The 55,839-nt window shown below is 67.5% G+C and carries 53 protein-coding genes, 1 tRNA gene, 2 pseudogenes and 1 riboswitch (2 of these 57 cut by a window edge); of the genes and pseudogenes, 33 read left to right on the top strand and 23 right to left on the bottom strand.

All coding sequences use genetic code 11. From position 1 onward, the window contains the following. Together OSH07_RS04130 and OSH07_RS04125 are read right to left on the bottom strand one after the other, a co-directional pair. Positions 1–103: the 5' portion of a hypothetical protein gene (locus OSH07_RS04130; RefSeq protein ID WP_266337319.1), read on the bottom strand. Its footprint begins 452 nt before the window's first position; 103 of the gene's 555 nt are visible here — the first part of the coding sequence; it begins with the start codon at positions 101–103; its stop codon lies beyond the left edge, outside the window. A 213-nt stretch (positions 104–316) separates the two neighbouring features. Continuing rightward, on the bottom strand, positions 317–775 hold the full coding sequence (locus OSH07_RS04125; RefSeq protein ID WP_266330781.1) for a MerR family transcriptional regulator: 459 nt from the start codon (positions 773–775) through the stop codon (positions 317–319). 391 nt (positions 776–1,166) lie between these two features. On the opposite strand from OSH07_RS04125, the gene OSH07_RS04120 reads away from it, so the two are divergent. The 3 genes from OSH07_RS04120 (at position 1,167) to OSH07_RS04110 (ending at position 6,353) form a co-directional block, all read left to right on the top strand. Further along, entirely contained in the window at positions 1,167–4,394 is a 3,228-nt protein-coding gene (locus OSH07_RS04120; RefSeq protein ID WP_266337318.1) for a hypothetical protein, read from the top strand. Between the two features lie 256 nt (positions 4,395–4,650). After that, complete coding sequence (locus tag OSH07_RS04115; protein ID WP_266337317.1) at positions 4,651–5,580, top strand: sulfite exporter TauE/SafE family protein; 930 nt, start codon at positions 4,651–4,653, stop codon at positions 5,578–5,580. Further along, on the top strand, positions 5,577–6,353 hold the full coding sequence (locus tag OSH07_RS04110; RefSeq protein ID WP_266337316.1) for a TIGR02186 family protein: 777 nt from the start codon (positions 5,577–5,579) through the stop codon (positions 6,351–6,353). The genes OSH07_RS04115 and OSH07_RS04110 overlap by 4 nt, the downstream gene beginning before the upstream one ends. Before the next feature lie 6 nt (positions 6,354–6,359). Here the strand turns inward: OSH07_RS04110 and OSH07_RS04105 are convergent, their stop codons facing one another. The 4 genes from OSH07_RS04105 to OSH07_RS04090 form a co-directional block, all read right to left on the bottom strand. Further along, positions 6,360–7,514, bottom strand: coding sequence for a cytochrome-c peroxidase (locus OSH07_RS04105; protein WP_266337315.1), 1,155 nt, complete (start codon positions 7,512–7,514; stop codon positions 6,360–6,362). 2 nt (positions 7,515–7,516) lie between these two features. Continuing rightward, positions 7,517–10,132: a TonB-dependent receptor gene (locus OSH07_RS04100; RefSeq protein WP_266337314.1), complete on the bottom strand. Its 2,616-nt coding sequence runs from the start codon at positions 10,130–10,132 to the stop codon at positions 7,517–7,519. A gap of 329 nt (positions 10,133–10,461) precedes the next feature. After that, positions 10,462–10,731, bottom strand: coding sequence for a DUF6460 domain-containing protein (locus tag OSH07_RS04095; RefSeq protein WP_420909589.1), 270 nt, complete (start codon positions 10,729–10,731; stop codon positions 10,462–10,464). 86 nt (positions 10,732–10,817) lie between these two features. Beyond that, on the bottom strand, positions 10,818–12,497 hold the full coding sequence (locus tag OSH07_RS04090; RefSeq protein WP_266337312.1) for a cisplatin damage response ATP-dependent DNA ligase: 1,680 nt from the start codon (positions 12,495–12,497) through the stop codon (positions 10,818–10,820). Positions 12,498–12,605: 108 nt separating this feature from the next. After that, positions 12,606–12,756: riboswitch (FMN riboswitch) on the top strand. Between the two features lie 87 nt (positions 12,757–12,843). Here OSH07_RS04090 and OSH07_RS04085 point away from each other — a divergent pair. Next, complete coding sequence (locus OSH07_RS04085; RefSeq protein WP_266337311.1) at positions 12,844–13,746, top strand: DMT family transporter; 903 nt, start codon at positions 12,844–12,846, stop codon at positions 13,744–13,746. Between the two features lie 3 nt (positions 13,747–13,749). Here OSH07_RS04085 and OSH07_RS04080 read toward each other — a convergent pair whose 3' ends face one another. Next, positions 13,750–14,772, bottom strand: a complete 1,023-nt coding sequence (locus OSH07_RS04080) for a ligase-associated DNA damage response exonuclease (RefSeq protein WP_266337383.1) — start codon at positions 14,770–14,772, stop codon at positions 13,750–13,752. A gap of 284 nt (positions 14,773–15,056) precedes the next feature. Between OSH07_RS04080 and OSH07_RS04075 the strand changes: the two genes are divergently transcribed. The 4 genes from OSH07_RS04075 (at position 15,057) to OSH07_RS04060 (ending at position 19,936) form a co-directional block, all read left to right on the top strand. Next, the gene (locus OSH07_RS04075; RefSeq protein WP_266337310.1) at positions 15,057–17,645 is read left to right on the top strand and encodes a ligase-associated DNA damage response DEXH box helicase; all 2,589 of its coding nucleotides are present in this window, start codon (positions 15,057–15,059) and stop codon (positions 17,643–17,645) included. A gap of 279 nt (positions 17,646–17,924) precedes the next feature. Further along, a complete protein-coding gene (pdeM, locus tag OSH07_RS04070) occupies positions 17,925–18,641 on the top strand; it encodes a ligase-associated DNA damage response endonuclease PdeM (RefSeq protein ID WP_266337309.1) in 717 nt (238 codons plus the stop codon). 149 nt (positions 18,642–18,790) lie between these two features. Next, complete coding sequence (locus OSH07_RS04065) at positions 18,791–19,180, top strand: DUF930 domain-containing protein (RefSeq protein ID WP_266337308.1); 390 nt, start codon at positions 18,791–18,793, stop codon at positions 19,178–19,180. A gap of 75 nt (positions 19,181–19,255) precedes the next feature. After that, positions 19,256–19,936 (top strand): spermidine synthase, encoded by a 681-nt coding sequence (locus OSH07_RS04060; protein WP_266337307.1) that lies wholly within the window; start codon positions 19,256–19,258, stop codon positions 19,934–19,936. 24 nt (positions 19,937–19,960) lie between these two features. Here the strand turns inward: OSH07_RS04060 and OSH07_RS04055 are convergent, their stop codons facing one another. Continuing rightward, a complete protein-coding gene (locus tag OSH07_RS04055) occupies positions 19,961–21,778 on the bottom strand; it encodes a glycosyltransferase family 2 protein (RefSeq protein WP_266337306.1) in 1,818 nt (605 codons plus the stop codon). Positions 21,779–21,922: 144 nt separating this feature from the next. Between OSH07_RS04055 and OSH07_RS04050 the strand changes: the two genes are divergently transcribed. After that, complete coding sequence (locus tag OSH07_RS04050) at positions 21,923–22,792, top strand: transporter substrate-binding domain-containing protein (RefSeq protein ID WP_266337305.1); 870 nt, start codon at positions 21,923–21,925, stop codon at positions 22,790–22,792. 190 nt (positions 22,793–22,982) lie between these two features. Here OSH07_RS04050 and OSH07_RS04045 read toward each other — a convergent pair whose 3' ends face one another. Then, positions 22,983–23,408, bottom strand: a complete 426-nt coding sequence (locus OSH07_RS04045) for a tellurite resistance TerB family protein (RefSeq protein ID WP_266337304.1) — start codon at positions 23,406–23,408, stop codon at positions 22,983–22,985. A gap of 204 nt (positions 23,409–23,612) precedes the next feature. Between OSH07_RS04045 and OSH07_RS04040 the strand changes: the two genes are divergently transcribed. Further along, on the top strand, positions 23,613–25,277 hold the full coding sequence (locus OSH07_RS04040; protein ID WP_266337303.1) for a lysine--tRNA ligase: 1,665 nt from the start codon (positions 23,613–23,615) through the stop codon (positions 25,275–25,277). A gap of 116 nt (positions 25,278–25,393) precedes the next feature. Then, complete coding sequence (locus OSH07_RS04035) at positions 25,394–25,903, top strand: hypothetical protein (protein ID WP_266337302.1); 510 nt, start codon at positions 25,394–25,396, stop codon at positions 25,901–25,903. Positions 25,904–25,909: 6 nt separating this feature from the next. Here the strand turns inward: OSH07_RS04035 and OSH07_RS04030 are convergent, their stop codons facing one another. After that, a complete protein-coding gene (locus OSH07_RS04030; protein WP_266337301.1) occupies positions 25,910–26,812 on the bottom strand; it encodes a histone deacetylase family protein in 903 nt (300 codons plus the stop codon). A gap of 101 nt (positions 26,813–26,913) precedes the next feature. Here OSH07_RS04030 and OSH07_RS04025 point away from each other — a divergent pair, with 101 nt between their 5' ends. Beyond that, positions 26,914–28,236: an MATE family efflux transporter gene (locus tag OSH07_RS04025; RefSeq protein WP_266337382.1), complete on the top strand. Its 1,323-nt coding sequence runs from the start codon at positions 26,914–26,916 to the stop codon at positions 28,234–28,236. A 6-nt stretch (positions 28,237–28,242) separates the two neighbouring features. On the opposite strand, the gene OSH07_RS04020 is transcribed toward OSH07_RS04025, so the two are convergent. Beyond that, entirely contained in the window at positions 28,243–29,319 is a 1,077-nt protein-coding gene (locus OSH07_RS04020; protein ID WP_266337300.1) for a quinone-dependent dihydroorotate dehydrogenase, read from the bottom strand. Then, positions 29,316–29,660: a DUF952 domain-containing protein gene (locus tag OSH07_RS04015; RefSeq protein ID WP_266337299.1), complete on the bottom strand. Its 345-nt coding sequence runs from the start codon at positions 29,658–29,660 to the stop codon at positions 29,316–29,318. Before OSH07_RS04015 ends, OSH07_RS04020 begins: the two co-directional genes overlap by 4 nt. Positions 29,661–29,869: 209 nt before the next feature. On the opposite strand from OSH07_RS04015, the gene OSH07_RS04010 reads away from it, so the two are divergent. Then, on the top strand, positions 29,870–30,517 hold the full coding sequence (locus OSH07_RS04010; RefSeq protein ID WP_266337298.1) for a S24 family peptidase: 648 nt from the start codon (positions 29,870–29,872) through the stop codon (positions 30,515–30,517). Then, positions 30,514–31,374: a thermonuclease family protein gene (locus OSH07_RS24415; protein WP_266337297.1), complete on the top strand. Its 861-nt coding sequence runs from the start codon at positions 30,514–30,516 to the stop codon at positions 31,372–31,374. The genes OSH07_RS04010 and OSH07_RS24415 overlap by 4 nt, the downstream gene beginning before the upstream one ends. A 3-nt stretch (positions 31,375–31,377) precedes the next feature. Here OSH07_RS24415 and OSH07_RS04000 read toward each other — a convergent pair whose 3' ends face one another. Then, the gene (locus OSH07_RS04000) at positions 31,378–32,004 is read right to left on the bottom strand and encodes a LysE family translocator (protein WP_266337296.1); all 627 of its coding nucleotides are present in this window, start codon (positions 32,002–32,004) and stop codon (positions 31,378–31,380) included. Between the two features lie 89 nt (positions 32,005–32,093). Then, on the bottom strand, positions 32,094–32,351 hold the full coding sequence (locus OSH07_RS03995) for a hypothetical protein (protein WP_266337295.1): 258 nt from the start codon (positions 32,349–32,351) through the stop codon (positions 32,094–32,096). Between the two features lie 300 nt (positions 32,352–32,651). On the opposite strand from OSH07_RS03995, the gene OSH07_RS03990 reads away from it, so the two are divergent. The 12 genes from OSH07_RS03990 (at position 32,652) to OSH07_RS03935 (ending at position 41,224) form a co-directional block, all read left to right on the top strand. Further along, positions 32,652–33,617, top strand: a complete 966-nt coding sequence (locus OSH07_RS03990) for an aliphatic sulfonate ABC transporter substrate-binding protein (RefSeq protein WP_266337294.1) — start codon at positions 32,652–32,654, stop codon at positions 33,615–33,617. A 91-nt stretch (positions 33,618–33,708) separates the two neighbouring features. After that, entirely contained in the window at positions 33,709–34,869 is a 1,161-nt protein-coding gene (ssuD, locus tag OSH07_RS03985) for an FMNH2-dependent alkanesulfonate monooxygenase (protein WP_266337293.1), read from the top strand. Further along, positions 34,869–35,633: an ABC transporter permease subunit gene (locus OSH07_RS03980; protein WP_266337292.1), complete on the top strand. Its 765-nt coding sequence runs from the start codon at positions 34,869–34,871 to the stop codon at positions 35,631–35,633. The genes ssuD and OSH07_RS03980 overlap by 1 nt, the downstream gene beginning before the upstream one ends. Positions 35,634–35,646: 13 nt before the next feature. After that, entirely contained in the window at positions 35,647–36,501 is an 855-nt protein-coding gene (locus OSH07_RS03975) for an ABC transporter ATP-binding protein (protein ID WP_420909588.1), read from the top strand. Positions 36,502–36,568: 67 nt separating this feature from the next. Further along, positions 36,569–37,249: a transaldolase family protein gene (locus tag OSH07_RS03970; protein ID WP_266337291.1), complete on the top strand. Its 681-nt coding sequence runs from the start codon at positions 36,569–36,571 to the stop codon at positions 37,247–37,249. Between the two features lie 67 nt (positions 37,250–37,316). Then, positions 37,317–37,814: a cytochrome b gene (locus OSH07_RS03965; RefSeq protein WP_266337290.1), complete on the top strand. Its 498-nt coding sequence runs from the start codon at positions 37,317–37,319 to the stop codon at positions 37,812–37,814. A gap of 154 nt (positions 37,815–37,968) precedes the next feature. Beyond that, positions 37,969–38,655 (top strand): outer membrane protein, encoded by a 687-nt coding sequence (locus tag OSH07_RS03960; protein ID WP_266337289.1) that lies wholly within the window; start codon positions 37,969–37,971, stop codon positions 38,653–38,655. Between the two features lie 183 nt (positions 38,656–38,838). Further along, the gene (locus OSH07_RS03955; RefSeq protein WP_266337288.1) at positions 38,839–39,036 is read left to right on the top strand and encodes a hypothetical protein; all 198 of its coding nucleotides are present in this window, start codon (positions 38,839–38,841) and stop codon (positions 39,034–39,036) included. 102 nt (positions 39,037–39,138) lie between these two features. Further along, on the top strand, positions 39,139–39,759 hold the full coding sequence (locus OSH07_RS03950) for a hypothetical protein (protein ID WP_266337287.1): 621 nt from the start codon (positions 39,139–39,141) through the stop codon (positions 39,757–39,759). Between the two features lie 131 nt (positions 39,760–39,890). Then, complete coding sequence (locus OSH07_RS03945) at positions 39,891–40,094, top strand: hypothetical protein (protein ID WP_266337286.1); 204 nt, start codon at positions 39,891–39,893, stop codon at positions 40,092–40,094. A 513-nt stretch (positions 40,095–40,607) separates the two neighbouring features. After that, positions 40,608–40,682 (top strand) — tRNA-Gly (locus tag OSH07_RS03940). A 119-nt stretch (positions 40,683–40,801) separates the two neighbouring features. Next, positions 40,802–41,224, top strand: a complete 423-nt coding sequence (locus OSH07_RS03935; protein WP_266337285.1) for an HD domain-containing protein — start codon at positions 40,802–40,804, stop codon at positions 41,222–41,224. A 169-nt stretch (positions 41,225–41,393) separates the two neighbouring features. Here OSH07_RS03935 and OSH07_RS24500 read toward each other — a convergent pair. From OSH07_RS24500 to OSH07_RS03910, 6 genes and pseudogenes are all read right to left on the bottom strand, one after another. Further along, a pseudogene (locus OSH07_RS24500) lies at positions 41,394–41,693 on the bottom strand (FadR/GntR family transcriptional regulator); the annotation flags it as partial. Between the two features lie 4 nt (positions 41,694–41,697). After that, positions 41,698–41,844: a hypothetical protein gene (locus OSH07_RS03930; RefSeq protein ID WP_266337284.1), complete on the bottom strand. Its 147-nt coding sequence runs from the start codon at positions 41,842–41,844 to the stop codon at positions 41,698–41,700. Beyond that, a complete protein-coding gene (locus tag OSH07_RS03925) occupies positions 41,841–43,049 on the bottom strand; it encodes an aminotransferase class V-fold PLP-dependent enzyme (protein ID WP_266337283.1) in 1,209 nt (402 codons plus the stop codon). Before OSH07_RS03925 ends, OSH07_RS03930 begins: the two co-directional genes overlap by 4 nt. A gap of 1 nt (position 43,050) precedes the next feature. After that, positions 43,051–43,347: pseudogene (locus OSH07_RS03920) on the bottom strand (ABC transporter permease); the annotation flags it as partial. Between the two features lie 42 nt (positions 43,348–43,389). After that, positions 43,390–43,560: a hypothetical protein gene (locus OSH07_RS03915; protein ID WP_266337282.1), complete on the bottom strand. Its 171-nt coding sequence runs from the start codon at positions 43,558–43,560 to the stop codon at positions 43,390–43,392. Positions 43,561–43,615: 55 nt separating this feature from the next. Next, entirely contained in the window at positions 43,616–45,223 is a 1,608-nt protein-coding gene (locus OSH07_RS03910; protein WP_266337281.1) for a hypothetical protein, read from the bottom strand. Between the two features lie 290 nt (positions 45,224–45,513). Here OSH07_RS03910 and OSH07_RS03905 point away from each other — a divergent pair, with 290 nt between their 5' ends. Further along, on the top strand, positions 45,514–46,056 hold the full coding sequence (locus OSH07_RS03905; protein ID WP_266337280.1) for a BA14K family protein: 543 nt from the start codon (positions 45,514–45,516) through the stop codon (positions 46,054–46,056). Between the two features lie 56 nt (positions 46,057–46,112). On the opposite strand, the gene OSH07_RS03900 is transcribed toward OSH07_RS03905, so the two are convergent. After that, entirely contained in the window at positions 46,113–46,862 is a 750-nt protein-coding gene (locus tag OSH07_RS03900; RefSeq protein WP_266337279.1) for a GntR family transcriptional regulator, read from the bottom strand. A 380-nt stretch (positions 46,863–47,242) separates the two neighbouring features. Here OSH07_RS03900 and OSH07_RS03895 point away from each other — a divergent pair, with 380 nt between their 5' ends. From OSH07_RS03895 to OSH07_RS03870, 6 genes are all read left to right on the top strand, one after another. Further along, positions 47,243–48,346, top strand: coding sequence for a glycoside hydrolase family 172 protein (locus tag OSH07_RS03895; protein ID WP_266337278.1), 1,104 nt, complete (start codon positions 47,243–47,245; stop codon positions 48,344–48,346). A gap of 148 nt (positions 48,347–48,494) precedes the next feature. Beyond that, positions 48,495–49,493, top strand: coding sequence for an ABC transporter permease (locus OSH07_RS03890; RefSeq protein WP_266337277.1), 999 nt, complete (start codon positions 48,495–48,497; stop codon positions 49,491–49,493). 2 nt (positions 49,494–49,495) lie between these two features. Next, complete coding sequence (locus OSH07_RS03885; RefSeq protein WP_266337276.1) at positions 49,496–50,338, top strand: ABC transporter permease; 843 nt, start codon at positions 49,496–49,498, stop codon at positions 50,336–50,338. Next, positions 50,338–51,297, top strand: coding sequence for an ABC transporter ATP-binding protein (locus tag OSH07_RS03880; RefSeq protein WP_266337275.1), 960 nt, complete (start codon positions 50,338–50,340; stop codon positions 51,295–51,297). The genes OSH07_RS03885 and OSH07_RS03880 overlap by 1 nt, the downstream gene beginning before the upstream one ends. A 10-nt stretch (positions 51,298–51,307) precedes the next feature. Further along, positions 51,308–52,201 carry an ABC transporter ATP-binding protein gene (locus OSH07_RS03875; protein ID WP_266337274.1) on the top strand — a complete coding sequence of 298 codons (894 nt, stop codon included), beginning with the start codon at positions 51,308–51,310 and terminating at the stop codon, positions 52,199–52,201. Positions 52,202–52,326: 125 nt separating this feature from the next. Next, positions 52,327–54,243, top strand: coding sequence for an ABC transporter substrate-binding protein (locus OSH07_RS03870; protein WP_266337273.1), 1,917 nt, complete (start codon positions 52,327–52,329; stop codon positions 54,241–54,243). Between the two features lie 192 nt (positions 54,244–54,435). Here OSH07_RS03870 and OSH07_RS03865 read toward each other — a convergent pair whose 3' ends face one another. Both OSH07_RS03865 and scpA read right to left on the bottom strand, forming a co-directional pair. After that, on the bottom strand, positions 54,436–55,404 hold the full coding sequence (locus tag OSH07_RS03865; protein WP_266337272.1) for a lytic transglycosylase domain-containing protein: 969 nt from the start codon (positions 55,402–55,404) through the stop codon (positions 54,436–54,438). Positions 55,405–55,425: 21 nt separating this feature from the next. Beyond that, positions 55,426–55,839, bottom strand: partial view of a methylmalonyl-CoA mutase gene (gene scpA / locus OSH07_RS03860; protein WP_266337271.1) — the end only. The gene runs 1,752 nt beyond the window's last position; 414 of the gene's 2,166 nt are visible here — the last part of the coding sequence; its start codon lies off the right edge, out of view; its stop codon occupies positions 55,426–55,428.

The raw sequence follows: 55,839 nt of genomic DNA, 5'->3' as shown, positions 1-55,839 counted from the left end.
CGGAGGCAGCCGACATCGACGCCAGCAAGCCCAGGATCAGGGCGGCACACCAGACCGGGCGCGGGCCTTCGCCGGCGCGCCCCGGGGTAGAGATGATCCGCATCGGCTTCCTCCCTGGTTTTATCCCGTGAGCCCCAAGAGGCAAGCATAGCACGGGAGGAAGGGGGCGCGAACCCGGAGGGTCGTCCGACCAGCGGCGCCGCGCCGCCCGCCTTCCAGAAAACAAGGCCGGCGCCCGCGGGGGAGGAGATTTCCGGGCACCGACCTCGATGGCGCGCCGCCGGAGCGGCGCAGCCAGCCAACCTCGTTCGGCGCCTCAGGCGGCGCCGGCTTCCTTCTGGCGGAGCAGGCCGGCGACGACGTCGACCGTGCGGCGCAGCTCGTCGAGCGCCTGCTCGATATCGACCTTCTGGCGTTCCAGCACGTCGATCTGCTCGTTGAACTTGCGGAGCGCCAGCCGCATCTGCAGCACCTGGCCGTCCTTCAGATCGTAGAGATCAAGCATCTCCTTGATCTCGGTCAGCGAGAAGCCGACCTTCTTGCCCATCAGGACCAGCTTGAGACGCGAACGGTCGCGGCGCGAATAGATGCGGTTGAGGCCTTCCCGGCGGGGGTTCAGAAGGGCCTTGTCCTCGTAGAAGCGCAACGTGCGCAGCGTGACGTCGAATTCACGCGACAGATCGCCAATGGTGAAAGTGGTCTGCTTGTTGCCATCAGAGGCGCCGGCACCATCGATATCGTCGCGGGAAATCCCCGCCAGTTGGGCCATGCTCATCTTGTCATCCTTGTTCTTGTTCGGCGCGAAAGCGGCGGACCGGCGTCGGCCCGCCGAAATGCGTTCCTCAGTCATGATGGTGTCGCTGCGTCAGGTAAAGCGCTTTATCGTCACCTAACGGAAATCTCTTTCCTCATAACTGTTAAGTGGGGCTTCAAAAATCGGATTCCAAGCGGCGAAACCGCGCAATCCGGAGGGGATTGGTTAAGTCTCGTTACCGAAGCGTTGCGGATTGTCCTGCCGGTTAACCCGTTGTTTACCATGATGCATCGAAGCTCTAGGAACACGCCGGAGTGGAATCACGCGGCGCGGCAGCCGGTTTGCAACGGCGCCGCGACGCGGCTGGAACGGGGACGATGCCGATGGTCGGGGCATCCAGGGGGCGGAAGTCATGAAGACGGGCAGCAGCAGGTCGGGCTATGGGGCGAGCCGGCCGGGCTCCGACGCACCGTCGCGTCCCGCGGTCGAATTTCCGCGCCGCGCCGAGCCGGATGGCGCCGAACGCCTCGCCGCGCTTTCGGCCCTGGTCGACAGCCTCTCGCAGCAGATCGAAGTGATGGAAGGCGCCGCGATGCGCGCGCCGGTCCGGCGCGAGCCGCCGCAGCCCGCGTCGCCCGCCCCGGCGTCCGCTCCAGCCGCGACCCATGGCGATCCGGATCCGCGCCACTCGCTCGAAGGCCGCTTCGACGCGCTCGGCCGCCAACTGGACGACCGCCAGTCCGAGCGCTTGAGCGGTATCGAGACGCGGCTCGCCGCCATCGCCTCGCAGCTCGCCGCGGTCAAGGCGGCCCCCGCCGCCGCGCAGCCAGCACCCGCCGTCGAGCCGCCGCAGGCCGTCCGCGCCCCGGCGGAAGAGCCCGCCCGCCCGCAGCAGAAGCTCACCAGCCTGCAGGCCGCGATCGCCGAGATTTCCAGCCGGCAGAAGGCGATCGACCATGAGGCGAGCGCCCCGGCCAATCATTTCGACGCCATCGCGATCGAGGACGCCATCGCGGCGCTTCGCGACGACATCGCCCTGCTCGGCCGGCGCGTCAGCGCCGAGGCTCGCCGCAACGACGAGGCAAGCCAGACGCTGAAGACCGAACTGGCCGCGCGCATGGAAGCGCTGACGAGCCGCAAGGCCGCCGACCCGGCCCCCGCGCCCGACGCGATCGCCCTTTTGCGCCAGGACCTGGCCGAGATCCGCCAGTCGCTCGACCTGGCTGCCCGCGAGACGACGCTCGCCAGCATCGAATCCGGCTATGGCCACATCATCGAGCGGCTGGACGACATCGTCCGCCGCGAGCCGGAAACCGACCGCTTCGACCGCCTGGCGCACGAGATCGCCCAGCTCGCTGCGTCGATCGAGACCAGTGCGCCGTCGCGCGAGGTCGAAACCGAACTGGAAGACATCCGCAACGCCGTCGCCTCGCTGTCGATCTCCCGCTCCGACGCGGTCAGCGCCGCCGTCGAGCGGCAGATCTCCAGCCTGCACGCCGCGATCGACACGCTGGCCGCCCGACCGGCGCCGCCGGTCGACCTTTCCGGCATCGAACGCGAGATCGACTCGCTCCGCCGCGACCTCGACGGCCTGTCGCGCGGCGCCGATCCGCTGGCGCTGATCCGGCTGGAAAAGCAGATCGCCGGCATCCGCTCGACCATCGACGAGATCGACCCGCGCCCGGCCGGCCTCGACCCCACCGCCCTGTCACGGCTGGAAGACCGCATTGATGCGCTCGCCGGCCGTTTCGACGCCCTGGCCGAGCTGCCGACCCTGCGGGCGCCTGACGCGCTGGACGGGCTGCGCACCGAGATCACCCAGCTTCGCGAGGACTTCGCCCGGCCGAGCCGGCTCGACGCCATCGAGGAGCAGATGCAGGCCCTCGTCCGTCGGCTCGACGCGAGCGCCCGCCGCGACGATCATCAGGCGCTGGCGCAGCTCGAGGCCCAGGTCGGTGCGCTCGCCGAACAGTTCTCCGCCCTGCCCGGCATCGATGCGATCGGCCGCGTCGAGGACAATCTCGACCGTCTGCAGGACCTGATCGGCCACGGCCGCCAGGACACGATCGAGGCGGCGCGCGACGCCGCCCGCTCCGTCGTCCGCGAGCTGGCCAACAGCCTGCCCGCCCGCAACGACGAGGCGCTGATCCGTGGCCTGCGCGAGGACATGCGCCAGCTGCAGGAGGCGGCGGCCCGCTCCGACCGGCAGACGCACGAAACGCTGGAAGCAGTCCACAACACGCTCGCCAAGGTCGTGAACCGCATCGCGCAGCTCGAGTTCGGCGGCGCCGCCGAGGCTCCGTCCGTTTCCCGGCGCGAGCTTCACGAGACCGTCTCGTCGCTGCCCTTCGGCCTGCCCGAGGCGGACCGCCCGCTGGCGCCCGGTTCCGGCCAGCCGGTACTGCCGCCCTTCGTCGAGCCAGACGCCGGCCTCGCCCGCACCCAGGCGACGACGGCGCCGCAGCAAGGCCGGCCCGGCGACCGCAAGGCCGATTTCATCGCCGCCGCCCGCCGCGCCGCCCAGGCCGCGCAGACGGAATCGGCCGAGGCCGTCGCCGGAGGAGGCGATGCCCGGCCGAGCACGCTCTCCCGTATCGGCGACGCCCTGCGCTCGCGCCGCCGGCCGATCGTGCTGGCGATCGCAGCCATCGTGCTGGCGATCGGCGCCATGCAGCTGTCGCCCCTGCCTTCGCGCCAGGCCCGGGAGAACGCGACGCCGACTGATCCGGTCGCGACCGGCTCCGTCCCGGCCAAGCCGGCGCGTGACGTAACCCCGTCGAGCCCGGCGCCCGCCGCCCCGTCGGCGCCCGCCCCGCATGCCATGATCGCCCCGTCCGCCGATGGCGCCGGCGCGCTCGCCTTTACCCCGCCCGACGCAGCCGATGGCCAGATCGCGGCACTGGCCAGCGATCCGCCGCCGGCATCGGGCTTCACCAGCTCGATTCCGGACGGCGCGATGGCAGGTTCGGCGCTCGAGACCGCCGCCGCCAAGGGCGATGCGGTCGCCGCCTTCGAGGTCGCCCGTCGCCTCGCCGATGGCAGCAACGGCCAGCCGCGCGACGCGCGCCTCGCGGCCGAATGGTACGAGCGCTCGGCCAAGGCCGGCTTCGCGCTGGCGCAATACCGGATCGGCAGCCTCTACGAGCGCGGCGAAGGCGTCCCGCGCGACCTTTCCGCCGCCCAGGCCTGGTATGCCAAGGCCAGCGAGCAGGGCAATGCCCGCGCCGCCCACAACCTCGCCGTCCTGCTAAGCGAGGGCGCCACGGCCGAGCCGGACTATGTCCGCGCCGTGCAGTATTTCACCCAGGCCGCCAACTGGAACGTCGCCGACAGCCAGTACAATCTCGGCGTGCTCTATGCCCGCGGCCTCGGCGTCGGCGTCGATCTCGTGCAGTCCTACAAGTGGTTCGCGCTGGCCGCCCAGCAAGGCGATCGCGACGCCGGCAAGCGCCGCGACGAGGTCGCCAAGGCGATGACGGCCGACGCACTCGCCGCCGCCCGCGCCGCCGTGCAGACCTTCAAGCCGAAGCCGCTCGACACCACCGCCAATTCCGAACCGGCGATCAAGCCGGAATGGAAGCCGGCGAGCCCGCAGACAACGATGCGCGACACCAAGGCGGGCAGCGCGACGCGCGGCTGACGGATGCCCGGACGGCGGCGACAGCCGCGGCCGTCCGCGCGACACCCAGCCGCTGCAGTTCCCTGGCCCCGCGCCGTGGACCGCCCATGGCCGATCTGTCGTTGACAGAGCGGGTGCAAGCGGCTTTATCGGCCGGGTCGGCGGCGCTGAGGATTGGATCGGCGTGGCCGCGCGCGGTCCTGCCGGGGGATTTTCCGGCAAGGCCATCGGTCCGTTTCGGCCTCCGCCTCCACCCTTCGCCAATGGTTCTGTCGTCGTGCAGATCTATCTCCCCATAGCCGAACTGCCGGTGAACATGTTCATCATCTTCGGCATGGGCGGCGCCGTCGGCTTCCTGTCGGGGCTGTTCGGGGTGGGCGGCGGCTTCCTTCTGACACCGTTGCTGATCTTTTCGGGTATTTCGCCGGCCGTCGCCGTCGCCAGCACCACGGCGCAGGTCGTCGCCTCGTCCTCCTCCGCCGCGATCACCTATTATCGCCGCCGGATGATCGACATGAAGCTCGCCGGCGTGCTGGTTGCCTCGGGCGTGCTCGGCTCTACCATCGGCGTCGGAATCTTCAGCCTGCTGCGCCGCTGGGGCCAGCTCGATTTCGTCATCGCGGTCTGCTACGTGACCTTCCTCGGCCTGGTCGGCGGACTGATGCTGACGGAATCGATCCGCGCCATCATCAACGCCCGCCTCGGCCGTCCGGCGCCGCTGCGCCGCCCCGGCCAGCACAACTGGGCGCATGGCCTGCCGTTCAAGATGCGCTTCAAGCGCTCCAAGCTCTATGTCAGCGTCATCCCGGTGATCGCCATCGGCGTCGGCATCGGCATCCTCGGCTCGCTGCTCGGCATCGGCGGCGGCTTCATCCTGGTCCCAGCGCTGATCTACCTGCTGCGCGTGCCGACCAACATCGTCATCGGCACCTCGCTGATCCAGATGACCGGCACCATGGCGGTGGCGACCGTGCTGCAATCGACCACCAACCACACGGTCGATGGCGTGCTGGCGCTGATCCTGATGGTCGGTGGCGTCATCGGCGCGCAATTCGGCGCCCGCGTCGGCGCGCATGTGCGCGGCGACCAGCTACGCGCCATGCTGGCGCTGCTGGTGCTCGGCGTCGGCATCCGCTTCTTCGTCGACCTCGTGCACACGCCGGCGGACCTGTTCTCGCTGGCGACACTGGCGGGCGACACGCGGTGACACGGCTCGCCGCCCTGCTGGCCCTCTGGGCGATCGCGCTGGCGGCGGCGCCGGCCCGCGCCGAACAGCTGATCGTCGCGCTTTCGGCCGAGGAGGTGCGGATCACCTCCAACTTCACCGGCACCAGCATCACCGTCTTCGGCGCCATCGAGCGCGACGCCGCCACCGTGTCGCGCGCCGAGTTCTACGACGTCGTCGTCACGGTCAAGGGGCCGTCGGAGACCGTCGTCACAAGGCGCAAGGCGCGCTATGTCGGGCTCTGGCTGAACAGCGCCTCGCGCACCTTCGTCAACATCCCGTCCTTCTACGCGGTCAATTCATCCCGCCCGCTCTCCGAGGTAACGACGCCGCAGATCCAGAAGCGCTTCCAGATCGGCGCCGAGGCCCTCGTCTTTCCTGTGTCCGCCGATGACGACGCCGAGACCGCCGGGCCGGACGACGAATTCCGCCAGGCCTTCATCCGGCTGAAGCAGCAGGACGGCCTCTATCGCAGCGAAGCCTATGGCGTGAAATTCCCGGGCACGGAAATCTTCCAGACGGCGGTGCAGATTCCGGCCAACGTTCCCGTCGGCCGCTATCTGGTGACGGTCTACCTGTTCCGCGACGGCGCCATGCTCGCCTCCGACCAGTCGGAGATCCGCATTTCGAAGATGGGCTTCGAGCAATTCACATTCGACCTCGCGCACAACCAAGGCCTGATCTACGGCCTGATCTGCGTCATCCTCGCCGTCTTCACCGGCTGGCTCGCCGGCGTCATCTTCCGCAAGGACTGAGCCGCCTCACAGGCTTTCGAGGAAGGCGACGAGCGCTTCCCGTTCGGCCAGCGAAAGGCCGAGTGGCTTCAGGATCGGCGATGTGCGGCCCGCGAACGGCATCAACGGGTTCCTGGCCTCGGCCGCGTTGCGCGGCAAAGTGTGTCCGCCTCCGGTCTGGTAGAGCATGATGACATGCCGAAGCGTCGGCACGATGCCATTGTGCATGTAGGGCCGCGTCTCGCCGACGTGGCGGAGGCTCGGCGTGCGGAAGCGGCCGACATCGTCGAGCACGCCGGTCACGCCATAGCGGCCGACATCCTCCTTGGGACGCCCGAGCAGCGACAGGCCGAGATTGTGGAACTTCTCGTCCGTCATCAGCGGCCCGTTGTGGCAATTCATGCAGCCGGCCTTGGTGCGGAACAGATGCAGGCCGTAGACCTGCTGATCGGTCAGCGCCCGCTTGTCGCCCTGCACGAAGCGGTCGAACCGGGTCCGCTCCTCGAGCGTCGCCTCGAAGGCCGCGATTGCTTCGAGCACCTGTTCCGGCTCGATCCGATCGGTTCCGAACACGGCGGCGAAGCGGGCCGGATAGGCGGGGCTGGCCGCGAGCCGGCCGACCACGCCGGTCAGGTCGTGGTTGGCCATCTCGACCGGATTGACCAGCGGCTCGGCCGCCTGCGCCTCCAGATCCGGCGACCGGCCGTCCCAGAACAGGCTCCGCCGCAGCGAGGCGTTGAACAGCGGCATGGCGTTTCGCCGGCCCTGCGCGCGATCATGACCGAACGAGGTCTTGAGGCCGTCGCCCCAGCCGAGCTCGCGATTGTGGCAGCTCTGGCAGGCGATCTGGCCCGAGGCCGACAGGATCGGATCCTCGAACAGCGCCTTGCCGAGCGCGACCTTGGCCGGCGACGGATTCTGCTTCGGAAGCTCCAGCGCGGCCAGTTCGCGGAACTCGACGCTCGGGTCGAGCGTCGGCTGCGGCCAGGCCGCCGGGATGACCTCGTAGTAGCGCCGGAGCGCCGCAAGGGCCTCGCCGTCGGGCTCGCCCGGCAGATCCGAAAGCACCATGCCGCGCTTCTCCAGGGCGCGCGGCACGGCGGCGCTGACGAGCGCCATGCCGCCGCCGGCGACGAGGCATCCCGCCAGAACCACCCAGAAGGGACGCCATGCCGTCGCCATGCTCAAAACGTCGCCGCCGCGCCGAGCCAGACGCTGCGCCCGCGCAGCCACGGCGTTTCATCGGACGCGACCGCATTGGTGGTGTCGTCAAAAACGTTCTGCACCGACAGGTTGACGTCATAGGCACCGAACTTCGTTTCGGCCAGGCGATAGCTCGCGGTCATGTCCAGGGTCAGGCGCGGCTTGAAATCATAGTCCTCGAATATGTAGTGGGTCTTGCCGACGCCATCGCCGGATGAAAGCGGACATTTGGTCGAGGTCGCCGAAGCCGTGCAGGTGCTGTCCGTGTCGCGGACGCCCTCGAACCCGAGATTGAGGTTCACCGTCGCCCCCAGCTTCAGACGCTTCTCGAACCAGGCCGTGCCGACATCCATCGCCAGGCGGACGGGAATGTCCATGTTGCCCGTGACGAGCCCGAACTCGGACAGGGAATAGGACTGGCCATTGTACCAGATGCGATTGTCCCACTCGTCGTCGACATAGCCTTGCGAGGTCGTCTTCTGCTCCGACCACACGGCCGAGGCCACCAGCGAGAGGCTGTCGAGATTGCGCACGGGCAGCTTGTCCCACGACTTTCCATATTCCAGCGTCGCCGAGCGATAGGCGTTCGTGCCGCCATTGGTGAGGCCCAGATTGGTCGAGGTGCTGTCCTCCGCGACCAGGTACTGATCATGGCCCCGACGATCGATGTACCGGAAGCGGAACTCGCCGTCGAAAACAGGTTCCTTCCAGCGGACCGCGCCGGTGAACTCGTCCTTGTAGGGCGTGGTGAGGTCGGAGCCGGAGAAATTGTAATAGCGCTTGGTGGTCGGGGTACTCCAGGTATCCGAGACATTTCCCTCGGAATCATGCGTCCGCGTCACGGTGTAGCCGAGCGGCTGGCCGTCGCGAACGGCGTAGTAGACCGCATCGGCGTTGTAGTAGCGGTTGGCGCCCGCGACGAAAGACAGTCCCTCGAACGGGGTGTAGGTTGCCGCCAGGCGCGGCGCGATGTTCAGATTGCCGAAGAAGTCCTCATAGTCGGCGCGCAGGCCGGCGCGAACGTCGAACCAGCGCCACTTCTGGTCGATTTCGGCATAGGCGCTGAGCGAATTCAGCGAAACATCGTTCCGGTAGGCCTCCAGAACGCTCTTCGAGTAATTGTACTGCTCGCTCGTGCAGGCGGTATCCCCGGCCGGGCAGGTCCAGCCCGAGACGCCGGTCGGCAGGTTGAGCGTCGTGCGGTTCAGCGAGCGCAGGATGTATTCCTCACGCCCCCGGAATGCGTCGATGTGCTGATATTCGGCGCCGGTGCTGAACTTGCCCCAGCCGATGTCGCCTTCGAGCGATCCGATCAAACCCGTCTCGGTCTGGCCCTGCTCCTTGTTGCCATATCCGCCTTCCCGGCAGGTGGCGGCGGTTCCGCTGAACGTCACCGGTTCGCGGCACCAGGCGAGCAGGTCCGGATCGGTCGAATGGAACCAGAGGTCCGGGTTCGTCACGCTTGTCGAGGTGCGCGCCAGGATGGTTCGGTAGATGGTCTCGTTTCCACCGCCGTCATTGACCGTCTTGGAGTCGTTGTAGTAGCCGCGGGCCGTCATCTTGACGTTGCCGAGTCCGATTGCCGGAACGACCAGCGCCCCAAGCTCGCGCTCCCACTTCAGTTGAGAGGTCAGGCCCTTCGTTTGGGCGTCGATCTGCGTGTCGCGATAATAGATGCCGTCCCAGACCTTGCTGAAGTCGGTATAGGCACCCTCCAGCGTGAAAACGCCGAAGTCCGTGTCGAGCCGGCTCGACAGGCGGTAGAAGTCATTCGAAGATTCGTCGGATGCCGCCTCGTTATAGAGGACATAGGTCTTCTGCTTGTCCGACGAGCCTGCGCTCCGGCTGTATTGCGCCAGGATCGACCAGTCGCTGGTGAGAGGAATACCCACCGAGGCGGCAAACTGATATTTCTTGAAGTCCGGCTTGGCCTTGTCTTCCGGATTCTCCCCGTCCTCTGTGCCGAGCTTGTAGTGGACGAAGTCGTTGGTCTGGCCGCCGAAGCTGACCGAGCCGCGGATGCGGTCCTTCGGCGCCTCGGCCAGCTTGTAGTCGACGACGCCGCCCTGGAAATCGCCATAGCGCGCCGAAGCGTTGCTGTCGATCACGGTCGCCTGCTCGACGAACTCGGACGGCACGAAGATCGTCTGGGGGTGCAGGCCGAAAATCGCGTTGATGTTGGGCGTCTGCTCATCCGCCGAGAGATCGGACGTGAAAGACTCCTGACTGCCCGTGACGTTATTGATGCCGATGCCGTTCAGGCGGAAATTGTTCTCATAGACAAGGCCGCCGGAAATCGACACCAGCAGAGGCTGCGAACCGATCTCGTCGAACCCGTCCACGCCGGCATCGGTGCTCGCATAGTCCTGATACTGGACGTTCGGCAGATTGCGCAGGAAGCTGTTCGCGTCCTCGCTTCCGCCCGTCATGATCTGGAACGCTTCGCGCGAGACGACCGTCGTACCCGAATTCGTCGACGATCCGTCGCCGAGGCCGACGAAGAAGCGATTGGCGTAGACGACAATCGCCTCGAGCATGGTCGGCTGGGTTGTCGCGGCGGCCTCCTCGGCGACCGCGGGGGCCAGGCCGACTGCCATAAGGGCGGCGCCGACCAGGGCGCACGTTGCTAACTTCGGAATCCAGACACGGATCTCCGAACCGAATCCAACCACTCGCATGTTCAATCCCGCTCAGAATGGACGGATCGCCGGGTCGCGGTCCGCTGGGCAAGCGCGTGGTGTACGTATGTCCGATGGGCGCGTTGGTAATATAACCTGAATATTCGTGTCAACATATCGTCGACAGGATTTACACCGCCTCGTCAGGGCTTTCACGCGCGAGGCGGTCACGCAACAACACGCGCCAGCGTCCCGCTACGCGCAGGAGGCCAAGCCGCAAAGGCCGATGGACCGAAAAGCGCGGCGGCTCAGCCGCCCTTGCCCATGTTGAGCAGGCGGATGACGATCCAGACCGGGATGACGATGACGGCGCCGAGCAGGAAATACTTCCAGATCCACTCGATCGCGCCGAAGCCCATGTTCCAGATGCGCCAGACCAGTTGCTGCGCCTTCTCGACGATGTCGTAGGGCGACAGACCAAGCGCCGAAAGCACGATGCCGACGATCAGCGAGATGACGACCAGCCGGAGCAGGACCTGGGCGGGCGAGCCGCCCATGAAGCGTTGAAGGCCGTTCATCGTCATCTCCTGTGACGCCGCGCCCGACACGGGCCCGACGCTCGATTCGGTCGGATGATAGCGGAACAGTGCGGCCGGAAAACGGGCTAATTCATCCCCGGCGCTTCATCCACCCATGGCTCGAGCAGCGCCTCCAGCGTCTCGATCCGGTCGGCCTCGCGCGGCGGCTTGTCCCAGCGCAGCCGGCTGACGCGCGGAAAGCGCATGGCGACGCCGGATTTGTGCCGGGCCGAGCGGTTCAGGCCCTCGAACGCCACCTCCAGCACCAGCCCGACCTCGGCGCTGTGCGTCACCTCGCGCACCGGCCCGAAGCGGTTCAGCGTGTTGCGACGGACGAAGCGGTCGATCTCGACCAGTTCGTCGTCGGTGAAGCCGAAATAGGCTTTTCCCACCGGCACGAGTTCGTCGCCGCCCTCGCCCCTCTTCCAGACGCCGAACGTGTAGTCGGAATAGAAGGACGAGCGCTTGCCGTGACCGCGCTGCGCGTACATCAGCACGGCATCGACGGTGTAGGGATCGCGCTTCCACTTGAACCAGGGTCCCTTCGGGCGGCCCGGCTCATAGACCGAATCCCAGCGCTTCAGCATCAGCCCCTCGATGATGGGCACCGGCGGCAGGCTGCGCTTTTCCATCAGATCGTCGGTCGTGTCGTAGGCAACCAGGGGCGACAGGTCGATGCGGCCGGCGAGCGAGCCGCCGACGAGGTGTTCCAGCCGCTCCCGCCGTTCGCGAAACGGCAGCGCCCGAACATCCTCCTCGCCGTCGACCAGGCAGTCATAGGCGCGGATAAAGGCGGGGTGGCTGGCGATCAGCTTGCCGGAAACCGTCTTGCGGTTGAGGCGCTGCTGCAGTTCCGAGAAGGAGCCCGGCTCGATCGTCTCGCCCGCGCGCCGGCCTACGAGCAATTCGCCATCGATGGCGCCGGCGAAATCGAGCGCGTCGAGCATGTCCGGGAAAGTGTCGCCGATATCCTCGCCGGTGCGGGTATAGAGACGGCGCACGCCCTGGTCCGACACCGCCTGGACGCGGATGCCGTCCCATTTCCATTCCGCTGCATAGACGTCCGGCGTGATGCCCGGCAGGTCGCCTTCCTCCAGCGGCTGCGCCAGCATCACCGGCCGGAACGGCGCGCGCGCCGAGGAGACCGGCTTTTCCGCCCGTCCTTCCAGCCAGGCGAACAGCGGCAGGTAGGGCGGCTTCACGCCGTGCCAGAGTTCCTCGATCTCGTTGACCTGCAGCCCATCGACCTTTTCCGCCCCGAAATCGGCCAGCGCCTGCTTGGCGAGCCGGGCCGAGACGCCGATGCGCAAGCCGCCGGTGACGAGCTTCAAGAGCGCCCAGCGCCCGTCGGAATCGAGCGCGTCGAGAAAGGCCGCCACCCGCCTCGGCCCGTCGGCGCGCGACGAGGCGAGCAGCGTTTCGACGATCGCCGAGAGGGAGGGAATGTTGCTGCCATTGGTGGCTGCCGGGGCGGCGCGCATGGTCGGGCCGCCGCCCTCGTCCCAGACCAGAGCGATCGTCTCGGCGAGGTCTCCGACATAGTCATAGGAATAGGCGAACAGCACCTCGTCGATGCGCTCGGCGACCAGCGCCCGCAGCATGGCGGGCTTCACCGATGGCACGTCGAGCCCGCCGGTCAGCGCCGCCAGCGCCCAGCCGCGATCGGGATCCGGGGTAACACGAAAATATTCCGCCATCAGGCGCAGCTTGGCGTTGCGCGACGGCGTCAGGATCAGGCGGTCGAGGAGAGCGGCGAAATCCTGCATGGCGCCAATCTAGGTTTTGCAATCGCCGGCGAAAAGCCCCGGCAGCGTAGCGGGTTGCGCCAGGCGGCCGGAAGTCCTAACTGTGGCTCGCTCGGCCTTGCGGCCGGGACTCGTTCTCAGGGCGGGGTGCAACTCCCCACCGGCGGTAAGAAGGTTTTCCTTCAAGCCCGCGAGCGCCTTTCCGTTCCGACGGAAAGGGTCAGCAGATTCGGTTAAATTCCGAAGCCGACGGTTATAGTCCGGATGGAAGAGAACGGCGAAGACGATGCGAACCGGCCCCCTGCGGCCGGTGCGTGCGTATTTGCTATGCCCTGATTTCGTGTTGTCGAACCCGATGGGAACCAACATGAGTCAGTCTACCCTCACCAAACCCTCCGCTCTCGGAGCGCCCGTCGCGGGCGCCTTCTGGATGATCCTCGCCGGCGTCGCGTTTGCCGGCGTCAACACGCTCGAACAGATCGCCACCGTCAACCTGCACCTGCCGGCGCCGACAGCGGCCTTCCTGCAATATGCCATAGCGCTGATCGTGATCCTGCCCTGGGCGGCACGGCGCGGCCTGCCCTCGCTGAAATCGCGCCGACCCGGTCTGCAGGCGCTGCGCGTGCTGTTCGCCGCCGTCGGCGTGCAGTTCTGGGTGCTCGGCCTCTCGCATGCCGTGCCGATCGGCCAGGCCATCGCGCTGGTCATGACATCGCCCTTCATCGTCACGCTCGGCGCCGGATTGTTCCTCGGCGAAAAGGTATCGCTCGAACGCTGGCTCGCCGTCATCGTCGGCTTTGCCGGCGGGCTGATCATCCTCGATCCGTTTTCCGCAAGCTTCACCACCGCAAGCCTCTATCCGCTGGTGGCGTCGGTTCTCTGGGCCGGCGTGTCGCTAATCCAGAAGAAGCTGCTCGCCGAGGACAGCCCCGAAACCGTGACGGCCTGGCTGCTGCTGCTGCTCGCGCCGGTCAACCTCGTGCTGGCGCTTCCCTCCGGCATCGCCATCCCCTCGGGCGATGCCTGGATCGCGATCGTCGCGGTCGGCGTGCTCACCGCCGCGGCGCAGGGGTTTCTCGCGCTCGCCTATGCCAGGGCGGACGCCGCCTATGTCCAGCCTTTCGACCATGTGAAGCTGCCGCTGAACGTGCTCGCCGGCTGGCTGGTGTTCGGCTGGGTACCTTCCAGCCAGCTCTGGCTCGGCGCGGCGCTGATCGTCGGCGCGTCGATGTTCCTGCTCTGGCGCGAGACCCGAAGCAGCAGCGGCTAACCCCTACTCGGCCTCGTCCTCGTAGCCGACCATGTGCAGGGGGCGGGCGCGGATGCCGGCCAGTTCGCACCAGCGCACCAGCGCTTCCTCGCGGCCATGCGTGACCCAGACCTCGGCGGGAGAAATCTCGGCGATGGTCTCGGTCAGTTCCGCCCAGTCGCAGTGATCGGAAATGATCAGCGGCAGCTCCACGCCGCGCTGCTTGGCGCGCTGGCGGATCGACATCCAGCCGGAGGCGAAGCAGGAGACAGGATCCGGGAAGCGCCGCGCCCAGCGATCGGCGAAGGCGGATGGCGGCCCGACCACGACGGCGCCGGCGAAATCGACGCCGCTGCCCGACTTGCGTCCTGCCTCGACGGTCGCCTGCTCCAGCGGGCCGAGATCGATGCCTTCCTCCGCATAGAGGCGGCAGAGCCGCTCCAGCGCGCCGTGGATGTAGATCGTCCGGTCATAACCCTCCTCGCGCAGCCGCTTGATCACCCGCTGCGCCTTGCCGAGCGCATAGGCGCCGACCAGATGCGCCCGTTCGGGAAAGGCGGCGAGCGAGGCGAGCAGCTTGTGGATCTCGTTGGTGTCATCGGGATGGCGGAAAACCGGCAGGCCGAAGGTCGCCTCGGTGATGAAGACGTCGCATTGGACCGGCTCGAACGGCGCGCAGGTCGGATCGCGCCGGCGCTTGTAGTCGCCCGAGGCAACTATGCGCATGCCCTTCGCCTCGACGGCGATCTGCGCCGAGCCCAGCACATGGCCGGCCGCATGAAAGCTGACCGTGACGTCACCGATCCGCATCGCCTCGCCGAGCGGCGCCACAGCCTCGCTGCCGGCGAAACCGGCGCCATAGCGCTCGGCCATGATCCGCAAGGTCTCGCGCGTCGCCATCACCGCCTGATGGCCGGGCCGCGCGTGATCGGCATGGCCATGGGTGATCAGCGCGCGCGCCACCGGCCGCACGGGATCGATGTGGAAGCCGCCGAGCGGGCACCAGAGGCCGTCCGGCGTCGGGCAGAGCAGTTCTTCAGGGCGGATCATCTCCCTAGGATAGGGATGGATGCTCTCAATGAAAGCCCCTCACCCGCCCCCTCCCTTGCAAGCCAGTCTCCGTCATTCCTGCGAAAGCAGGAATCCAAGCAGCCGAGGTCGTGGACGATGACGCCTCCAATTCCCAACACGGCGGCTGAATGGATCCCGGATCCAGTCCGGCATGACGGCGGAGGGTGTATCGAACGTCGCGCGCAGCCTGCTCGGCAAGCCCCCTCTCACGCGCGCGGGAGAGGGCTGGGGTTAGGGTTTTGCTGCATCACGCCCCCAACATGCCCCTCGACTTCCACATCGGCCGCTCCTACCTCTATGCCGTGACCGAGAGCCTCGACGCCGGAATCTCCCACGATCTTCTGCCCGCCCCCTTCCGCGACTGGTTCGCCCGTCGCGGCTGGTCGCCGCGGCCGCATCAGCTCGCCCTGCTGGAGAAGGCGCGCGAAGGGAAATCCGCCCTGCTGATCGCGCCGACCGGCGCCGGCAAGACGCTCGCCGGCTTCCTGCCGAGCCTCGTCGACCTCGCGACCCGGCCGCCGGCCGGAAAGGGCGGGCGCGGGCCGCACACGCTCTACATCTCGCCCCTGAAGGCGCTCGCCGTCGACATCGCCCGCAATCTCGAGGCGCCGGCGGTGGAGATCGGCCTCAACATCGCCATCGAGACCCGCACCGGCGATACGCCGGCGCACAAGCGCCAGCGCCAGAAGCTGAAACCGCCCGAAATCCTGCTGACGACGCCGGAGCAGCTGGCGCTGCTCCTCTCCAACCCGGACGCCGGCCGCTTCTTCGGCGACCTCAAGACCGTCATCTTCGACGAACTGCACGCGCTGGTGACGGCGAAGCGCGGTGAATTGCTGTCGCTCGGCCTCGCCCGGCTGCGCCGCCTCGCGCCGGAGCTCCGCGCGGTCGGCCTGTCTGCGACGGTGTCGGAGCCCGATGACCTTCGCGCCTGGCTGATGCCGCAACGGGCCGATGCGCCGCCGCAGCTCGCCGATCTGGTCACCGTCGCCGGCGGCGCCAAGCCGGAGATCACCATCCTCGACACCGAGGAACGGCTGCCCTGGGCCGGCCATTCCGCCGTGCACGCGATCGGCGAGATCTACGCGGCGATCCAGGCCAACGGCATGGTGCTCGTCTTCGTCAACACGCGCAGCCAGGCCGAACGCGTCTTCCAGGAACTCTGGCGGGTGAACGAGGACGTGCTGCCGATCGCGCTGCATCACGGCTCGCTCGACGTCGGCCAGCGCCGTCGGGTCGAGCAGGCCATGGCGGCCGGCAGTCTCCGCTGCGTCGTCTGCACCTCGACGCTCGATCTCGGCATCGACTGGGGCGATGTCGATCTCGTCGTCAATGTCGGCGCGCCGAAGGGCGCCAGCCGGCTGGCGCAGCGCATCGGCCGCGCCAACCACCGCATGGACGAGCCGTCGCGCGCGCTGCTGGTGCCGGCGAACCGCTTCGAGGTGATGGAATGCACGGTGGCGCTGGAAGCGAGCACGAGCGGCGCTCAGGATACGCCGCGGCCGATCGGCGGCGCGCTCGACGTGCTGGCCCAGCACGTGCTCGGCATGGCCTGCGCCGCGCCGTTCTCGGCCGACGACCTGCATGAGGAGATCGTTTCGGCCGCGCCCTATGCGACGCTGCCCCGCGAGACCTTCGACCGGGTCGTCGATTTCGTCGCCACCGGCGGCTACGCGCTCAGGAGCTATGAGCGCTTTGCCAAGATCCGCAAGGTTGCCGACGGCACCTGGCGCATCACCCATCCCTCCGTCGCGCAGCAATACCGGCTGAATGTCGGCACCATCGTCGCCGATCCGATGCTGAAGGTGCGGCTCGCCTCGCGAAAGCGCGGCGGACCGATCGGCATGGGCGGGCGGGTGCTCGGCGAGGTGGAAGAGTATTTCCTCGAGACGCTGGTGCCCGGCGACACCTTCCTGTTTTCCGGCCTCGTGCTGCGGCTCGAAGGCATCCGCGACAACGAGGCGATCGTCAGCCGCGCCATCAACGAGGCGCCCAAGGTTCCATCCTATCAGGGCGGCAAGTTCCCGCTCTCGACCTATCTCGCCGAGGGCGTGCGCGGCCTGCTCGCCGACGAGGACGCCTGGGGCCGGCTGCCGCACCAGGTCGCCGATTGGCTCGAGCTGCAGAAATGGGCGTCGGTGCTGCCGAAGCGCGACGAACTGCTGGTCGAGACGTTTCCGCGCGGCGACCGCTTCTACATGGTCGCCTATCCGTTCGAGGGCAGGCTGGCGCACCAGACGCTCGGCATGCTGCTGACGCGGCGGCTGGAACGGGCGAAGCTGAAGCCGATGGGATTCGTCGCCTCCGACTATGCGCTCGCCGTCTGGGGCCTCGGCGACATGGGGGCAGCGTTCGCGAAGAGGAAACCGGCGATCGGCGACCTGTTCGACCAGGACATGCTGGGCGACGATCTCGACGCGTGGCTCGCCGAAAGCCATCTGCTGAAGCGGACCTTTCGCGGCTGCGCGCTGATCTCCGGCCTGATCGAGCGCCGCCATCCCGGCAAGGAGAAGACCGGCCGGCAGGTGACGATCTCGACCGACCTCATCTACGACGTCCTGCGCTCGCACGAGCCCGACCACATCCTGCTGCAGGCGACCTGGGCGGATGCGGCGACCGGCCTGCTCGACGTGCGGCGTCTTTCCGACATGCTGGCGCGGGTGAAGGACCATATCCTGCACAAGCCGCTCGGCCGCATCTCGCCGCTCGCCGTGCCGGTGATGCTCGACATCGGCAAGGAGCCGGTCGCCGGCGAGGCGCAGGAGGAGATCCTGCGCGAGAACGCCGACGACCTGGTGCGCGAGGCGATGGGCGAGGTGGAGGTCGGGGCCCGGTTGCCGGTCGAATAGCCCCTGCGGCCCTCACGCTCGACGTCATCCCGGACTTGATCCGGGATCCATGCGGCCGCGCAATAGGCAGCTTTGCTTGGCAATACCTTGGCTGCATGGATTCCTGCTTTCGCAAGAATGACGGCAGAGGGTGGGGCGGCGGCTGGACCCATCGCTCCAGTCGGATCGGCCTGCGGCGATGGGAATCATGGCGCTGGGGTGTCGCAGGCGGCCTCGAATGCTAAACTCGAAATTGAATCGGGTGCTTCGGGGCAGGCCTGCCCCGAGACGAAGGCTGGAATGCAAAGCACGGCGACGACAGGAAGCGGAACGGAGACGGCGCGGGCCGGGCTTTCGGTCGCCTCGGTTCCGCTGGTGCCGCTCGTCGAGGGCGCGCTCTGGTGGCCGGACGAAAGCACGCTCATCGTCGCCGACCTGCATTTCGAAAAGGGCTCCTCCTTTGCCAGGCGCGGCCAGATGCTGCCGCCTTACGACACGATGGCGACGCTGAAGCGGCTCGCCGCCGTCATCGCCCGCATGACGCCCGCTCGCGTGATCGCGCTCGGCGACAGCTTTCACGATCGCCAGGGCGGCGACCGGCTGAACGAGGCCGACCGCGCCTCGCTCTGCGCGATGACAGCTTCGGCAGAATGGATCTGGATCGCCGGCAACCACGACCCGGAGCCGCCGCGCGATCTTGGCGGCCGGGCGTTCGGCGAACTCACGATCGGGCCGCTCACCTTCCGGCACGAGCCGCGCCCCGGCGAGAACACAGGCGAGATCGCCGGCCACCTGCATCCCGCCGCCCGCGTCGCCGGCCGTGGCCGCTCGATCCGGCGGCGCTGCTTCGCGGCGGACGGAAGGCGGCTGGTGCTGCCCGCCTTCGGCACGCTCGCCGGCGGCCTCAATGTTCTCGACGACGCCTTCCGCCCTCTCTTCGACGGCCGCGCCTTCCATGCCTGGGTGCTGGGCGACGCCGTCCACGCCATCGCCGGCCGCCGCCTCGTCGACGGCTAGCGCCCATCCTCCCAATTCAGAAGGACAGAGCCCCTCCCCATTCGTTTGACCGCGCTCGTCCGAGCGCGGGGCGCCCGCCCTCGCAGCCGCGTTTCACTACCGGACACGCGCCGGCGCCGCCAACAAGATGCCATGAAAGGAATGCCGCCATGCGCCTGGCCCCGTGCCTGTTCGCCCTGATCGCCGCCGCCCTCTCCGGTCCCGCCTTCGCCGCCGATGCCAGGCTCGAGGAAAGCCTCAAGGAGCTCGACGACACGACGCGCCTGATCCAGGTCTGCGATCTCGCCGTGATGGACAAGACCTCGAGCCGCAAGGAGGGCGTCACCGACCGCGCCTTCATCGACATGCTGCATCGGCCGGAAATCCATGGCGACATCGCGATCGGCGATGGCGGCGCCTTCCGCCGCAAGGGCGAATGGTACGAATTCTCCTATCGCTGCGCCGTCACGCCGGACCATATGCGGACGACGAAACTGAGCGTGAACGGCATCCGCCATGTGCCGCATTCCGAATGGGCGGCGAAGAACTTCTATCCCTGAGCGGCCGGCCCTGCCCGAAACGCGACGACGCATGTATGGTGCCGGCGATTTTCATGAAATGACGGAAGCGCGCGCTTGATACCCTGGGTCCGGCTCGACACGGCAACCATTCCCGATGGCGGCGGCGAATTGCGGCTGATGCAGCGCGGCGCCGAATTCTCCATCATGATCGGCTCCAACGAGCTGATGAACAGCCGCCTGAGCGGCTCGGAGGAGGCGCTCGCCTCCCTGTCCGCCGCGAAGATCGCCGGTCGGCCGAAGGCAAACGTGCTGATCGGCGGCCTCGGCATGGGCTTTACGCTGCGCGCCGCGCTCGCTAAATTCGCTGACGACGCGACGATCACCGTGGCAGAGCTGGTGCCGGCGGTGGTCGCCTGGGCGCGCGGCCCGATGCAGCCGGTCTTCGGCACCTGCCTCGACGATCCGCGCGTGAAAATACACGAGGGCGATGTCGGCCAGCCGATCCGCGCCGGCCGCGGCCAGTTCGACGCCATCCTGCTCGACGTCGACAACGGCCCGGAAGGGCTGACGCGCGAATCGAATGACGGTCTCTACACGATGCAGGGCCTCGGCGCCGCCTTCGCGGCGCTGCGCCCCGGCGGCGTCCTCGCCGTCTGGTCCTCGGGGCCGAACGCCGCCTTCACGCAGCGCCTGCGCAAGGCGGGCTTCGCGGCCGAGGAAGTCGGCGTGCGCGCCCATCGTGGCAAGCGCGGCGCCAAGCACGTCATCTGGATCGCCGTCCGCCCCGGCGGCTGACCACGCTCCAGCCTGGCCGCGCGCTCACGGCGCCGGGTTCGGCTGCATCGGCAGGGATCGCCGGCCGCGCGCCTCACCGGAATCCACGCTCCGCCGGCGCGGCTCCTGGCCGTGGTGCTGCGTCTTTTCCCAGCGATGCGGCGCGACGAGAAGCTGGAAGAAGGCGCGGTAGCAGGCGAGCGACAGCAGCAGCCAGTAGCCCGGCAGGAATGGCAGCACGCCCGGCTGCCGCTTCTTGCGCCGGAGCCTCAGCGTCGCCCGCGACAGCAGGGCGAAGACGACATAACCGGCGACGAAGTTGAACACGTTCAGGAAGATCACCGCCGCCGCGAGCGGGCTCCCGGCGCGCCAGATGACGGTCGGATCGATCGCCAGCGCCACCGCCGAGGCGATGTAGACCGGGTGGATCGCCGCCGCGACAATGGTGCCGAAGCCAGTCAGCAGGAAGCCCAGCATCCGCCGCGAGCCGATCGAGCGCCAGAGCCGCACCGGGTGGCGCATATGCACCAGGAAGGTCTGCATCCAGCCCTTGAGCCAGCGCGTGCGCTGCTTGAGCCAGAGCCGCATAGTGCGCGGCGCTTCCTCGTAGGTGGGACGGGTGATGGTGCCGGAGCGATAGCCGCAGCGGGCGAAGCGGATGCCGAGATCGGCGTCCTCCGTCACGTTGTAGGGGTCCCAGCCGCCGACCGCGCGCAGCGCCTCGATGCGGAAATGGTTCGACGTGCCGCCGAGCGGCAGCGGCATGTCGAGCGCGACCAGCGTCGGCAACACGCCGTCGAACTGCATGGAATATTCCATGGCGAAGAAGGCGGTCAGGCCGTTGACGTCGTCATTGTCGACGAGCAGCGGCGCCTGGATGCAGGCGAGCCGCTCGTCGCCGGAAGCGAAGGCGAGATAGGCCTCCAGCAGCTGGCCGGGATCCGGCCGGTCCTCGGCGTCATAGACGGTGACGAAGCGGCCGCGCGCCAGCGGCAGCGCGAAATCGAGCGCCTTCGGCTTGGTGCGCGGGGCACGGTCCGGCACCACCAGGATCTCGAACTCGCGACCCAGCTCGAGCCTCTCCAGCGCGTGTCGGGTGGCGCGGTCGCGCTCCTCGACGATGAACTTGATGTCGAGCCGGTCCTTCGGCCAGTCGAGCGCCTCGAGCGCGCGGGCGAGGTCCGCCACCATGTGCGCCTCGTCATAGAGCGGCACGAGCACGCTGTAGACGGGAAGCCGCGAGCGATCGACATCGAGCGGCGGCGCCGGCCGGAAAGTGCGTTCGAGCGCGACGCTGACGGCGAGCAGGCGAAGCAAGATGAGCGCCAGGAACAGGATCCCGAGCGCGATGTTGACAACCTGCACCGCCTGCCAGCCGAAATGCCAGAGCGCGAGACCGCCCAGCGCCAGGCAGAAGAGAAGGAAGACCACCTGTGCCGACGTCAGCAGTCGGCGGGCCGACAGATCCGGATGGGCGCGATCGAAGCCCGACACGGCGTGATCGACCAGCTGGACGGATCCCGATTCCGTCAGGCAGCGGCGGATCGCCGAAGGCGTGGTCACGGTCAGGCGCGCGGCCAGGTCCGGCGCCGCCGCCAGCGCCGTCGCCAGCCGACCGACATCCTCCGCCCGCGGCGCGATAAGCAGCCGGCGGGACCCGCCGTCCTCCAGCATGGCGACCCGGCCGGCGCGGATGGCGGCCGCCAGCGGCGCGACGTCGCCGTTTCCTTCATGCGGCACCGCCGTCTCGAAGGTCCGTTTCGGTGTGGGATCGAACGGCAGGCCGAGGCGCGCGGCCAGCGCGGCCGAACGCGTGGCTTCATCCGGCGTTCCCCCGCCAGGCGGATCCCAGCCGTAACGCATTCGCTCCCCCGCCACACCTGTCGGGGCCGCCCGCTTGTCCGGGTTCGTGCCCATCGACAATTGGTCTATAGTCCGCACGCGCCATCCCCTTGGCTTACGTTACGGCAACAACCAATTCAGAGTGATACAGGCATGTGGCGGCGATTGGCAAGCTTCGCAATCCTGGCGAGCATCGTGGCGATGGCGGCCGCCGCGGGCTGCGTCGGCCCGGCGACGGCCCAGAACGCTCCCGAGGCGCGCCCCAGCGAGGGCGTCGTCATCCCCGACCTCTGGGACCCGAACCGCCGCCTCGACAAGCCGGCAACGACAGCGCTGACCGGCATCCGCTTCACCACGACCGACGATTTTCCGCCGTTCAACTTCACCGGGCCCGACGGCAAGCTCACCGGCTTCAACGTCGATCTCGCCCGCGCCATCTGCCGCGAACTGAGCGTCCCCTGCACGATCCAGGCGCGCCCCTGGGACGGGCTGATCGACACGGTCGCGGCCGGCCGCGTCGACGCGGCGCTTGCCGGCATCGCGATCACCCCGGAAAGCCGGGCGAAGCTCGAGTTCTCGGATGTCTATCTGCGCCCGGTCGCGCGCTTCGTCGGCCGCAAGAGCGCGCCGGCGGCGCGCCTCAACACGGACGGGCTTGCCGGCCGGAAAATCGCCGTCGCCAAGGGCAGCTCGCACGAGGCCTATCTCGCCGCCTTCTTCCCGGCGAGCACGCGCATCGCCGTCGAGACGCCGGGCGCGGCCGCGGACGCGCTGAAGGCGGGCAGCGTCGATCTCGTCTTCGGCGACGGGGTTCAGCTCGCCTTCTGGCTGCAGTCGGAGGCGGCCTCGGGGTGCTGCGATTTCATCGGCGGCCCCTATGTCGAGCCGCATTTCTTCGGCCAGGGGCTGTCGATCGCCCTGCCGCCGAAGCGCGACGATCTACGCCTGGCGCTCAACTGGGCCCTCGACAGCCTCTATGACAAGGGCGTCTTCGCCGAGCTCTACCTGCGCTATTTCCCGGTCGGCTATTTCTAGAGGCCCGACACAACTAAGCCCCTCACCCCAACCCTCTCCCGCAAGCGGGCGAGGGGTTTGGGCCGCCGCGTTCGCAGCATGGAACTCGATGTACCGATGAGCCTAGGCGAGCCCCTCTAACGACGAGCCTCGGCGAGCCCCCTCGCCCGCTTGCGGGAGAGGGTTGGGTGAGGGTCTTGTGAACGGCGCCTCAGAGCGTGCGGTAGCGGGCGCGGGCGCCGCGTTCGATCGCCGCCGCGGTCAGCGAGTCGACGTCGAGCACGTCGCGCAGCAGCTCGAGGAAGCGCAGCTCCTCCTGCTCGACATGCAGGTCGGCGGCGGCTACCTCTACGGCGAGCGCATAGGCCGTCTCGTGCAGCTTCTTCGGCAGCGAGGTGGCGATGGTGGCGAGCACGGCGTGCAGACCATCCTCCTCGCGAGTGATGGTGGCGCAGGCTTCCGCCACGGCGACCAGCCGGTCCGTATCGAAGCCGCCGAAGATCGGCAGCGTGTTCACGACATCGCCGATCTTGCGCAGCTCGCGATCGGTCATCTGACGGTCGACGGCCGATAGCGTCACCATCGCATAGATCAGGGCCTCCTGCGGGGAGACCGTGCTGCCGGTCGGCTTGTCCATGTCGATACGCTCCTGCACGCGGGAAATGAATGCCCGTTCCAATCATACCCGCACAGGGTAGGATCTCTTGCCACGCCGTTCAACCGGGGCGGCTTGTCGCGAGCGGCCAACGCGACCATTGACGCGCGCGCGGGGTCTCCCTAGGGTCCGCGCCCACGCGCTTCTTCAAAACATCCCGCGCGCGCTTCCCCAAAGAGGTTTTCGATGTCGACCGGCACGCTTCCAGTTCTCGATCTTGCGCCCGAACTCGTTCAGGCTGCGCAGGTTTCGAAAGCCTGGCCGTTCGAGGAAGCGCGCCGGATCGTCGAGCGGCTGAAGCGGCAGGGCCGCCCGGACGGACCGGTGCTGTTCGAGACCGGCTACGGCCCCTCGGGCCTGCCGCATATCGGCACCTTCGGCGAGGTCGCCCGCACCACCATGGTGCGCAACGCCTTCCGCCTGCTGACCGAAGACAAGATCCCGACCCGCCTGCTCTCGTTCTCGGACGATCTGGACGGCCTCCGCAAGGTGCCGACCAACGTGCCGAACCAGGAGATGATGCAGGCCTATATCGGCAAGCCGCTGACCCGCGTGCCGGACCCGTTCTCGAACGAGTATCCCTCGTTCGGCGCGGCCAACAATGCCCGGCTGCGCGCTTTCCTCGACGGCTTCGGCTTCGAGTACGAGTTCGCCAGCGCGACCGACTATTATACCTCCGGCCGCTTCGACAAGGCGCTCAAGCGCATGCTCGAGGTCTATGACGAGGTGATGGAAATCATCTTGCCGACGCTCGGTCCGGACCGTCGCGCCACCTATTCGCCATTCCTGCCGATCTCGCCCACCACCGGCGTCGTGCTGCAGGTGCCGATGGTCGACCGCGACGTCGAGAAGGGCACCGTCACCTATATCGACCCCGACACCAACGAGCGGGTCGAGGTCCCGGTGACCGGCGGCTCGGTCAAGTGCCAGTGGAAGGCCGACTGGGCCATGCGCTGGTACGCGCTCGGTGTCGACTACGAGATGAGCGGCAAGGACCTGATCGACAGCGTCAAGCTCTCGACCCGGATCTGCCGCGCGCTCGGCGGCGAGCCGCCCGAGAGCTTCACCTACGAGCACTTCCTGGCCGAGAACGGCGAGAAGATCTCGAAGTCGAAGGGCAACGGCCTGACGATCGAGCAGTGGCTGACCTATGCCGACAATGACAGCCTCGCCCTCTACATGTACCAGAAGCCGAAGACGGCGAAGCGGCTCTCCTTCGAGGTGATCCCGCGCACGGTCGACGAGTATTTCGGCTTCGTCGACGCCTATCCGCGCCAGCCGGTCGAGCAGCAGCTCGGCAATCCCGCCTGGCACATCCATTCCGGCCACCCGCCGGCGGAAGGCACGCCGATTCCCTTCGCCATGCTGCTCAACCTGGTCAGCGTCTCCGACGCCACCGACAAGGGCGTGCTGTGGGCCTATATCTCGCGTTACATGCCGCATCTGACGGCGGCGACGCACGACAAGCTCGACCGCCTCGCCGGCTACGCGATCCGCTACTTCAACGACGTGCTGAAGGCTGGCAAGCACTACGTCCTGCCGGAAGGCGCGATCCGCGAGGCGCTCGTCGCGCTCGACGCGGCGCTGGCGGAGATGCCCGCCACGGCCGACGCCGACGAGATCCAGACCGTCGTGTTCGACATCGGCCGCAAGTACTTCCCGGATCCCAACAAGAAGGGTCCGGACGGCAACCCGCCCGGCGTCTCCCTCGACTGGTTCCGCGGCCTCTACCAGGTGCTGCTCGGCCAAGACCAGGGCCCGCGCTTCGGCTCCTTCGTCGCCATCTACGGCATTCCGGAGACGCGCGAGCGCATCGCCAAGGCGCTGCGCGGCGAACTCGCGGCCGGCTGACGCCTCGCATCCGCCGATCACGATCCGGTTCTTTTGATCCAGACGTGATCGGCTTTGGCCTTCCCGCCCGGAACAGTTGCGTTATTGGGTTCGTTTCCTGAGCGGGAGCGAGCGCGATGAGACCGCAATGGCCGATCATGCTCTGCCTGTTCGCCGGTCCCGCCCTTTCGGCCACCGGCGACGAGCAGAGCTTCCAGAACCGCTTCGCCGGCAGCTGGACCGGAGGGGGGCCCGTGCGGCGCAACGCCGAGTCGCCCATCATCGACGCCGATTGCGCCGTAACCGGTGACCATGCGCCCAACCGCATGTCGATCAGCGGCAGTTGCCGCGGCGCCGTCGTCTTCACCCGCGACATCAGCGCCGACGTCACCTTCAATCCGGCGACCGGCCGCTATACCGGCACCTATGTCGGCGCCCGCGCCGGTCCGGCCACAATCGTCGGCAAGCGCAATGGCAACCGCGTCAACTTCACCATGACCTGGCCGAAGCCCGTCAATGGCAGCACCAGGGCGCGCATGTCGATCCTGAATGACGGACAGGGCATGCTTCGCATCCAGGTCGTCAGCCAGCCGCAGGCGAACGGGCCTGCCACCACTTTGTCGGACCTCACCTTCCGCAAGCACTGAGCCGCCCTACCCCGCGAACGCAGCCGCCGCGCGGTGCAGCAGGGCATGGCGGCGGGCGATCGGCTCGACATCGGCGCCATAGCCGCCGCCGATGACGCCGGCGAGCGGGATGCCGCGGCTGCGCACCGCCTCGATCACCAGCCGGTCTCGCGCCGCGAGGCCGGCATCGGTCAGCGACAGCCGGCCGAGCCGGTCCTCCTCATGCGGATCGACGCCGGCATTGTAGAAGACGATGTCGGGATGGGTACGGTCGAGCAGCGGCGCCAGGATGCCGTCCAGCGCGGCGAGATAGGCGCGGTCATCGGTGCGGTCGGCCAGCCCGATGTCGATCGTCGACTGCCGCTTGCGGACGGGGTAGTTCTTCTCGCCATGCAACGACAGCGTCGTCACGGTGGCGTCGTCGGCGAAGATCTCGGCCGTGCCGTCGCCCTGGTGCACGTCGCAATCTACCACCAGCGCGGTGCCGATGATCCCCTCGGCCATCAGCACGCGGATCGCCACGGCGACGTCGTTGAAGGTGCAGAAGCCGGCGCCCTGTTCGGAGCGGGCATGATGGCTGCCGCCGGCCGTGTTGCAGGCGAGGCCATGCGCCAGCGCCAGCCGGGCCGCCAGGATGGTGCCGCCGGTCGCCGCCGCCGCGCGTCGCACCACCGTCTCGTTCATCGGCAGCCCGATCTCGCGCTCGATCGCCGGCGGCACGGCGAGCGACAGGACCGCCTCGACATAGGACCGGTCATGCGCGAGCGACAATTGCGCCGCCGTCGCCGGCTCCGGCACGACGAAGCCCGCCGGCGCCAACCCGTCGGCCCTGACGATCTCGGCCAGCCGGCGGTATTTCTGCATGGGAAAGCGATGATCGGCGGGGATCTCGGCGGTGTAGGCGGGGTGGTGGACGATGGGCGGGAGCATCCGCCGAACATAGGGCCGGCCGCGAGACATGCAACGATCGCGTCGACGCCGGGCGACGAAGCGGCTATCGCTTCTTGCCCACACCACGCCACGCCGACATCATGACCGCCATCCGCCCCTTCGAAGTCACCCATCGCGGCATCCTGGCCATCGCCGTGCCGATGACGCTCGCCTATCTGACGACGCCGCTGCTAGGCCTCGTCGGCATGGGGGTGATCGGCCGCCTCGGCGACGCGGCGCTGCTCGGCGCCGTGGCGCTTGGCGCCGTCATCTTCGATTTCGTCTTCGCCACCTTCAATTTCCTGCGCAGCGGCACCACCGGGCTGGTGGCGCAGGCACTCGGCGCCGACGACCGCAAGGAGATCCAGGCCACCTTCTTCCGCGCCCTGATCCTCGCCTTCGGCATCGGCCTCGTCGTCATCCTGCTCTCGCGGCCGATCCTCGCGATCGCGCTCGCGGCGCTTGGCGGCAGCCCGGCCGTACAGGCGGCGACGGCGGAATACTATTCCATCCGCGTGTTCTCGACCCCGTTCGCGCTCGCCAACTACGTCATGCTCGGCTGGCTGATCGGGCTCGGCCGCTCGACGCTCGGCCTCGTGCTGCAGACCTTCCTGAACGGGCTCAACATCGTCCTCAACATCGCCTTCGTGCTCGGCCTCGGCTGGGGCATCGCCGGATCGGCCTGGGGCACGACGACTGGCGAGGCGGTGACCGCCATCCTTGGCCTCGCGCTGGTGATGCGCCGGCTCGACCGCGCCGACCGGCCGTCGATGGCGCAGATCCTCGACCGGACGCAGATCCTGCGCATGGTCGCGGTCAATCGCGACATCATGATCCGTTCGTTCACGCTGCTGTTCGCCTTCGGCTTCTTCGCCTCGCGCGGCGCCAAGATGGGCGACGTCGTGCTGGCGGCGAACGCCGTGCTGATGAACTTCTTCCTCGTCGGCGGCTATTTCCTCGACGGCTTCGCCGCCGCGGCGGAGCAATATGCCGGCCGCGCCATCGGCGCCCGCTACAAGCCAGCCTTCCTGCGCTCGCTGAAGCTGACGCTGGGCTGGGGCTATGTGCTCGCCTTCATCGCCGCCGCCTGCTTCTGGTTCGGCGGCCCCTGGCTGATCGACTGGATGACGGTGAATCCCGCCGTGCGCGAAACCGCCCGCCACTACCTGTTCTGGACGGCGCTGACGCCGCTCGCCGGCGTTCTCGCCTTCGAGATGGACGGCATCTTCATCGGCGCCACCTGGTCGGCCGACATGCGCAACATGATGCTGCTGTCGCTCGCGCTCTATCTCGCGGTCTGGGCGGTCGCCGAGCCGCTCTGGGGCGCGCATGGCCTGTGGCTGGCCATGCTGGTCTTCCTGTCGGCGCGTGGTTTCACGCTCGCTTGGCGGTGCGGCATCCGCACCCGCGCAGCGTTTGCCTGAGGCGGTTCACGCCGTCTCGGCCGCCCATTTCTCCGTCTCGATGCCGACGGCGTCGGCGATCGAGGACATGCCGCGACGGTCGAGGATGCGCGACAGGCCTGCCAGGATCGAGGCAGGCAGCCCCGGACCGCCATACACGAAGCCGGAATAGACCTGCACCAGGTCGGCGCCGGCCGTGATCTTGGCAAAGGCGGTCTCGGCCGATTCGATGCCGCCGACGCCGACCAGCGGCATCTCGGGGCCGACGAGCTTGCGGAAGCGGGCGAGTTGGATGGTCGAAAGGCGGAACAGCGGCCGGCCGGAAAGGCCGCCCGTTTCCTTCGCCGTCGCGGCGTCGATCAGCTTCGGGCGGCTGATCGTGGTGTTCGAGACGATGACGCCGTCGATCTTCCGAGCCAGCGCCACCTCGGCGACGTCGGCAAGGCCGGCCTCGGCCATGTCGGGCGCGATCTTCAGGAGCACCGGCACACGGCGCGCCTGGGCATCGCGCGCCTCGAGCACGCGGGCGAGCAGTTCGTCGAGCGCGCCCTTCGCCTGCAGGTCGCGCAGGCCCGGCGTGTTGGGCGAGGAGACGTTGACGGTGAAATAGGAGGCGAGGTCGGCGAAGGTCTCGATCCCGGCGACATAATCGGCGATCCGGTCCGTCGCGTCCTTGTTGGCGCCGATATTGACGCCGACGAGGCCGGGCTTGCCGCGCCGCGCCTGGAGTCGCAGCCGCGCCGCCGCATGGCCGGCATTGTTGAAGCCGAGCCGGTTGATCACGCCATGATCCTCGACCAGGCGGAACAGGCGCGGCTTCGGATTGCCGGGCTGCGGCTTCGGGGTGATCGTGCCGATCTCGACGAAGCCGAAGCCAAGCGCCAGGAGCGGATCCGGCACCTCGGCGTTCTTGTCCAGCCCGGCGGCGATACCGAGCGGATTGGGAAACCGCAATCCGAACAGGTTGCGCGCCAGCCTCGGGTCACGGTCGGGACGGACCGAAGGATGCAGCCCGGAAGACAGCACCTTCAGCGAGAGGCCATGCGCCTTTTCCGGATCGATCCGGAACAGCAGCGGTCGGACGAGGCTGCCGAAAGCGCTCACGCCGCAAGCTCGGGAAAGACGTGCAGGCCGTCGGTGCCGACCGGTAGCGCCTTGGTCCAGATTACCGCCGAGAAATCGAGCGGGCCGTAGAGATGCGGGAACAGCGCGCCGCCGCGCGACGGCTCCCATTTCAGCTTGTCGCCGAGCTTGTCGCCATCGATTGCGACGAGCACCAGGCCAGACTGGCCGCCGAAATACCTCGCAGCCGTCTCGCGCACCTGGTCGGCGGCCGAGAGATGGATAAAGCCATCGGTGATGTCGATCGTGGCGCCGGTGAAGACGCCCGCGTCCCTCGCCTGGCTCCAAAGGATGTCGGGGGCGATCTTGAAGATGACGGTCATGTGGGATCCCTTAGGTTTGTCGGGAACCTAGTCGCGCCATCGCGGCGGAACAAGGGTTCGCGCGCAGCCGGCGTCAAAATGCCGGCCCCGCCGCTGGACAGACCTCGTGGACGGGGATAAAGCTGGTTGAGAGGGATTTATTCCTTTCCCTGCGGCTTTCGAAGCGCGGGACGACGCGGGCCTGGCCCGCATTCGCGGAGGTTTCCGCCATGTTGTCGCACGAGCGGATCTGGGCGGCGATCGATCGCCTGGCAGCCCGCAACGAGCTGACGGCGTCCGGCCTTGCCCGCAAGGCCGGCCTCGACCCGACCACGTTCAACCGCTCCAAGCGCGTCGCCGTCGACGGCAGGCCGCGCTGGCCCTCGACGGAAAGCATCTCCAAGATCCTCGAGGCGACGGGCGAGCCGCTCGATCGCTTCATGGAGCTCACCATCCGCCGGCTGGCGCCGCCGGAGCAGACAGGGCCGTTCCGCCACGTTCCGCTGCTCGGCTTCGCGCAGGCCGGCGCCGGCGGCTATTTCGACGATGGCGGCTTCCCCGTCGGCCAGGGCTGGGACGAGGTCGCGATCCCGCAGACCAGGATGACCGAGGGCGTCTACGCGCTCGAGGTCTCGGGTGAATCGATGATGCCGCTCTACCGGGCCGGCGACATCATCATCGTCTCTCCGACGGCGACCTGCCGCCCCGGCGACAGAGTCGTCGTGCGCACCCAGGGTGGCGAGGTCATGGCCAAGGTGCTGGCCCGCAAAACCGCGAAGATCGTCGAGCTGCACTCCCTCAATCCCGAGCATCCGAACCGCGAGATTGCCGCCCGCGAGGTGGAGTGGATGGCCCGGATCATCTGGGCGAGCCAGTGAGGACGGCGCCCGCCGCGCTCTGGTTGACCGCGATGATCGGCCTCGCCGTAATCGTCACCTCGAAGATCGGCGGCCTCGACCGCCACGAGTTCGCCGGGCTGATGGGGGCACCGGCGCCGGAACAGGTCGCCGTTTCGAACGACGTGGACGATGCCGACCGCGATCCGTTCGACGGCCCGGTCGATGCCGATGACGGTGGCGCCCCGGATCCGGACATGCTGCCGGGGGCGATGCCGCCATCCGCGACCGGGGCTCCCGCCGCCGCAGCTCCGCAGACACTCCCGCCCGCGGTCGAGACACCGGCGTCGCCCCCGGACCCCGCCCCCGCCCCAATGCGCACGCCGCGCAACGTCACGGCGCCCGGCATGACGCCGGCCCCGGCGCTGACCGGCCCGCTCGAACGCGAGGCGATACCGAAAAAGCCGCCGGCGCCGCCGCGCTGGAAGGCATTTTCGCCCGTCGTCGTGCGCGAAGCCGGGCTGCTCGACATCGGACAGCGCCATGTCCGGCTCGCCGGCATCCGCGTACCGGATGACGACCGGCTCTGCCATCCGGCCGAGACGGACGAAGCGGCGGGCGAGATCGCCTGCGCCAAGCTGGCGCTGGCAGCGCTGCGCCGCCGCGTGCGGGCGCTCGGCGTCGAGTGCCGCGTCTCCGCCAATGACACGACCGACCCGCTCGTCGCGCCCTGCCGGATCGGCAGCACCGATCTCAGCCAGTGGCTGATCGAGCAGGGCTGGGCCGAGGCGGCGGCGAAGGCGCCGGACGGCTACAAGACGGCCGAGACCGAAGCCCGCTGCTTCCGGCGCGGCATCTGGCAGGCGGGACCGCCACCAGCCGATTGCCTGCAGAACTGAGGCTCAGGAGGTGGAGCTGCGCCAGCCGGCGGCAAGAAGGCCCGCGCCGACCAGCAGGCCACCGCCGGTGCGGTTGACGATGCGCTGCACGCTCGGCTTGCGGATGGTCCGCCGCGCGCCGGCGGCGATCAGCGCGTAGCTGGCCGCATTGATCGTCGCCAGCACGAGGAAGGTCACCTCGAACAGGATCATCTGCGGCAGCAGCGGCTGGCTCGAAACCAGGAACTGCGGCAGGAAGGCGACGAAGAAGACGATGCTCTTCGGGTTCAGCGCCGTCACCGCATAGGCATGCAGGAAGATGCGGACCGGGCGCACTTCCGACGTCTGCGCCTCCGCCTGCGCTCCCGTGGGCGCACGCCAGAGCTTGATGCCGAGATAGATGAGATAGGCGCCGCCGACCCATTTCAGCACGGCGAACAGCGCCGCCGAGGCGGTGAGCAATGCGCCGAGGCCGAGCATCGATGCTGTCATGGCGGTGAAATCACCGAGCGCGACGCCGGCGACGGTGGCGCCGGCTGACTTGCGGCCATGGCTCAGCGCATAGGAGATCACCAGCAGGATGGTCGGGCCGGGAATGGCGAGGATGACGGCCGAGGCGGCCGCGAAGGCCAGCCAGTGTTCGAAGGACATGCTGCTTCTCCCTGGAGAACAGCATCAATCCACCGAAGCCTCGCCGTGGCAAGCCCTTCGACCAGGTGCCTTGAGTTGGCCGAGCCCGGTCAGACCTTGCGGGCCGGCTTCGCCAGCGCCTGACCATCGGAAGGCTGCAGGCATTCGGGAGCGATATCGGGCCAGGACTGGACCTCGCAGCCCTTGCGGCCGCCGACAGCGGCCTTGTCGAACAGAGTGAGCGCGGTCGGATCCGAGGCGCCGCTGGTGCGGCTCATGGCCTGGCCACCATAGGCCGTGACGCCGAAGGCGACGATCGCCGCGGTGGCGACGAGACTGATGGTGGTGCGGGTGTACAACTTTGCCATTTCCGATCCGCGTCGCCTGAAGACGCCCCCCTGTTTTCCGGTGCAGGCCCAACGCCCGCCGTCATGGCTTCGTTCCACCATGACGCTGGGGAAGAGTCAGTGATGGCCATCACAAAGGGCCGCGCGGACGACACAACAACAGCCATCGCGCCCGCGGCGGCTTCAGAGGTTTTCCTTTCCAAGAATTGCCCCTGCGGCAAGATCCATTTTCTTGATCAAACTACTCGTCATTCTGTCCAATGAGGACATTCGACGGCCCCCCGTTCCCGCACGCAACCTGCCTGTGCCTCGGAGACAAGAATGCTCACACGTCGCCACTTCGGACTTCTGGCGGGGACCGGCCTCGTCGGCCTTGCCGCCACCTCGCTCGCCGGCCGCAAGGCCCAGGCGGAAGAGGCGAAGACGCTGCGGATCGGCTACCAGAAGGCCGGCCTCCTCGCCGTGGCGCGGCGCGAGAAATCGATCGAGAAACAGCTCGAAGCGGACGGCACGACGGTCACCTGGGTCGAGTTCGCCGCCGGCCCGCCGCTGCTGGAAGCGCTTAATGTCGGCGCCATCGACTTCGGCTGGACCGGCGATGCGCCGCCGATCTTCGCGCAGGCCGCCGGCGCCAATCTCGTCTATGTCGGCGCCGCCCCCTCCAACGGCAAGGGCGAGGCGATCATCGTCAAGGACGGTTCTCCGGCCAAGACGGTCGCCGACCTCAAGGGCAAGAAGATCGCCGTTACCAAGGGCTCCAGCGCCCATAATCTGCTGGTCGCGGCGCTCGAGAAGGCCGGCATCGCCTTCGCCGACATCACGCCCGTCTACCTGTCGCCGGCCGATGCGGCTGCCGCCTTCGCCAGCGACAGCGTCGATGCCTGGTCGATCTGGGATCCCTTCCTGGCGCTGGCCGAAGCACGCCAGCCGGTGCGGCTGCTGACGACCACCGCCGACACCATCGCGGTCAACACCTACCTGCTCGCGAACAAGGACTTCGCCAACGCCAACCCGGCTATTATCGCCAAGACGATCGCCGGCCTCGGCGACGCGGCCAATTGGGCCAATGCCAATCGCGGCGAGGTGGCGAAGGCGCTGACGGAAATCACCGGCGTGCCGAGCGGCCCGCAGACCGTGGCGGTCGAACGCGCGGTCTACGGCATCCTGCCGCTGACGAGCGAGATCGTCGCCGGCCAGCAGGTGACGGCCGACCGCTTCTTCAAGCTCGGCCTCATCCCGAAGCCAATCACCGTCGCCGACGCCGTCTGGACCGCGCCGAAGGCGTGAGAACCCGGCTCCTGCCGTTCGAGCCAAACCTTCTGGCCATGGCCCGGACGGCACAGCGACTTCCTGAATTTCGCGTCACAAGGCCGCCGCCATGACCGTCACCACCCCTCCCGATCCGCTCAATTTCTTCTGGTTCATCCCGACCTATGGCGATGGCACCTATCTCGGCTCCGAGACGCAGCAGCGTCCGCCGGAGTTCGGCTATTTCAGGGAGGTCGCCCAGGCGGTGGATCGCCTCGGCTTCGGCGGCGTGCTGCTGCCGACTGGCCAAGCCTGCGAGGAAAGCTGGGTGACGGCATCCGGCCTCGCGACGGTGACGGAAAAGCTCAAATTCCTGGTCGCGCTGCGTCCCGGCGTCGTCCAGCCCGCCTATGCGGCGCGGCAGACGGCAGCGCTCGACCGCCTCTCCAACGGGCGGCTGCTGCTCAACGTCGTGGTCGGCGGCAACCCCGTGGAACTCGCCGGCGACGGCGTGTTCCTGCCGCATGACCAGCGCTACGAGCAGGCGGCCGAGTTCCTCAGGATCTGGAGCGGCCTCGTCTCCGGCGAGCGCGTCGACTTTTCCGGCAAGCACTACCGCATCGAGAAGGGCCGGCTCGACTTTCCGCCGGTACAGAACCCGCCGCCGCTCTATTTCGGCGGCTCGTCGGAAGCCGGCATCGATCTCGCCGCCGAGCAGTGCGAGCTCTACTTGACCTGGGGCGAACCGCTCGAAGCCGTGGCGGGCAAGATCGCGGCCGCTCGTTCCCGCGCCGCCGCGCGCGGGCGAAAACTGCGCTTCGGCATCCGCCTGCATTTCATCGTCCGCGAGACCGAGGCCGAGGCCTGGGCCGCCGCCGACAAGCTGATCAGCCGCATCTCGGACGAGCAGATCGAGATCGCCTATAAGCGCTTCACCCAGCAGATGGACTCGGTCGGCCAGCGCCGCATGGCGGAGCTGCATGGCGGCCGCCGCGACAAGCTGCTGGTGGCGCCGAACCTCTGGGCCGGCGTCGGCCTGGTGCGCGGCGGCGCCGGCACGGCCCTGGTCGGCACGCCGGCACAGGTGGCGGAGCGGCTGCGCGAATACCAGGCGCTCGGCATCGATACGGTGATCGGCTCCGGCTATCCGCATCTGGAGGAATCCTACCGGGTGGCCGAACTGCTGTTCCCCGAGCTCGGCATCAACGTGGCACGGCGCGGCGTCAGCCGGGCGATCCAGAACGAGTTCGGCGTCGACGAGACGGCGCGCAAGCTCGCCTCGGCCTCGTGATGAAGATCCCCCGCGCCCTCATCGGCTGGATCCTGCCGGCCGCCGTCCTGGTCCTGTGGGAACTCCTCGCCCGCATCGGCTTCATCCCGGAAAACGTGCTGCCGGCGCCGACCGCGGTCGCCGTCGCGCTCTGGCGCGTTCTGCAATCCGGCGAGCTTCTCGAAAACATCCGCGTCAGCTTCTGGCGCGCCAGCGTCGGCTTCCTGATCGGTGGCGCGGTCGGCTTCGCCTTCGGGCTCGCCAACGGCCTGTCGCGCTTCAGCGAGGCGCTGACCGACACGACGCTACAGATGGTGCGCAACGTGCCGCATCTGGCGCTGATCCCGCTGGTGATCCTCTGGTTCGGCATCGACGAGCAGGCCAAGCTCTTCCTCGTCGCGCTCGGCGTGTTCTTCCCGATCTACATCAACACGCTGGCTGGCATCCGCTCCGTCGACCCGCAACTGGTCGAGATGGGCAAGACCTACGGCATGAACGGCAGCGACCTGTTCTGGAAGGTGATCCTGCCTGGCGCCCTGCCCTCGATCTTCGTCGGCGTCCGCTTCGGCCTCGGCATCATGTGGCTGACGCTGATCGTCGCCGAGACGATCGCCGCCTCCTCCGGCATCGGCCACATGGCGATGCAGGCGCGCGAATTCATGATGACCGACGTCGTCGTGCTGACGATCCTGATCTATGCGCTGCTCGGCAAGCTCGCCGACACCACGGCGCGGATCCTCGAGCGGCGGACGCTGGCCTGGAACCCGGCCTTCCAGAATGTTTGAGGGAGGGAACGCCATGTTCGCCGATACGCTGGCCTTCATCGAGACCGCCAGCCGCACGGCGCCGCGGGACCTGCCATCCGCCCGCCCGGTTCCCTTCGAGGTGACCGACGAGGCCGATCCGCATGCGCGCGGCATGGGGCTCTCCATCCGCGGCCTCGTCAAGGCGTTCGACGGCGCGCCGGTGATCCGCGGCATCGACCTCGAAATTCCCGCCGGCCAGTCGGTTGCGATCGTCGGAAAAAGCGGCTGCGGCAAGAGCACGCTGCTGCGCCTGATCATGGGGCTGGAGACGCCGACGGCGGGTTCAATCACCCGTCTCGGCGAGGCCGCAAAGGATTCCGCCCGCTTCATCTTCCAGGAACCGCGCCTGCTGCCCTGGGCCACCGTCGCCGGCAATGTCGCCGTCGGCCTCGGCCGCGCCGGGTCGGCGAAATCCCGCCGCGCGGCGGCGCTGAAGGCGCTGGCGGAAGTCGGCCTCGACGGCCGCGCCGACGCCTGGCCTTCGGTACTTTCCGGCGGCCAGAAGCAGCGCGTCGCGCTGGCCCGCGCGCTCGTCTCGCGCCCTCGCCTGCTCGCCCTCGACGAACCGCTCGGCGCGCTCGACGCGCTGACCCGCATCTCGATGCAGGGGCTGGTCGAGCGCGTCTGGCGGGCGCAGCGCTTCACCTCCGTTCTCGTCACCCACGACGTCTCCGAGGCGATCGCGCTCGCCGACCGCATCCTGCTGATTGAGGAGGGCCGCATCGCGCTCGATCTCGACGTGCCGCTCGCCTGGCCGCGCCAACGCGGCACGCCCGCCTTCGCCGGCCTGGAGAAGACGGTGCTCGACCGCCTGTTCGGCGATTTCGAAGCCGGTGCAGCGATCTGATTTGACGCTTTCGCATCCTCTGCCCGCCCCATACTATGCCGGTCCAAATCGAACCACCGGCAGGCCCATGATGCACGACCAGACCCAGACGATTCGCCCGCGCCTCTTCCTCGACAGCGCCGACAGGGCCGCCTGGGACGAATGGCTGCCGACGGGCCTCTTCCACGGCATCACCACCAACCCGACCATCCTCGCCAATGCCGGCGTGCCGAACACGCTGGCCGAGCTGGGCCGGCTTTCGCACCTCGCCTTCGAGGCGGATGTCGCGGAATTCCAGGCCCAGACCTGGGGCCGCAACAGCGAGGCTCTGATCGCCAACGGCCGCGTCATCGCCGCGATGGATCCGCGCATGGTGGTCAAGGTGCCAATCACCAAGGAGGGCGCCATCGCCGCCGCGACGCTGAAGGCCGAGGGCGTGCGCATCACCATGACGGCTGTCTACACGGCGCATCAGGCGCTGAGCGCCGCCGCCATCGGCGCCGATTACGTCGCGCCCTATCTCGGCCGCATGAACGACGCCGGCCGCGACGGCTTCGCCGAGATCGTCACCATGCAGGAGATCATCCGCGGCGCCGGCAGCGAGACCCGCGTGCTCGTCGCCAGCCTGCGCGCCGCCGACGACCTCGTCCGCCTCGGCCGCCTCGGCATCGACACCTTCACCTTCTCGCCCAAGGTCGCCGCCGCTCTCTTCGCCGAGGAACTGACGGAAGCCGCCGCCGAAGTGTTCGAAAAGGCCGCGGAAGCCTAGCCTTGCCGCGCCCCCGCGCCTTTGATTAGACTAATTCTAATCTGAGGCGCGACCCGCGAGGCATTCGATGCAATATCCGGTTTCCCGTGGCTACTCGACCAGCCAGATCACCCTGCACTGGGTGATCGTGGCGCTGGTTTTCTTCCAGCTCGTCTTCGGCGATGCGATGTCGCACAGCCTGCGCGCGATCGGGCGCGGCGAGGCCGTGGACCCCAGCGTCGCCACGCAGGCGACACTGCATATCTGGGTCGGCTTCGCCATCCTCGCCGCCGTCGCCATCCGCATCGTGCTGCGGTTGACCAAGGGCGCCCCGCCGCTTCCCGACGGTTCGGCGATCGTCGCCCTGCTGGCGCGGCTGACCCACGCCGCCTTCTATTTCCTTCTTGTCGCCATGCCGGTGACCGGCATCCTCGCCTACTGGTTCGTCCCGTCGCTCGGCGACCTGCACGAGCTCGGCAAGCCCGTCTTCATCGTGCTGATCGTCCTGCATGTGGTGGCGGCGCTGTGGCACCAGTTCTGGCTGCGCGACGGCCTGCTGATGCGGATGCTCAAGCCGGGCGCCTGAACTCCCGCCTGCCGTCCCCCCTCCCCGGAATTGACGGACGCCATCGCCCTGCGAAAGCGGGCGAGTGCAGCATAACGGCAACAGCATCCCGCTAAGTAATATGTATAGTGGACTTAGTAGATCGCGTCTCTCAACACTACATGAGAAGCCCCCCATGAAGCTCCTTCGCATCCTTTCCGCCGCCACGATCCTCGCTTCGGGCGTTGCCGCCGCCCAGGCAGCCGACCTGACCTATGAGCCCGCGCCGGTCGTTCCGGCCGCCGCGCCCGTCGGCAACTGGACCGGCTTCTATGTCGGCGGCAGCATCGGCTACGCCTGGGGCAAGACCGACCAGAAGGACGGCGATGACGGCCTGATCACCGAGAACCCGGGCGACGTCAAGCCGGACGGTTTCATCGCCGGCCTGCAGCTTGGCGGCGACTACCAGTTCCCGAGCAACGTCGTGATCGGCGCCCTGGTGGACATCTACTATTCGGACGCCAAGGACACGTTCAACTACCTCGACGAGTACACGACCGAATCGAAGATCCGCTATTTCGGCACCGGCCGCGTCCGCGCCGGCTACGCGATCGACAAGTTCCTGCCCTATCTGACGGGCGGCTTCGCCTGGGCCAACAACGAGATCAACGACAGCGTGTACGGTTCGAACAGCCAGACTCATTTCGGCTGGACGGCCGGCGTCGGCGTCGAATACGCCTTCACGCAGAACTGGACCCTCAAGGCCGAGTATCTCTACACGGACTTCGGCTCCAAGACGTATACCTTCCCGGACGATAACGGCTCGTACGACGTCGGCCTGAAGTCGCAGACCGCGACGTTCGGCGTGAACTACCGCTTCTGATCCACATCGGATCGCGCATTCCAAAGGCCCTCGCCGAGACGCTCGGCGGGGGCTTTTTTTCTTTCGCGCCGGCGTATCCCACCCGGCGGAGGCGGCGCGCCAGTGGACGGACGCAAGACTCCGGATTGACTCTCACGTCGATGAGAACAAAATAGGAACGAAGCCCCAGGGAGTTCCAGCGTCATGGCACAGGCCGTTCATCCGATCGATCCCGCGCAAAGCGCGCTCGACCATCGCGTCGACAATCTGATGGCCGCGCATCAGGGCGACGCGCGCGCCGTCATCGAGACGCTGCTGATGGCGATCGACGCACGCACGGCCAGGATCTCCTTCGGCTTCGTGCGCGGGCGACTGTCCGAGGTCGACCCGGACGACGCCTGAGATCCGGCCCGCGCGAGAATTCCCGAGGGAACGGGAACGACGCCCCGGCCGAAACGTTGTCGATCCGGTGGTGGGCAGGGTCGCAACGTGGAGGGCCGGCAAATGGCAGCACCGACGGAACTGAAGGACAGCCTGCAGAGGATTTCAGCGCTGATGGGTCTGCTTCGATCCGATCTGCTCGAACTGTCCGAGGCCCGCGACGTCGCCAGCCGCACGCCGGTGGTCGACCACATCCACTGGATCGCCGATCAGTTGGACGAACTCGGCGACGGGCTCTCCGACGATGGCCGCAGGCGCACGCCCGCCAGACCGCAGCGGATGGCGCGCGCCTCCCAGCGTTCCAGCGCCGCCAAACCCTCCGCGCGCGGCTCATCCCGCCATGTCGGCGCGAGCCATGCCGCATCAGGTCACGCCACATCGGGCCATGCGACGCCGAGCCACGCCAAGTCAGGCCATGAAAAGTCCGGCCCCGCAAAGTCGGGCAACGCAGCATCCAGCCGCACTTCGCTCTCCACGCGCCGTCCAGCCCGCCCCGACAGCGCCGCCCGCCCCGCGCCGCGCCGTCCGGCGGAATCGCACGAGGCCAGTCCGCCTCGCGACGAGGCAGGCGCTTCGCCCGCCGCAGACACACCGCCGCAGAAGGCGAACCCGCCGGAAGCAGCCGTGACGCCGCCCCCGCCCGACGTGCCGAGCCTGCCCGGCGGCGACGACAAGCTGCACTGATCGCGACGGAGCGGCGACGATCCGCCATCCGCCCGCACGATCGCCAGGTCACACGATCAAGCCGCGCGATCGCCGATTGGAACCGATCGGCAAATCCCCCTGCCGCAAACCTGTCGCCGAGCCATCCCATCATGACGGCGTTGCTGATGTCCGAACTGATGATCTGCGAGGTGCTGACTGCGCTCGAGCAGCACGAGCCGGTCGACCTGCGCGCCTCGGCCTGCCGCTGCATGGCGCGACTGCCGGCGCATGACGAAACGGAAGAGCAGATCTGCGACCACCTTCGACGCCTCGCCATGGAATATGGCGCAGCTATCGTGATCGCGACGGGCTGAGACAGCTGGTCTATGGAACAGGCGCCTCGCCTATGGCAGCGTCAAGGGCGCGGAAGAGCTAGCAGTACCATGAGTACGGTTTCTGGTGGGGCGGCCCGGGCGACCGCGCGTTCGACAGGAGCGGCGGCCTGAGCGGCTCGTCCAGCGATGTCCGCTGGGGCTGGACATTCGGCGCAGGCGCCGAATACGCCCTGACCGACCATCTGAGCCTCAAGGGATCTCTATGTCGATCTCGGCAGCAAGGACTACACAGCCTTCAGCGCCGAGGATAGCGCCGCGTTTGTCTCCTGGAGCGACTCGGCCAAGTTCCACGCCGTCCGGGTCGGCCTGAACTGCAAGTTCTGATCCGGAAACCGGCCGGCTCCCATCGCCCAACCGGCGAATGCAGACACACTCGGCGATGGCCTTGATCACAGCGGGATAAAGCGGGTACAAAGTGTCCAGCTTTTCGCGGAGTCGGCGTTCCAGTTGTACGCCATCGCGAAAAGACAAGTGATTTAAGTCACTTAAGAAGCGGGTGTAGTTCAGAGGTAGAACGTCAGCTTCCCAAGCTGAATGTCGTGGGTTCAATTCCCATCGCCCGCTCCAAGCCTTCCAACAACAGCGATTCCCTGTGCCGCGCCGCCATCCCTCTCCAGTCGGGGATCCTTGGCGCGCGGCTGTCGTGACGATAGGCTCGACGGATCCGATCAGAGGTGGAGATCGAAATGACCGGCATCGAAAAGGCTATCCGGATTGCCGTCGAGGCCCATGCCGGCCAGACCGACAAGAACGGCGAGCCCTACATTCTCCACGTCCTGCGCGTGATGCATGCCGCCGTTGGAGACGACGTCAAGATAGCTGCGGTCCTGCATGACGTGATCGAGGATACCGAATGGTCGGCGGAGCGCCTCCTCGCCGAGGGGTTCGAGCCGAGAATCGTCGATGCGGTCCTGTCCGTGACGAAGCGTGACGGCGAGAGCTACCAGGATTTCGTGCTTCGGGCGAAGGCGAACCCGATCGGGCGCATCGTCAAGATGGCGGATCTCGCGGACAATTCGGACCCGGCCCGCCTGTCGCGACTGCCGGCGGAGAAACGGGAGCGCCTCGAACGGAAATATGCGGGCGCGCTCGCGCAACTGGCAGAATAGCGCGATCCCTGCCGTGAAGGATGCAGCCGCTAGGGAGCCGGGTCGGCGGCGATGACGCTGCGGATCTCGCCTTCGACGATATCGATGATGAGTTGGATCGCCGCGACGGCGGCTTCCACATCGGCGGCCAGGATCGCGTCGGCGAGCGTGCGGTGCGGTGCGGCGGGAAAGAAGCGAGTCCGAATCCGTCGCGGCCGAAGGGCGTTTCCGCCGAACGCTCCAGAGCGTGGTCGAGATGGAGCAGGATCTGGCCGAACATCGGGTTGCCGGAGGCTTCGTAGATGGCGCCGTGGAAGGCATGATCCGACTTGCGCCAGGGGCGCCCGCCATTGACGTCAGCGAGCACGACGTCGCAGAGGCGAGAGACTTCCCGGCGCTGCGCCGGGTTCGCGTTCAGCGTCGCCTTGCGCACCACCTCGCCCTCGAGCGCGCGCCGCGCCGGCGGCGGATGATGCCGAGCCCCTCCCAGCGGTTCAACGCCTCGCGGATCGTCGTCCGCCCGACGCCGAGCCCGGCGCGTCGAGTACGGCGACGCCGCGCGTCTTCGTGTCGATGCGTTCGAGATATTCGGCCGCGTCGCGGCGGTCCGGTTCGATCGGGCTCTTGTCGGTCGTTGTCACGCTTGGCCGCGTTTCCTGAGCGGCTGCTCGCGCGCCAGCAGTTCGCCAAGCGCCGTCACGAGCAGGTCCATCTGTTCGCGCGTGTTATAGCCCTGACAGGACAGCCGCGCGATATGATGGCCTTGCCATTCGAACACCGGGATTTCAATCCCGTAGTCGCGCAGCAGCGCATCGTGCACGGCGATCGGGTCGCAGGCCGGGATCGGCATCGCCACCATCTGCGGCGCCGAGAATTCCGGGCTGGAGAGCGCGTCGAGGCCGAACAGGTCGCGGACCCGCGCCGCGGTCTCCTGCGCCAGGCGGCTGCATTCCGCCGCCACCTGCCACCAGTCATGCGCGCGGCGGAAGGCGAGCGCCGCCGGCACGGCCAGCCAGGGCGAGGGATCGCGGGTTCCCTGCATCTCGATCTCGTCGACGAAGGCCGAAGCGCCGAAGGGACCGCGCACCCCCGGTTCCTTGTTGTCGGCCGTCCAGCCATGGCTGACGACGAGCGGATCGATCATCGCCTGCCATTCCGGCCGCACATGGACGAAGGCGGCGCCCTTCGGCGCCATCATCCATTTGTGGCAATTGCCGGAATAGACGTCGGCGCCGAGCGCGTCGAGATCGAGCGGAACATGCCCCGGGGCATGGGCGCCGTCGATGACGCTCCAGATGCCGCGCTGGCGCGCCTCGGCGATCAGCCTCTCGATCGGAAAGAGCAGCGCCGTCGCCGAGGTGACGTGGCTCAGGAACAGCACGCGCGTGCGCGGCGTGACGGCCGAAAGGATCGCGTCGTGGAAGGCCTCGGCCGAGGTCAGCGGCAGCGGCACCTCGGCGACGACGATCTTCGCGCCGGTGCGCCGGGCGACGAAGGCGAGCGTCTTTTCGAGCGCGCTGTATTCGTGGTTCGTCGTCAGGATCTCGTCGCCGGGCTTCAACGGCAGCGATTGCAGCGCGACGTTGAGGCCGGTGGTAGCGTTCGAAACCTGCGCGATGTTGTCGGCGGATGTGCCGAACTCGGCCGCCAGCGCCTCGCGCGCGACGCGAAGATTGGGAGCGAGGCCGCGGCGCGAATCGAGAAACTCGACCGGCTGGCGCTCCAGCTTCAGCTGCCAGCGCTGATAGTCCTCGAATACCGGACGCGGGCAGGCGCCGAACGATCCGTGGTTCAGGAACACGACCTCGGGATCGAGGAGGAAGTGCTGCGAGAGATTGGTGGTCACTTCAGCGCCCTTTCAGGGTCGGATCGAGAGCATCGCGCGGGCCGTCGCCGAGCAGCGACGCGGCGAGGATGGTGACGGCCAGCGCCGGCACCGGGAATACCGCCATGTGCCAGTAGAAATACATGAAATTCATGCCGACATTGATCATCTGGCCCCAGCTCGGGGTCGGAGGCTGCACGCCGATGCCGAGAAAGCTCAGCGACGCCTCGAGCATCATGGCGAGCGGGATCGCGAGCACGAAGCCGACGATGACCGGCGAGACCGAATTCGGGATCAGGTGGCGCCAGACGATGTGCCAGGGCGAGGCGGCCTGCCCAGTCCGAGCCGGCGTCGCCGGAGTTCACCAGCTTGTCATAGTCGGCGCGTAGTGATGACGGCCGCCCGGCTTGAACAGGTCGTAGAAGTTGGACGGGTCGAGATCGTCATGATCGTAGGGCGCGAGGAACAGGCCGTTCGTGCGGTCCTTCAGGGCCGACGCCCAGTCCTTGGTCGGCATGGACTTTATCGCCATGAGAGCGCCGATCGAGACCGACGTCGAGCGGGCCGGCCGGCAGGGGAAGCGAAGCTTAGGCGGCCGGCGCCGTGCAGATGCGTGGGTCGGCCAGATCGTTGCGGACGCCGTCGGGCGCGCCGGCCCGGTCGCGCGCCACCATCATAACCTTCATCTTGCCGAACGGCCAGGTGCAGACGACCGCCTCCGACGTCGGCATCGGAGGGCTGCCCCTCCACGCGGAAACGACGAACCACGCGACCGGCTGGTCGGAAGCCTTGCGCCAGAGCGCGTCGATCGACTCGCCGGGGGAGATCGCACGAAAGGCGACGGTGTCTGCCTTGTCGACGTAGTGGCCCAGTTCCCTCCGGAAAACGTCGACATCCGTGTGGACCACGCCCTGGCGGAAGCCGGCGTCATGCAGGAAGCGCGCAACCGGCCGCCAGTCATATTTGCGCGGAGCGGCGAGCGTATCGAGGCCCTGCAGGACAAGGCCGGCGCCGAAAAGCGCGAGCCAGGGCAAGGCGAACCACCGCGCCCGACCGTTTGCCAGCAGGGCGCCGACGCCGAACGCCGCCAGCATCACGGCAGCCGGCATCATGCCGATCAGATACCGGCCCGTGACCGCCGTAAACGCGGCGACACCCATGAACGCGACAAAGGTTCCGATCGCGACAATGGCCAGATAGCGATGAACGAGTGACCGCCGGTTGGCGATCAGTCCGATCGCCATCAGCGCGAACAGGCTCCACATCAGCGCGGCGTTGAAGGAGGGCGGCCAGTAGCGATCCAGGTCCTCCGGCACCCTGAAGCCATAGGTGCCCTGGAGGACCCCCTTGATCCGGACCGACAAGGAGGTGGCGGCCTGCCACTTCATCAAACCCTCCGGCCGGCCCGCCTGGAACAGGACCGACGGATACAGCGACATGAGCGCCAGGGCCGCGATCAGCCAGGTAGTCGCCATGTGCCGGAGCCAGATGCGCCGCTCCGGAGCCCCCTTGCGGACCCCGCCACACGCCAGCACGGCGAGATGCTGCATCGCCACGATCACGGCGCCGGCCGGAATGGCAAGGATCGAACCCAGGGCTCCCAGGGTCGCCAGCCGGGCATTGCCCGGGGCCGAGCCCTCGCGGCGCAGCAGGCCGATCTGCCCCTGCATCGCCAGGGCGACGCAGAGAAGCTGCAGCGCATAGGGTCGCGCCTCCTGGCCATAGATGATCAGGATCGGCAGGGTTGCGTAGAGGCTGGCCGCGGCGATGGCGGAGACGGTCCCGCCGATGCGGTTCGCCATCACGGCGACGAGCCCGCCCGCCGCGCCGTCGAGAAGCGCGGAGGGCAGCCGGAGCATGAACTCCGAGCCGCCGGACAGGCCAAATCCCTTGAGGACGGCGAAATAGGTCGGGAGATGGCCCTGTGACAGCCGCTCCCACGCCATGCCGCTCCATGACTTGGCGATGGCGTCGGCGGTCATGACCTCGTCGTACCAGAACGCCAGGTCGCCGAGGGCCGGAAGCCGGAACAGCAGGCAGACGGCGAACGCGGCCAGAAACAGACCAACATCCGAGCGAACGGCGCGAGCCCCAGTGTCGGCGGACCCGGTATATGCAGAATCGGCCATGAGCCTCCCCTTCTCCGACGGGATTTGGCCCCGGGAACTGGAACAATTCAACTCTGCCGGATACAAACCAGAGCGTGTACCGGCAAATAAGGCGTACCGTAGCGTCTTCGCTCGCTTCGCGGGCTGCCGGAACCGGATCGCGGGTGCGACATTGATCCCATGACGGGGCAGAGATTCCTGCCGCAGAGAGGGTTCGCTGTAGCCCCTTGGATTGTCTCATCTTCTTGGAAGATAGGACTTTTCGAGCGCAATCCGCGGACGTGACTCTTGCCTGGCGCCCGCGCGAACTCTCGTGGCGCGCCAAGCCATTCGGGAAGGTGGAAGATATGGTGTTGAGACGAATCAGTTCAGCCGCAATGGCGCTCGTTTTCGCGGCGTCGGCATTGCCGGTCCAGGCGGCGCCGCTGATGCGCGTCGATCCGGGTGCCAGCACGGCATCCAATGTCATCGAGATCCAGGGTCGCCCCTGCCCGCCGCAGGGCTGCCGCCCGGGCGACCGGCCCGGCCGTCCCGGCCATGGTGGTCCGAATCATGGCGGCCCGAACCGGCCCGGCCCTGGCGGTCCCGGCTGGGGTGGCCCCGGCCCCGGACATGGCGGACCGAACTGGAACCGTCCGCCCAACCGCCCCGGCTACTGGAACGGACACCACGGCTATCGCGACCCGCGCCCGGGCTATCGCCGCGGCAGTGACGGCTGGTGGTATCCGCTGGCGGCCTTCGGCGTCGGCGCGCTGATCGGCGGCGCCATCGCCAACCAGCCGCGCGAAGTCGCGCCGCCGAGCCTGTCGCGCGATCACCTGCGCTGGTGCGAGGACCGCTACCGCTCCTATCGCGCCTCGGACAACACGTTCCAGCCGAACGAAGGTCCGCGCCGGGCCTGCGTATCGCCCTACTACTGATCGCAACGCGATCCCGAAGACGGAAAGCCCGCCATATGGCGGGCTTTCTTTTCTGGCTAGGCCTTCTCGCAGAGGCCGCTGTGCAACGCTTCGCCGGCAAACAATTGCGCCATCGCCCGATCCGAACGGTCAAGATGGCGGATGAGCAAAGCCACGGCCATTTCCGGGTCGCGGGCCGACAGCGCGTCGAGGATACCCTGGTGCTCGACCAGCGTATCGTCGGCACGGCCCATTTCCGGCAGCGCCATGAAACGGGTACGGTCGATCTGCGCCTTGGCGGCGTCGATCATCCGCCACAGGCGCGGAAAGCCGCTCAGCTGGCAGATGGTGGCATGAAAGCGGTCGTCGAGCTCGATCAGCTCCTCGAAATTGCCGGCCTCGGCCGCGCGCCGCTGCTGGCGCATCAGCAGCTCGAGCTCATCGAGGCTGGACTGGGTGACATGCGCCGCGGCGTGGCGGATGCCCTCGACCTCCAGCGCGCGACGGATCAGCCGCCCCTCCTCCCAGCGTAGCCGGTCGACCGGCGAGACATAGGTGCCCGCCTGCGGGCGGATCACCACCAGCCCGTCCGAGGCAAGCTGGCGGAACGCTTCGCGGAGCGGCGAGCGCGAAATGTCGAAGCGCCGCGTCACCAGCGCCTCCGGGATGGGGTCGCCCGGCCGCAACCGCCAATGCGCGATGGCGCGGCGCAACAGGCCATAGACCTGCTCGCCGATCGGACGCGAGCGATCGATGACGGCGTCGGCCGGGAACGGGTCGTCCCGTTGCGGAAGCTCGGCGCCGCCCGGAGTTTTTCGCTTCGTCATCGCGATCGCCATTGACACCCCCAAACTAGGATCCTAGCATCTCACATCAATAAGACACGCTGAACAACAGCGAATGATCAAGATGATCAAAAATAATAAAAACAATCTTCCGGGTTGGAAATCGAACGCCAAGGTAACGAAGCCACCAGCACGATAAGACCGAAGCGCCGGCAAGGCAATTCGATAGGGGTATAATTTCGACCCTTATCGATAAACCTTCCCAGTTCGCGATACAGCTCTGCCTGTCTGCCAAATCGCTTATTGCCTCCGAAGATGATCGATCTCGGCGGCATGATCTCGCACGCTCTTATTTTCGCACTCACCGATCTCGCACGTACTGACATGGAGGAAAAATGTCAGAGGGCTTTTCCGGACTCGGGATGAATCTCGGGAACCTTTCGCGGCTGTCCAAGGCCAAGACCCGTTCGATCAGCCCGGAGAACTTCACCGGCGAGAAGGGCAAGGGCGGCATGGCGGTCGAGGGCACCGGCGCCAGTTGCGCCCGCGGCCTCGGCAAGGATGGCAGCGGCCTCGGCTGGAAGGTGTCGCCGTCGATCCGGATGGAAGCCGGCGAAACCCGCGTGATCGCCGACATCGAAGGCCCCGGCGCGATCCAGCAGATCTGGTTGACGCCGGCCAATGTGCGCTGGCGCGACCTGATCCTGCGCATCTACTGGGACGGCCAGGAACATCCCTCCGTCGAAAGCCCGCTCGGCGATTTCTTCTGCGCCGGCTGGAACCAGTATGCGCAGGTTTCCTCGCTCGCCGTCTGCGTCAATCCCGGCCGAGCCTTCAACTGCTACTGGGAAATGCCGTTCCGCAAGCATTGCCGGATCACGCTGGAGAACCGCGATCCCGATGAACATGCGATCGTCTACTACCAGATCAACTACACGCTGACCGAGGTTCCGGCCGACGCCGCCTATTTCCACGCCCAGTTCCGCCGCACTAACCCGCTGCCGTTCAAGGAGGACTATGTCATCCTCGACGGCGTCAAGGGCCAGGGCCAGTATGTCGGCACCTACATGGCCTGGGGCGTCAACAACGCCGGCTGGTGGGGTGAAGGCGAGATCAAGTTCTTCATGGATGGCGACAAGGAATACCCAACCATCTGCGGCACCGGCACGGAAGACTATTTCTGCGGCGCCTACAATTTCGACGGCGGCGTCGTCGATCCGACCATGACGAGCGAATACCGCGAGTTCAGCACCGCCTATGCCGGCCTGCCGCAGGTCCTGCGCCCGGACGGCACCTATCGTTCGCAGACGCGCTTCGGCATGTATCGCTGGCACATCATGGATCCGATCCGCTTCGACAGCGACCTGAAGGTGACGATCCAGGCGCTCGGCTGGCGCACGGAGAAGAAGGACCGGCGCTACCTGCCGCTGCAGGACGACATCGCCTCGGTCGCCTTCTGGTACCAGACGCTTCCCGCGGCGCCGTTCCCGCCGCTGCCCGACCGCGACTATCTCGAGATCATCTGAGACGCAGCCGCGCTCCCGGTTCTCGCGAACCGCATCCAGCAAGTCTTTCCGAGGCGCCACACTCCGGAAAGACACAGGCCGCCCGGTCCGATGCTTGCCGACCGCCGGCGACCTCCTGAGCCCGATGCAACAGGACGGGACACCGCCCATGAGACTTCTCGGCCAGATCGCAACCCGACTGATCTCCTACATACTGGTGATCGCCTTCGGCTTGACCGTGGTCTTCTTCGTTCCCCGCTTCGCGCCCAACGACCCGGTCGAGGCCATGCTCGCCAAGGTCAGCTCGCAGGGAACCTACATGGACGCCGCCCAGGCGGACGCGCTGCGCGCCTCGCTCACCGACGCCTTCGGGCTGCAGGGCTCGCTGCTTACCCAGTACTGGAACTTCGTCAAGCGCATCGTCATGACCGGCGATTTCGGTCCGTCGCTGGCGATGTATCCGACGCCTGTGAGCCAGTTGATCGCGCAGGCGCTGCCCTGGACCTTCGGGCTGCTGCTCTCCTCGACGCTGATCGCCTGGGTGCTCGGCAATTTCGTCGGGCTGATCGCCGGCTGGCGGCCCAACCGCGCCTCGTCGCGGATCATGGAGGGGCTGGCGATCCTCGTCTATCCGATCCCCTACTACATCCTCGCCCTCGTCCTCTCGATCCTGTTCTCCTATATCTGGCCAATCTTTCCGCTGACCGCCTCGGTGCATGGCGCACCGTGGAGCTTCGCCTTCGTCAAGAGCGTGGTCTGGAACTCGATCCTGCCGGCGCTGTCGATCGTGCTGGTGGTGTTCGGCTGGTGGGTGATCAGCGTCAAGGCGCAGACGACGCAGCTCGCCGAGGAAGAATTCGTCCGCTATGCCCGACTGAAGGGCCTTGGCGACGGCCGCATCCTGACGCGCTACGTCCTGCCCAATGCGATCCTGCCGCAAATCACCTTCCTCGCTTTGCAGATCGGCCTGATGTTCAACGGCTCGATCGTCACCGAGATCCTGTTCGAATATCCGGGCCTCGGCCACCTGATCTACATGGCCGTGATCCAGGGCGACTATAACCTTCTGATGGGCACGATCAGCCTGTCGATCATCGCGGTCGCCACCGCCACCATGATCATCGACCTGATCTACCCGCTCCTCGATCCACGCATCCGGGCGAGGTGATCATGCGCGCCTTCAAGCTTCCCAAAATCGGCTCGTTCCGCCTCGGCCTCGGCCTGGCGCTGCTGGCGATCTTCGTCGTCCTCGGCCTGATCCTGCCCTGGTTCGCGCCGACCAACCCGCTCACCTGGTACAAGGCGCCGCGCAACCAGGGCGCCAGCCTGCACCATCTGCTCGGCACCACCAATCTCGGCCAGGACATCTTCTGGCTGCTGACCTGGGCGCTGCATAACTCGCTGATCCTCGGCCTCACCGTCGCGTTCTTCTCGACGCTGATCGGCGTCTTCGCCGGCCTCGCCGCCGGCTATTCCGGCGGCTGGCTCGACCGGGTGCTGTCGTTCCTGATGGACGCGCTGCTCTGCATTCCGAGCCTGCCGATCCTGATCCTGCTCGCCGCCCTGTTCGGCGGCCAGCTGTCGCTGCCGATCGTCGGCGTCGCCCTGGTCCTGTTCAACTGGCCCTATCCCGGCCGCCAGGTCCGCGCCGTGGCGCTGACCATGCGCGAGCGCGAGTTCATCAACGTCGCCTGGTTCTCCGGCGAGAGCCGGCTGAAGATCCTCGGCCGCCACATCTTCCCCTATATCGCCGGCTGGTCGGCGGCGAATTTCATCAACACGGTGCTGGTCGGCATCGCCACCGAGACGAGCCTCGCCGTCATCGGCCTGTCGAGCGCCCAGCAGGCGACGATCGGCACGATGATCTACTGGGCGCTCAAGTATCAGGCGCTTCTGGCGCAGCGATATCTCTGGGTCGGCGCGCCAGTTCTCGCCATCGTGCTGATGTTCATCTCGCTGTTCCTGATCTCCTCGGGCCTGGCGATCCGTTCCGCAGCCCGGAGGATCGGCTGATGATCGAACTGAAGAATGTCCGCGCCGGCTACGGCACGCCCGACGCCTTCGTCGCCGCCGTCGACGACGTGACGCTGACGGTCCACGACAACGAGATCCTCGGCATCGCCGGCGAATCCGGCTGCGGCAAGTCCACCCTGATGCGGACGCTCTATGGCGACTTTTCCGGCGGGCTGAAGATGACGGCCGGCGAAGTCACCGGCCGCTTCACCGATCCCGACAGCGGCCGCACCCGCGAGAGCGATGCGGCGCGGTTCCAGGATCTCTGGTGGGACCAGATCTCCTACGTGCCGCAGGGCTCGATGAGCGTGCTGAACCCGATCATGAAGGTCGAGAAGCAGATCGTCGACGCGCTGCCGAAACGCGAGAAGCAGGGCAGCAAGGCGGAACTCCGCCAGCGCATCGTCGATTTCCTCGCTGGCTTCGGCCTGCCGGAAACCGTGCTCGACAGCTATCCGCACCAGCTTTCCGGCGGCATGCGCCAGCGCGTTCTGGTGGCGATCGCCGCCTTCGTCCGGCCGCGGCTGATCCTCGCCGACGAGCCGACAACGGCGCTCGACGTCGTCGTGCAGAAGCGCATCCTCCTGATGCTGGTCGAGATCCAGCGGCGGCTCAAGAACACGCTGGTCCTCGTCTCGCACGATCTCGGCGTGCACTACCAGATCACCGACCGCATCGCGATCGCCTATGCCGGCAAGATCGTCGAGGTCGGGCCGACGGCGGATGTGTTCGAGGCGCCGCTCCATCCCTATACCGAGGCGCTGATCGGCGCGCTGCCGCGCGTCGGCCAGAAAAGCGAGCGCGTCGGCCTCGATGGCCGGCCGCCCAGCCTCGCCGCGCCGCCGCAAGGCTGCCGCTTCGCCGCTCGCTGCCCGGAAGCGCAGGCGATCTGCCGCCAGAAGTCGCCGCCGCTCGTCGACAAGGCGCCCAACCATGCCTCCGCCTGCCATTTTCGCTGAGGGAACGCGCATGACCCGCACGCCCGCGCCGCACGACAAGCCGGTCCTGGAAATCAACGCGCTGCGCAAGCTCTATCGCGCCGGCAGCCTGTTCAGCGGCAAGCAGATCGCCGCCGTCGACGGCGTCTCGCTCACCCTCGATGCGAAGCCGCAGGTCTTTTCCATCGTCGGCGAATCCGGCTCCGGCAAGACGACGCTCGCTCGCATGATCCTGCGCCTCGTCGAGCCGACCAGCGGTTCGATCCGTCTCGGCGGCCGGCCGCTGACCGGGAAGGACAGTGACCGGATCAACGATTTCGAGTTCCGCCGTCTCGTCCAGCCGATCTTCCAGAACCCGTTCGAGGCGTTCAGCGCCTACCTGCCGCTCGACAGCTACCTGATCAATACGGCGAAGAACCTGAAGGTCGCCGAGAAGACGACCGACGGCGCCGATGTCGTCGAAACGGCGCTGCGCTCCGTCGGCCTCTCCTTCGACCGGGTGCGCGGCAAATATATCCGCCAGTTTTCCGGCGGCGAATTGCAGCGCATCTCGATCGCCCGCGCACTGATCCCGAGCCCGCGCCTGATCGTCGCCGACGAGCCGGTCTCAATGGTCGACGCGTCTCTACGGATGAACATCATCAATCTCTTCAAGATGATCAAGGAAGAGACGGGCGTGTCCTTCGTCTACATCACCCACGATCTTTCGACGGCTTACTATCTGTCCGACAGCGTGGTCATCATGAACAGGGGCCGCGTCGTCGATGCCGGCGCGCCGCAGGAGATCCTCGCCGATCCGCGCGAGGCCTATACGCGCGAGCTGATGGGGGCGATCCCCCGCCTTGGCGAGCGCTGGCCGGAAATCGAGAAGATCAAGGCGGAGGCGAGCGGCCGCGAGGCCGAGCCGCTGCGCGCAAGAGCCTGAGGGAGCACTACCGACGCCGGATCCGAAAGGCCGCGAAGAGGCCGCCTCGCTCTGAGACAGAAGCCTCGCCTCGACGATCCGACGTCCGACTGCCGGACTACACCACGCAATCGAGGAGGAAACGCATGACCGAGATTTCCAGGCCCCCACGCCGCCGCGGCATCGCCGTGCTCGGCGCCGCGCTGTTCATGACGAGCACCATGCTGACGGCGGCGCCCGCCTTCAGCCAGGAGACGACCGATGTCGGCACGCCGCGCGATCAGACCCTGATCGTCGACATGCTGAACGCCCGCGTCGCCAACCCCGGAACGATGAACCCCTACCAGCAGGGCGTCACCATCAACCAGGGCATGCACCAGATGGCGTCGGCCCTGATGTGGGACATCGACACCGCCTCGGGCAAGCAGATCCCCGACCTCGCCGCCACGATGCCGGAGCCGCTCAACGACAACTACACCAAGTTCCGCGTCAAGCTGCGCGAGGGTCTGACCTGGAGCGACGGCAAGCCGTTCACCGCCGACGACGTGGTGTTCACGGCCGACATGATCGCCAAGACGGACTCGATCGCCTACAGCGCCGCCTTCAAGGCCGCGATCAAGGGCTTCACCAAGGTCGACGACCACACGATCGAGATCGAGACGACCAAACCGACTCCGCGCCTGTCGCTCGTCCTCGGCTCGCTGATCTACGGCAACCCGTTCCATGTCGTGCCCAAGCACATATGGGAAAAGGAAGACCCGGCCACGTTCACCAACTTCCCGCCGGTGACGATCAGCGCCTACAAGTACAAGAGCTCGGATCCGAACGGATCGTGGTTTCTCTGGGAGAAGCGCGACGACTGGAAGAATTCGGATGTCGGCCAGATCGTCGGCGAGCCGAAGGCACAATATGTGCTGTTCCGCTCCTATGGCACCGAGGAAAAGCGCGTCCTCGCCATGGCGCAGAACCAGATGGACATCCTGACGGACATCTCGCCGGAAAGCCTCGATATCCTGCAGAAGCAGAACCCGAAGGTCCAGGCGTGGTTCAAGGGCTTCCCCTATGCCAACCTCGACGATCCCTGCGAGCGCGGCATCCACTTCAACACCTCGAAGCCGCCCTATGACAAGGCAGAGACGCGCTGGGCGCTGGCGCTGGCGATGAACCTGCAGCAGGCATCGATCGCCACCTTCTCCGGCATGCTGCGCGCCTCGCCGCTGGCCCTGCCCCCGACCAAGGTGCTGATGGACACCTATCACAAGCCGATGGTGCCCTGGCTGAAGGAGTTCGCGCTCGCCGACGGCTACAAGCCGTTCGATCCGGACTATGCCGTCAAGCTCGGCGAACAGCTGCGCTCGGAGGGCGTCGAGGCGATCCCGACCGATCCGGACCAGCTGCGCGACCTGCTCGGCGTCGGCTGGTGGAAGTTCGACCCGGAACAGGCGACCAAGATGCTGGAAGCCCAGGGTTTCAAGAAGGAAGGCGACAAGTGGCTGCTGCCGGACGGGAAGCCGTGGGTCATCAACATCCTGGCGCCGGCCGATTTCGAGGTGCAGTCGCAGCGCCTGGCCTTCGCCGCCGCCAATGAATGGGCCGCCTTCGGCATCGACGCCAAGGTGCAGCAGATGCAGGACGGCCCGTTCTTCACCGCCGAGAACACCGGCAACTACGAGGTCGGTTCCTATTGGGGCGCCTCGTGCGGCATCGTGCCGGACCCGTTCGTCCGCCTCGAAGGCTGGCACAAGGACTATGTCCGCCCGAACGGCACGGCGGCTTCCTCCAACCAGGGCCGCTATGTCGACGAGGTGCTCTCGGCCAAGATCGACACGCTGCGCTCGATCCCGGCCGACGATCCGCAGATCGTGCCGCTCGGCACCGAGATGCTGAAGGACCTGGTCAAGGGCCTGCCCTCGATCGAGATGTTCGGCACCTCGAAGTTCGTTCCGGTGAACGAGACCTACTGGAAGAACTACCCGAGCGCCGACAACTACTATGAAGGCCCGTGGTGGTGGTGGTCGAACTTCAAGTTCATCGCCGCCAAGATCGAGCCCAACAAGGGCTGATCGAAGCCTGAACTGAAACAGGATCCGGGAGGCGCGAGCCTTCCGGATTTTTTCGTCATCCAGGCAAGCCCCTCACCCAACCTTCTCCCGCAAGCGGGCGAGGGCTTTGGGCCGGCGCGACTTCAACGTCGGGACCAAGCTCGACAGCCCCCTCTCCCGCGCGGGACAGGGCTGGGGTGAGGGTCTACCCCCTCAGTTCCGCAGCACCACGCACGCCCCGCCCAGCCTTTGCAGCGCGTTGCAGATCTGGTTGGCCTTGGCGAGCGTGTCGGCCGGCAGGCGGACGCGATAGAAGGCGCGGCGGCCGCGGCCGGCGATGCGCGAGCCGAGGATCAGCGTCGGCTTGCCCTCGAGCAGCGAGGGATAGCGCGCCACCTGGCGATGATAGGAAGCGATGGCGATGCTCTTGGAGAAATTGCCGGAAAGCTGGACGCCGAACGGCGCGTAGGCGCCCTCGATCAGCGACGGCCGGTAGGCGCGGATCGCCGCCACCAGCGTCACGCAATCCCTGGCCTTCGGCTCGGCGCTGGCGGCGGCGGCCGCCTTCTTCCTGGCCGGATTCGGATCGTCGTTTCGCGCCTCGATCGGTCGCGGGTCGGACGGTCGCGGCTCCGGCGCGCCGGGCTCGGCCTTGCCGTCGGGCTTCGGCGATCCCGGCGCATCGAGCGTCTCGATCTCGCCGCCCTTCCAGTCCTGCACGCTGCGGCCGGTGATGAAGGCGACATAGTCCTCCGTCTCCATCGGCAGGTAGCCGCCGCGCTCGATCCAGCGCGCCAGCCGGGTCGGCCCGGCATTGTATGCTGCAGCTGCGAGACCGAGGTTTCCAAACCGTTCCTTCAGACTTCTCAAATACTTGGCCGAGGCGGGAATCGCCAGTTCCGGATCGAACGGGTCGTCCAGCCCCTGTTCCTCCGCCGTGCCCGGCATGAACTGCGCAATGCCCTGCGCGCCGGCGCCGCTCGTCACATGCGGGCGAAAGCTCGACTCGCGCCAGATCAGCCTCGTGAAGAAATCGCGCGGCAGTCCCTCGGCGTCGGCCGCCGTCTCGATCAGCCGGCAGAGCGTCTGTACCGTCGTCTCCTCCGCCGCCCGCGCCGCGAAGGGGAGCAGCATCGCGCCGACAAGAAGCAGCGCGGCGAGGCCGGAAGGGCGAAGCAACATCAGGCCGCCCTCCCCGCCCGCTCAGACATAGGCGGAAGGATGCTTCTGCGCGAAGCCGAGATGGCCGCGCAGCTTTTCCAGGAGATCAGCGGCGGCGGCCGTCACCGGCGTGCCGGGCGGGAAGATCGCCGCCGCGCCGGCCTCGATCAGCGCCTCGAAATCCTGCGGCGGGATGACGCCGCCGACGACGATCATGATGTCCGGCCGGCCCTGCCGCGCCAGCTCCGCCTTCAGTTCCGGCACCAGGGTCAGGTGGCCGGCGGCGAGCGACGATACGCCGACGACATGCACCTGTTCCGCGATCGCATGCGCCGCGACCTCTTCCGGCGTCGCGAAGAGCGGGCCGATGACGACGTCGAAGCCGATATCGGCGAAGGCGGTGGCGATCACCTTCTGGCCGCGGTCGTGCCCGTCCTGACCCATCTTGGCGACGAG

The sequence above is a fragment of the Kaistia nematophila genome (assembly GCF_026343855.1).
Taxonomy (GTDB): domain Bacteria; phylum Pseudomonadota; class Alphaproteobacteria; order Rhizobiales; family Kaistiaceae; genus Kaistia; species Kaistia nematophila.
Note: the sequence above shows the minus strand (reverse complement) of the source record. Positions and strands in the feature narration are given on the sequence as shown.

What these genes read in the sequence shown, in the direction of transcription:
- OSH07_RS04125 (WP_266330781.1), bottom strand. Translation starts at nt 775, where the DNA reads ATGAGCATGGCCCAACTGGCGGGGATTTCCCGCGACGATATCGATGGT.
- OSH07_RS04120 (WP_266337318.1), top strand. Translation starts at nt 1,167, where the DNA reads ATGAAGACGGGCAGCAGCAGGTCGGGCTATGGGGCGAGCCGGCCGGGC.
- OSH07_RS04105 (WP_266337315.1), bottom strand. Translation starts at nt 7,514, where the DNA reads ATGGCGACGGCATGGCGTCCCTTCTGGGTGGTTCTGGCGGGATGCCTC.
- OSH07_RS04100 (WP_266337314.1), bottom strand. Translation starts at nt 10,132, where the DNA reads ATGGCAGTCGGCCTGGCCCCCGCGGTCGCCGAGGAGGCCGCCGCGACA.
- OSH07_RS04095 (WP_420909589.1), bottom strand. Translation starts at nt 10,731, where the DNA reads ATGAACGGCCTTCAACGCTTCATGGGCGGCTCGCCCGCCCAGGTCCTG.
- OSH07_RS04090 (WP_266337312.1), bottom strand. Translation starts at nt 12,497, where the DNA reads ATGCAGGATTTCGCCGCTCTCCTCGACCGCCTGATCCTGACGCCGTCG.
- OSH07_RS04085 (WP_266337311.1), top strand. Translation starts at nt 12,844, where the DNA reads ATGAGTCAGTCTACCCTCACCAAACCCTCCGCTCTCGGAGCGCCCGTC.
- OSH07_RS04075 (WP_266337310.1), top strand. Translation starts at nt 15,057, where the DNA reads ATGCCCCTCGACTTCCACATCGGCCGCTCCTACCTCTATGCCGTGACC.
- pdeM (WP_266337309.1), top strand. Translation starts at nt 17,925, where the DNA reads ATGCAAAGCACGGCGACGACAGGAAGCGGAACGGAGACGGCGCGGGCC.
- OSH07_RS04065 (WP_266337308.1), top strand. Translation starts at nt 18,791, where the DNA reads ATGCGCCTGGCCCCGTGCCTGTTCGCCCTGATCGCCGCCGCCCTCTCC.
- OSH07_RS04055 (WP_266337306.1), bottom strand. Translation starts at nt 21,778, where the DNA reads ATGCGTTACGGCTGGGATCCGCCTGGCGGGGGAACGCCGGATGAAGCC.
- OSH07_RS04045 (WP_266337304.1), bottom strand. Translation starts at nt 23,408, where the DNA reads ATGGACAAGCCGACCGGCAGCACGGTCTCCCCGCAGGAGGCCCTGATC.
- OSH07_RS04040 (WP_266337303.1), top strand. Translation starts at nt 23,613, where the DNA reads ATGTCGACCGGCACGCTTCCAGTTCTCGATCTTGCGCCCGAACTCGTT.
- OSH07_RS04035 (WP_266337302.1), top strand. Translation starts at nt 25,394, where the DNA reads ATGAGACCGCAATGGCCGATCATGCTCTGCCTGTTCGCCGGTCCCGCC.
- OSH07_RS04030 (WP_266337301.1), bottom strand. Translation starts at nt 26,812, where the DNA reads ATGCTCCCGCCCATCGTCCACCACCCCGCCTACACCGCCGAGATCCCC.
- OSH07_RS04025 (WP_266337382.1), top strand. Translation starts at nt 26,914, where the DNA reads ATGACCGCCATCCGCCCCTTCGAAGTCACCCATCGCGGCATCCTGGCC.
- OSH07_RS04015 (WP_266337299.1), bottom strand. Translation starts at nt 29,660, where the DNA reads ATGACCGTCATCTTCAAGATCGCCCCCGACATCCTTTGGAGCCAGGCG.
- OSH07_RS04010 (WP_266337298.1), top strand. Translation starts at nt 29,870, where the DNA reads ATGTTGTCGCACGAGCGGATCTGGGCGGCGATCGATCGCCTGGCAGCC.
- OSH07_RS04000 (WP_266337296.1), bottom strand. Translation starts at nt 32,004, where the DNA reads ATGTCCTTCGAACACTGGCTGGCCTTCGCGGCCGCCTCGGCCGTCATC.
- OSH07_RS03995 (WP_266337295.1), bottom strand. Translation starts at nt 32,351, where the DNA reads ATGGCAAAGTTGTACACCCGCACCACCATCAGTCTCGTCGCCACCGCG.
- OSH07_RS03990 (WP_266337294.1), top strand. Translation starts at nt 32,652, where the DNA reads ATGCTCACACGTCGCCACTTCGGACTTCTGGCGGGGACCGGCCTCGTC.
- ssuD (WP_266337293.1), top strand. Translation starts at nt 33,709, where the DNA reads ATGACCGTCACCACCCCTCCCGATCCGCTCAATTTCTTCTGGTTCATC.
- OSH07_RS03980 (WP_266337292.1), top strand. Translation starts at nt 34,869, where the DNA reads ATGAAGATCCCCCGCGCCCTCATCGGCTGGATCCTGCCGGCCGCCGTC.
- OSH07_RS03975 (WP_420909588.1), top strand. Translation starts at nt 35,647, where the DNA reads ATGTTCGCCGATACGCTGGCCTTCATCGAGACCGCCAGCCGCACGGCG.
- OSH07_RS03970 (WP_266337291.1), top strand. Translation starts at nt 36,569, where the DNA reads ATGATGCACGACCAGACCCAGACGATTCGCCCGCGCCTCTTCCTCGAC.
- OSH07_RS03965 (WP_266337290.1), top strand. Translation starts at nt 37,317, where the DNA reads ATGCAATATCCGGTTTCCCGTGGCTACTCGACCAGCCAGATCACCCTG.
- OSH07_RS03960 (WP_266337289.1), top strand. Translation starts at nt 37,969, where the DNA reads ATGAAGCTCCTTCGCATCCTTTCCGCCGCCACGATCCTCGCTTCGGGC.
- OSH07_RS03955 (WP_266337288.1), top strand. Translation starts at nt 38,839, where the DNA reads ATGGCACAGGCCGTTCATCCGATCGATCCCGCGCAAAGCGCGCTCGAC.
- OSH07_RS03950 (WP_266337287.1), top strand. Translation starts at nt 39,139, where the DNA reads ATGGCAGCACCGACGGAACTGAAGGACAGCCTGCAGAGGATTTCAGCG.
- OSH07_RS03945 (WP_266337286.1), top strand. Translation starts at nt 39,891, where the DNA reads ATGACGGCGTTGCTGATGTCCGAACTGATGATCTGCGAGGTGCTGACT.
- OSH07_RS03935 (WP_266337285.1), top strand. Translation starts at nt 40,802, where the DNA reads ATGACCGGCATCGAAAAGGCTATCCGGATTGCCGTCGAGGCCCATGCC.
- OSH07_RS03915 (WP_266337282.1), bottom strand. Translation starts at nt 43,560, where the DNA reads ATGGCGATAAAGTCCATGCCGACCAAGGACTGGGCGTCGGCCCTGAAG.
- OSH07_RS03905 (WP_266337280.1), top strand. Translation starts at nt 45,514, where the DNA reads ATGGCGCTCGTTTTCGCGGCGTCGGCATTGCCGGTCCAGGCGGCGCCG.
- OSH07_RS03900 (WP_266337279.1), bottom strand. Translation starts at nt 46,862, where the DNA reads ATGACGAAGCGAAAAACTCCGGGCGGCGCCGAGCTTCCGCAACGGGAC.
- OSH07_RS03895 (WP_266337278.1), top strand. Translation starts at nt 47,243, where the DNA reads ATGAATCTCGGGAACCTTTCGCGGCTGTCCAAGGCCAAGACCCGTTCG.
- OSH07_RS03890 (WP_266337277.1), top strand. Translation starts at nt 48,495, where the DNA reads ATGAGACTTCTCGGCCAGATCGCAACCCGACTGATCTCCTACATACTG.
- OSH07_RS03885 (WP_266337276.1), top strand. Translation starts at nt 49,496, where the DNA reads ATGCGCGCCTTCAAGCTTCCCAAAATCGGCTCGTTCCGCCTCGGCCTC.
- OSH07_RS03880 (WP_266337275.1), top strand. Translation starts at nt 50,338, where the DNA reads ATGATCGAACTGAAGAATGTCCGCGCCGGCTACGGCACGCCCGACGCC.
- OSH07_RS03875 (WP_266337274.1), top strand. Translation starts at nt 51,308, where the DNA reads ATGACCCGCACGCCCGCGCCGCACGACAAGCCGGTCCTGGAAATCAAC.
- OSH07_RS03870 (WP_266337273.1), top strand. Translation starts at nt 52,327, where the DNA reads ATGACCGAGATTTCCAGGCCCCCACGCCGCCGCGGCATCGCCGTGCTC.
- OSH07_RS03865 (WP_266337272.1), bottom strand. Translation starts at nt 55,404, where the DNA reads ATGTTGCTTCGCCCTTCCGGCCTCGCCGCGCTGCTTCTTGTCGGCGCG.